General features: G+C 63.5%; 58 protein-coding genes (2 of these 58 only partly in view). 23 read left to right on the top strand and 35 right to left on the bottom strand.

Annotation, left to right across the window (positions count from 1 at the left end; all coding sequences use genetic code 11):
* Window positions 1-94 carry the 3' end of a cystathionine gamma-synthase family protein gene (locus VVT58_RS13135; protein WP_327753255.1) on the top strand. The gene continues 1,232 nt to the left of window position 1, outside the view, so 94 of the gene's 1,326 nt are visible here — the last part of the coding sequence; the start codon falls outside the window, past its left edge; it ends in the stop codon at window positions 92-94.
* Window positions 91-1,020 carry a 2-hydroxyacid dehydrogenase gene (locus VVT58_RS13130; protein ID WP_327753256.1) on the top strand — a complete coding sequence of 310 codons (930 nt, stop codon included), beginning with the start codon at window positions 91-93 and terminating at the stop codon, window positions 1,018-1,020. Before VVT58_RS13135 ends, VVT58_RS13130 begins: the two co-directional genes overlap by 4 nt.
* A 62-nt stretch (window positions 1,021-1,082) precedes the next feature.
* Here VVT58_RS13130 and VVT58_RS13125 read toward each other — a convergent pair whose 3' ends face one another.
* Complete coding sequence (locus tag VVT58_RS13125) at window positions 1,083-1,757, bottom strand: HAD-IB family hydrolase (protein WP_327753257.1); 675 nt, start codon at window positions 1,755-1,757, stop codon at window positions 1,083-1,085.
* A 99-nt stretch (window positions 1,758-1,856) separates the two neighbouring features.
* Here VVT58_RS13125 and VVT58_RS13120 point away from each other — a divergent pair, with 99 nt between their 5' ends.
* Genes VVT58_RS13120 through VVT58_RS13105 form a run of 4 tightly spaced genes read left to right on the top strand, consistent with a single transcriptional unit; the run spans window position 1,857 to window position 5,402 of the window.
* The gene (locus VVT58_RS13120; protein ID WP_087574016.1) at window positions 1,857-2,966 is read left to right on the top strand and encodes an MlaE family lipid ABC transporter permease subunit; all 1,110 of its coding nucleotides are present in this window, start codon (window positions 1,857-1,859) and stop codon (window positions 2,964-2,966) included.
* The gene (locus VVT58_RS13115) at window positions 2,966-3,814 is read left to right on the top strand and encodes an ABC transporter ATP-binding protein (protein ID WP_327753258.1); all 849 of its coding nucleotides are present in this window, start codon (window positions 2,966-2,968) and stop codon (window positions 3,812-3,814) included. Before VVT58_RS13120 ends, VVT58_RS13115 begins: the two co-directional genes overlap by 1 nt.
* Before the next feature lie 3 nt (window positions 3,815-3,817).
* Entirely contained in the window at window positions 3,818-4,780 is a 963-nt protein-coding gene (locus VVT58_RS13110; protein WP_176596945.1) for an MlaD family protein, read from the top strand.
* A gap of 7 nt (window positions 4,781-4,787) precedes the next feature.
* Window positions 4,788-5,402: an ABC-type transport auxiliary lipoprotein family protein gene (locus tag VVT58_RS13105; protein ID WP_327753259.1), complete on the top strand. Its 615-nt coding sequence runs from the start codon at window positions 4,788-4,790 to the stop codon at window positions 5,400-5,402.
* Between the two features lie 88 nt (window positions 5,403-5,490).
* On the opposite strand, the gene pepN is transcribed toward VVT58_RS13105, so the two are convergent.
* The 7 genes from pepN to VVT58_RS13070 all read right to left on the bottom strand — a co-directional run bounded on the left by pepN (window position 5,491) and on the right by VVT58_RS13070 (window position 13,987).
* A complete protein-coding gene (pepN, locus tag VVT58_RS13100) occupies window positions 5,491-8,088 on the bottom strand; it encodes an aminopeptidase N (RefSeq protein ID WP_327753260.1) in 2,598 nt (865 codons plus the stop codon).
* A 90-nt stretch (window positions 8,089-8,178) separates the two neighbouring features.
* Entirely contained in the window at window positions 8,179-9,081 is a 903-nt protein-coding gene (locus tag VVT58_RS13095; RefSeq protein ID WP_327753355.1) for a ParB/RepB/Spo0J family partition protein, read from the bottom strand.
* A gap of 14 nt (window positions 9,082-9,095) precedes the next feature.
* A complete protein-coding gene (locus VVT58_RS13090; RefSeq protein WP_327753261.1) occupies window positions 9,096-9,878 on the bottom strand; it encodes a ParA family protein in 783 nt (260 codons plus the stop codon).
* Window positions 9,875-10,516, bottom strand: coding sequence for a 16S rRNA (guanine(527)-N(7))-methyltransferase RsmG (gene rsmG / locus VVT58_RS13085; protein ID WP_327753262.1), 642 nt, complete (start codon window positions 10,514-10,516; stop codon window positions 9,875-9,877). Before rsmG ends, VVT58_RS13090 begins: the two co-directional genes overlap by 4 nt.
* Window positions 10,513-12,363, bottom strand: coding sequence for a tRNA uridine-5-carboxymethylaminomethyl(34) synthesis enzyme MnmG (mnmG, locus tag VVT58_RS13080; RefSeq protein ID WP_327753264.1), 1,851 nt, complete (start codon window positions 12,361-12,363; stop codon window positions 10,513-10,515). The genes rsmG and mnmG overlap by 4 nt, the downstream gene beginning before the upstream one ends.
* Before the next feature lie 58 nt (window positions 12,364-12,421).
* Entirely contained in the window at window positions 12,422-13,705 is a 1,284-nt protein-coding gene (gene mnmE / locus VVT58_RS13075; protein ID WP_327753265.1) for a tRNA uridine-5-carboxymethylaminomethyl(34) synthesis GTPase MnmE, read from the bottom strand.
* Between the two features lie 27 nt (window positions 13,706-13,732).
* Complete coding sequence (locus VVT58_RS13070) at window positions 13,733-13,987, bottom strand: DUF6489 family protein (RefSeq protein ID WP_066552790.1); 255 nt, start codon at window positions 13,985-13,987, stop codon at window positions 13,733-13,735.
* 148 nt (window positions 13,988-14,135) lie between these two features.
* On the opposite strand from VVT58_RS13070, the gene VVT58_RS13065 reads away from it, so the two are divergent.
* Both VVT58_RS13065 and VVT58_RS13060 read left to right on the top strand, forming a co-directional pair.
* Window positions 14,136-14,834 (top strand): dienelactone hydrolase family protein, encoded by a 699-nt coding sequence (locus VVT58_RS13065; protein ID WP_327753266.1) that lies wholly within the window; start codon window positions 14,136-14,138, stop codon window positions 14,832-14,834.
* Between the two features lie 34 nt (window positions 14,835-14,868).
* Window positions 14,869-15,819: a quinone oxidoreductase gene (locus VVT58_RS13060; RefSeq protein ID WP_327753356.1), complete on the top strand. Its 951-nt coding sequence runs from the start codon at window positions 14,869-14,871 to the stop codon at window positions 15,817-15,819.
* A gap of 63 nt (window positions 15,820-15,882) precedes the next feature.
* On the opposite strand, the gene VVT58_RS13055 is transcribed toward VVT58_RS13060, so the two are convergent.
* Both VVT58_RS13055 and rho read right to left on the bottom strand, forming a co-directional pair.
* Complete coding sequence (locus VVT58_RS13055; RefSeq protein ID WP_087574008.1) at window positions 15,883-16,602, bottom strand: YjbE family putative metal transport protein; 720 nt, start codon at window positions 16,600-16,602, stop codon at window positions 15,883-15,885.
* Between the two features lie 159 nt (window positions 16,603-16,761).
* Complete coding sequence (gene rho / locus VVT58_RS13050; protein ID WP_066552776.1) at window positions 16,762-18,018, bottom strand: transcription termination factor Rho; 1,257 nt, start codon at window positions 18,016-18,018, stop codon at window positions 16,762-16,764.
* A gap of 260 nt (window positions 18,019-18,278) precedes the next feature.
* On the opposite strand from rho, the gene VVT58_RS13045 reads away from it, so the two are divergent.
* Window positions 18,279-19,235 (top strand): retroviral-like aspartic protease family protein, encoded by a 957-nt coding sequence (locus VVT58_RS13045; protein WP_327753267.1) that lies wholly within the window; start codon window positions 18,279-18,281, stop codon window positions 19,233-19,235.
* Window positions 19,236-19,296: 61 nt separating this feature from the next.
* Here the strand turns inward: VVT58_RS13045 and VVT58_RS13040 are convergent, their stop codons facing one another.
* From VVT58_RS13040 to VVT58_RS13015, 6 genes are all read right to left on the bottom strand, one after another.
* Complete coding sequence (locus VVT58_RS13040) at window positions 19,297-21,375, bottom strand: PBP1A family penicillin-binding protein (RefSeq protein WP_327753268.1); 2,079 nt, start codon at window positions 21,373-21,375, stop codon at window positions 19,297-19,299.
* Between the two features lie 111 nt (window positions 21,376-21,486).
* The gene (msrB, locus tag VVT58_RS13035) at window positions 21,487-21,891 is read right to left on the bottom strand and encodes a peptide-methionine (R)-S-oxide reductase MsrB (protein ID WP_327753357.1); all 405 of its coding nucleotides are present in this window, start codon (window positions 21,889-21,891) and stop codon (window positions 21,487-21,489) included.
* 164 nt (window positions 21,892-22,055) lie between these two features.
* A complete protein-coding gene (gene holA, locus VVT58_RS13030; RefSeq protein WP_327753269.1) occupies window positions 22,056-23,081 on the bottom strand; it encodes a DNA polymerase III subunit delta in 1,026 nt (341 codons plus the stop codon).
* Entirely contained in the window at window positions 23,078-23,584 is a 507-nt protein-coding gene (gene lptE / locus VVT58_RS13025; protein WP_327753270.1) for an LPS assembly lipoprotein LptE, read from the bottom strand. Before lptE ends, holA begins: the two co-directional genes overlap by 4 nt.
* Window positions 23,585-23,707: 123 nt before the next feature.
* Entirely contained in the window at window positions 23,708-26,278 is a 2,571-nt protein-coding gene (leuS, locus tag VVT58_RS13020; RefSeq protein ID WP_327753272.1) for a leucine--tRNA ligase, read from the bottom strand.
* Window positions 26,279-26,358: 80 nt separating this feature from the next.
* On the bottom strand, window positions 26,359-26,808 hold the full coding sequence (locus tag VVT58_RS13015; protein WP_327753358.1) for a DUF3576 domain-containing protein: 450 nt from the start codon (window positions 26,806-26,808) through the stop codon (window positions 26,359-26,361).
* 230 nt (window positions 26,809-27,038) lie between these two features.
* Between VVT58_RS13015 and VVT58_RS13010 the strand changes: the two genes are divergently transcribed.
* Window positions 27,039-27,770, top strand: coding sequence for a hypothetical protein (locus tag VVT58_RS13010; protein ID WP_327753273.1), 732 nt, complete (start codon window positions 27,039-27,041; stop codon window positions 27,768-27,770).
* Between the two features lie 274 nt (window positions 27,771-28,044).
* Here the strand turns inward: VVT58_RS13010 and VVT58_RS13005 are convergent, their stop codons facing one another.
* Window positions 28,045-28,605 carry a thiamine phosphate synthase gene (locus tag VVT58_RS13005; protein ID WP_327753274.1) on the bottom strand — a complete coding sequence of 187 codons (561 nt, stop codon included), beginning with the start codon at window positions 28,603-28,605 and terminating at the stop codon, window positions 28,045-28,047.
* Between the two features lie 23 nt (window positions 28,606-28,628).
* Between VVT58_RS13005 and VVT58_RS13000 the strand changes: the two genes are divergently transcribed.
* The gene (locus VVT58_RS13000; protein ID WP_327753275.1) at window positions 28,629-29,375 is read left to right on the top strand and encodes a YggS family pyridoxal phosphate-dependent enzyme; all 747 of its coding nucleotides are present in this window, start codon (window positions 28,629-28,631) and stop codon (window positions 29,373-29,375) included.
* Here VVT58_RS13000 and VVT58_RS12995 read toward each other — a convergent pair.
* Together VVT58_RS12995 and pdeM are read right to left on the bottom strand one after the other, a co-directional pair.
* Complete coding sequence (locus tag VVT58_RS12995; protein WP_327753276.1) at window positions 29,353-32,109, bottom strand: TonB-dependent receptor domain-containing protein; 2,757 nt, start codon at window positions 32,107-32,109, stop codon at window positions 29,353-29,355. The genes VVT58_RS13000 and VVT58_RS12995 overlap by 23 nt on opposite strands.
* 190 nt (window positions 32,110-32,299) lie before the next feature.
* Entirely contained in the window at window positions 32,300-32,959 is a 660-nt protein-coding gene (gene pdeM / locus VVT58_RS12990; RefSeq protein ID WP_327753277.1) for a ligase-associated DNA damage response endonuclease PdeM, read from the bottom strand.
* Between the two features lie 53 nt (window positions 32,960-33,012).
* On the opposite strand from pdeM, the gene VVT58_RS12985 reads away from it, so the two are divergent.
* Window positions 33,013-33,855: a rhodanese-related sulfurtransferase gene (locus VVT58_RS12985; protein WP_405053704.1), complete on the top strand. Its 843-nt coding sequence runs from the start codon at window positions 33,013-33,015 to the stop codon at window positions 33,853-33,855.
* A 95-nt stretch (window positions 33,856-33,950) separates the two neighbouring features.
* Here VVT58_RS12985 and VVT58_RS12980 read toward each other — a convergent pair whose 3' ends face one another.
* From VVT58_RS12980 to VVT58_RS12965, 4 genes are read right to left on the bottom strand one after another with little or no spacing between them, the layout of a single operon-like run.
* Window positions 33,951-34,214 carry a hypothetical protein gene (locus tag VVT58_RS12980; RefSeq protein ID WP_327753280.1) on the bottom strand — a complete coding sequence of 88 codons (264 nt, stop codon included), beginning with the start codon at window positions 34,212-34,214 and terminating at the stop codon, window positions 33,951-33,953.
* A 7-nt stretch (window positions 34,215-34,221) separates the two neighbouring features.
* Complete coding sequence (locus VVT58_RS12975) at window positions 34,222-34,932, bottom strand: SprT family zinc-dependent metalloprotease (RefSeq protein ID WP_327753281.1); 711 nt, start codon at window positions 34,930-34,932, stop codon at window positions 34,222-34,224.
* Window positions 34,913-35,338, bottom strand: a complete 426-nt coding sequence (locus VVT58_RS12970; RefSeq protein WP_327753282.1) for a YcgN family cysteine cluster protein — start codon at window positions 35,336-35,338, stop codon at window positions 34,913-34,915. Before VVT58_RS12970 ends, VVT58_RS12975 begins: the two co-directional genes overlap by 20 nt.
* Window positions 35,339-35,341: 3 nt before the next feature.
* The gene (locus VVT58_RS12965) at window positions 35,342-35,998 is read right to left on the bottom strand and encodes an SCO family protein (protein ID WP_327753283.1); all 657 of its coding nucleotides are present in this window, start codon (window positions 35,996-35,998) and stop codon (window positions 35,342-35,344) included.
* A gap of 47 nt (window positions 35,999-36,045) precedes the next feature.
* Between VVT58_RS12965 and VVT58_RS12960 the strand changes: the two genes are divergently transcribed.
* On the top strand, window positions 36,046-36,669 hold the full coding sequence (locus VVT58_RS12960; protein ID WP_327753284.1) for an ankyrin repeat domain-containing protein: 624 nt from the start codon (window positions 36,046-36,048) through the stop codon (window positions 36,667-36,669).
* 218 nt (window positions 36,670-36,887) lie between these two features.
* On the opposite strand, the gene VVT58_RS12955 is transcribed toward VVT58_RS12960, so the two are convergent.
* The 11 genes from VVT58_RS12955 to VVT58_RS12905 form a co-directional block, all read right to left on the bottom strand.
* On the bottom strand, window positions 36,888-37,382 hold the full coding sequence (locus VVT58_RS12955; protein WP_087575996.1) for an MmcB family DNA repair protein: 495 nt from the start codon (window positions 37,380-37,382) through the stop codon (window positions 36,888-36,890).
* A gap of 101 nt (window positions 37,383-37,483) precedes the next feature.
* Entirely contained in the window at window positions 37,484-38,131 is a 648-nt protein-coding gene (locus VVT58_RS12950; RefSeq protein WP_066552725.1) for a cell wall hydrolase, read from the bottom strand.
* 173 nt (window positions 38,132-38,304) lie between these two features.
* Window positions 38,305-38,658: a DUF1491 family protein gene (locus tag VVT58_RS12945; RefSeq protein WP_327753285.1), complete on the bottom strand. Its 354-nt coding sequence runs from the start codon at window positions 38,656-38,658 to the stop codon at window positions 38,305-38,307.
* Entirely contained in the window at window positions 38,648-39,163 is a 516-nt protein-coding gene (locus VVT58_RS12940) for a PaaI family thioesterase (protein WP_327753287.1), read from the bottom strand. The genes VVT58_RS12945 and VVT58_RS12940 overlap by 11 nt, the downstream gene beginning before the upstream one ends.
* A complete protein-coding gene (locus VVT58_RS12935; protein ID WP_066552713.1) occupies window positions 39,123-39,590 on the bottom strand; it encodes a PTS sugar transporter subunit IIA in 468 nt (155 codons plus the stop codon). Before VVT58_RS12935 ends, VVT58_RS12940 begins: the two co-directional genes overlap by 41 nt.
* Before the next feature lie 119 nt (window positions 39,591-39,709).
* The gene (gene hpf, locus VVT58_RS12930; protein WP_066552710.1) at window positions 39,710-40,306 is read right to left on the bottom strand and encodes a ribosome hibernation-promoting factor, HPF/YfiA family; all 597 of its coding nucleotides are present in this window, start codon (window positions 40,304-40,306) and stop codon (window positions 39,710-39,712) included.
* Window positions 40,307-40,402: 96 nt separating this feature from the next.
* Window positions 40,403-41,095, bottom strand: coding sequence for a DNA polymerase III subunit epsilon (gene dnaQ / locus VVT58_RS12925; protein WP_327753289.1), 693 nt, complete (start codon window positions 41,093-41,095; stop codon window positions 40,403-40,405).
* A 45-nt stretch (window positions 41,096-41,140) separates the two neighbouring features.
* Entirely contained in the window at window positions 41,141-41,734 is a 594-nt protein-coding gene (gene coaE / locus VVT58_RS12920) for a dephospho-CoA kinase (protein ID WP_327753290.1), read from the bottom strand.
* 19 nt (window positions 41,735-41,753) lie between these two features.
* Complete coding sequence (aroE, locus tag VVT58_RS12915) at window positions 41,754-42,575, bottom strand: shikimate dehydrogenase (protein ID WP_327753291.1); 822 nt, start codon at window positions 42,573-42,575, stop codon at window positions 41,754-41,756.
* On the bottom strand, window positions 42,572-43,165 hold the full coding sequence (locus VVT58_RS12910) for a nucleoside triphosphate pyrophosphatase (protein WP_327753292.1): 594 nt from the start codon (window positions 43,163-43,165) through the stop codon (window positions 42,572-42,574). The genes aroE and VVT58_RS12910 overlap by 4 nt, the downstream gene beginning before the upstream one ends.
* A gap of 4 nt (window positions 43,166-43,169) precedes the next feature.
* Complete coding sequence (locus VVT58_RS12905) at window positions 43,170-43,991, bottom strand: pyruvate, water dikinase regulatory protein (protein WP_327753293.1); 822 nt, start codon at window positions 43,989-43,991, stop codon at window positions 43,170-43,172.
* Between the two features lie 306 nt (window positions 43,992-44,297).
* On the opposite strand from VVT58_RS12905, the gene hemE reads away from it, so the two are divergent.
* Complete coding sequence (hemE, locus tag VVT58_RS12900; protein ID WP_327753294.1) at window positions 44,298-45,374, top strand: uroporphyrinogen decarboxylase; 1,077 nt, start codon at window positions 44,298-44,300, stop codon at window positions 45,372-45,374.
* Window positions 45,374-45,814, top strand: coding sequence for a CopD family protein (locus VVT58_RS12895; protein WP_327753359.1), 441 nt, complete (start codon window positions 45,374-45,376; stop codon window positions 45,812-45,814). The genes hemE and VVT58_RS12895 overlap by 1 nt, the downstream gene beginning before the upstream one ends.
* 91 nt (window positions 45,815-45,905) lie before the next feature.
* Here VVT58_RS12895 and panC read toward each other — a convergent pair whose 3' ends face one another.
* Window positions 45,906-46,751, bottom strand: coding sequence for a pantoate--beta-alanine ligase (gene panC / locus VVT58_RS12890; protein WP_327753295.1), 846 nt, complete (start codon window positions 46,749-46,751; stop codon window positions 45,906-45,908).
* 109 nt (window positions 46,752-46,860) lie between these two features.
* Between panC and VVT58_RS12885 the strand changes: the two genes are divergently transcribed.
* The 8 genes from VVT58_RS12885 to VVT58_RS12850 form a co-directional block, all read left to right on the top strand.
* Complete coding sequence (locus VVT58_RS12885) at window positions 46,861-47,667, top strand: division plane positioning ATPase MipZ (RefSeq protein WP_327753296.1); 807 nt, start codon at window positions 46,861-46,863, stop codon at window positions 47,665-47,667.
* Window positions 47,667-48,095, top strand: coding sequence for a DnaJ domain-containing protein (locus tag VVT58_RS12880; RefSeq protein WP_327753297.1), 429 nt, complete (start codon window positions 47,667-47,669; stop codon window positions 48,093-48,095). Before VVT58_RS12885 ends, VVT58_RS12880 begins: the two co-directional genes overlap by 1 nt.
* Window positions 48,096-48,114: 19 nt before the next feature.
* Window positions 48,115-49,482, top strand: coding sequence for a phosphoglucomutase/phosphomannomutase PgmG (gene pgmG, locus VVT58_RS12875; RefSeq protein WP_327753298.1), 1,368 nt, complete (start codon window positions 48,115-48,117; stop codon window positions 49,480-49,482).
* Between the two features lie 412 nt (window positions 49,483-49,894).
* Window positions 49,895-51,199 (top strand): outer membrane protein transport protein, encoded by a 1,305-nt coding sequence (locus tag VVT58_RS12870; RefSeq protein WP_327753299.1) that lies wholly within the window; start codon window positions 49,895-49,897, stop codon window positions 51,197-51,199.
* A gap of 181 nt (window positions 51,200-51,380) precedes the next feature.
* Entirely contained in the window at window positions 51,381-52,526 is a 1,146-nt protein-coding gene (gene ispG, locus VVT58_RS12865; RefSeq protein ID WP_327753300.1) for a flavodoxin-dependent (E)-4-hydroxy-3-methylbut-2-enyl-diphosphate synthase, read from the top strand.
* Window positions 52,527-52,539: 13 nt separating this feature from the next.
* Window positions 52,540-53,448, top strand: coding sequence for a DMT family transporter (locus VVT58_RS12860; RefSeq protein WP_327753301.1), 909 nt, complete (start codon window positions 52,540-52,542; stop codon window positions 53,446-53,448).
* 10 nt (window positions 53,449-53,458) lie between these two features.
* Window positions 53,459-53,950, top strand: a complete 492-nt coding sequence (locus tag VVT58_RS12855) for a GNAT family N-acetyltransferase (RefSeq protein WP_327753302.1) — start codon at window positions 53,459-53,461, stop codon at window positions 53,948-53,950.
* Window positions 53,951-54,181: 231 nt separating this feature from the next.
* Window positions 54,182-55,199: the 5' portion of a DNA translocase FtsK 4TM domain-containing protein gene (locus VVT58_RS12850; protein WP_327753303.1), read on the top strand. 1,307 nt of this gene lie beyond the right edge of the window; the window shows 1,018 of its 2,325 coding nt (coding positions 1-1,018); its start codon is at window positions 54,182-54,184; its stop codon lies off the right edge, out of view.

The raw sequence follows: 55,199 nt of genomic DNA, 5'->3' as shown, positions 1-55,199 counted from the left end.
GATCAGCGACAATATGGTGCGCATCTCCATCGGCTGCGAGGATGCGGAGGATCTGATCGCGGACTTCGCCCAGGCGTTGCGGGCGGTGGGATGAAGGCTCGCCCGCTGATCCTGGTGGCGCAGCCGCATCTGGCCCCTCTGCTGGATGCGCTCTCCCCCCGATATGACGCCATGGCGCTGTGGGAGGAGAGCGGACGGGCGCGGCTGGCGGAGGCCGAGGCACTGGTGACGGCGGGCGAATTCCGGCTCGATCCGGCGATGCTGGAGCGGATGGAGAAGCTGCGGCTGATCGCCTGCTTCACCGTGGGTTATGATGGCGTCGATCTCGACTGGGCGCGGGCGCGGGGCGTGGCCGTGACCCATGCGGGGGACGCCAATGCGGAGGATGCGGCGGATCATGCGCTCGGGATGATCCTCGCCCATCGGCGGCGGATCGTCGTCGGCGACCGGCAGCTGCGTGCGGGGGAATGGACCGCCGGATCGAAGATGCTCAGCCGGTCGATGGCGGGCGCGCGGGTCGGCATCGTCGGCATGGGAAGCATCGGGATCGCCCTTGCCGAGCGGGCCGAAATGATGCGGATGCAGGTCGGCTGGTGGGGGCCGCGGGACAAGCCGGAACTGGGCTGGCCACGGGCGGAAAGCCTGGCGGCGCTGGCGCGGGACAGTGACGTCATGGTGGTAGCGGCCAAAGCGACCGACGAGAATCGCGGGATGATCGATGCTTCGGTGATGGACGCGCTGGGGCCGCAAGGGCTGCTGGTGAATGTCGCGCGGGGGCAGTTGGTGGACGAGGATGCGCTGATCGCGGCGTTGCGCGAGGGGCGGCTTGGCGGGGCGGCGCTGGACGTGTTTGAGAGCGAGCCTACGCCTGCGGCGCGTTGGGCCGATGTGCCGAACGTCGTGCTGACGCCGCATACGGGCGGCGCGACCTATGAGGCGGTCGGGCGGATGCGGGACATGCTGTTGGCGAACCTCGCCGCGCATTTTGCGGGGGAGACGCTGGTGTCGCCGGTGATCTAGCGAATCCCCGGATGCAACGTGCTCCTATAGCGCGCCTATCCTGCGTATGCCGCTACCAAGCCTTACGCCCAATCCACCCGCTTCCATCCGCGTTCAGCCGCCAGCTTCGCCAGCGGCTTATGCGGGTTCGAAGCGAAGGGAACATCCGCGAACTCCAGCATCGGCGCGTCCGAAACATGATCCGAATAGGCCCGGATATGCGCCTGCGTCCGGTCGATAGCTTCGGCCGCCATCCACGCCTTGATCATCCGCAGCTTGCCGGTGTCGTAGCAATTTTCGCCCGCGATCTTGGCGCGAACATAACGCAGATCCTGCGACAGATGGTCGGTCGCGATCACCGCGTCGAAGCCCAGCCGCCGGGCGATCGGTTCGACATAAAGGCGGTAGGAGGCGGTGGCGAGCACCAGCCTGTACCCGTCCGCCTTGTCCTTCGCGATCTGCGCCAACGCGCCTGAGCGGACATTTTTCGCCACCACCCTGGCCGCATAGCTTTCCACATGCGGCATCAGCCGGGCGCGTTCGACATTATGACCGATCATCAGCGCCTGGTTCAGCTCCTTCAGCCGCTGCCGGGTGATGAGTTTCAGCACATAGGCCAGCATCAGCAGGATCACGCCGGGAAACAGCGCCAGACGCCACGGCGCCATGCGTTTCGCCACGTGCAGCAGAAAGCCGGTATAGGTGCCGCTGAACGTCACCGTGCGGTCCATATCGTAGATTGCGAGCCTGTGCGTCATGCCGTGTCCGAAACTTTTTGGGGCGTCCCTTCGTTTGATCGTGCGGATGGGCCGTTTCGGCTTGCCGTGCAACCGATAATGGACCACATCTCCGCCTTGATGAACAAAGCCGCTGATCTTGCTCAGGAAGTCCGCGACGGCGAGACGGTCATTCGGCTTTCGGGCAATCTTTCCATAGCTTGCCTCAACCAGCTGTCCGACCGGCTGGATGCCATAGAAGGCCCGGTCGATACGATCGACCTGTCGGACGTGGATCATATGGACACGATCGGCGCCTGGGTGCTGCATCGCACGATCAAGCGTTGGGACTGCAGGATCACAGGCGACAAGTGCGACGCGGAGCGGTTGATCGCGGCGGTCGGCCGGGTCGATGAGCCGGTCAACATCCGCCCCGACTATGTGCCGCCCTGGCAGCGCGTGGTCGGCCAGATCGGGGAGGCCGTGCTCAATGCGGGCAGCACCTTGCTCGGCCTGCTTGGTTTTTTCGGCGGCACGCTGGTCGCGACGTGGAATGTCATCCGCCACCCCAGCCGCTTCCGCATCAATGCCGTGGTGCAGCGTTTCGAGGTGGTGGGCGTGTCGGCGCTCGGCATCATCGGCCTGATGAGCTTCCTGATCGGCATCGTCATCGCCCAGCAGGGTTCGGTGCAACTCCGCCAGTTCGGCATGGAGATGCTGACCATCAACCTCGTCGGCCGGCTGACGTTTCGGGAACTGGGCGTGCTGATGACCGCGATCATGGTCGCGGGCCGGTCCGGTTCCGCCTTTGCTGCGCAATTGGGCACGATGAAGCTGACCGAAGAGGTCGACGCCATGCGCACAATCGGCGTGTCGCCGATGGAGGCGCTGGTGCTGCCCCGCACGCTGGCGGTGGTGGTGATGATGCCGCTGCTGGGCTTCTATTCCTCCGTCGTCGCGATCATCGGCGGCGGATTCCTGTGTGCGGTGTCGCTCGACATCCCGCCGATCACCTTCGTCCAGCGATTGCGGGAAGTGGTGCCGATCCATGACCTGTGGGTGGGGCTGATCAAGGCGCCCGTCTTCGGCGTGATCATCGCGCTCGCGGGCTGCTTTCAGGGCATGCAGGTCAAGGGCAATGCCGAGGAAGTCGGCCTGCGCACGACGGCGGCGGTCGTGCAGGCGATCTTCCTCGTCATCGTGCTCGACGCCATGTTCGCGGTCCTGTTCACCTGGGTGGGCTGGAACTGATGGAGCCCGAAGAAGAAATGACCGCGGAGGAAGCGCGGGTCGAAAAGGCCGTGGAGCGGGATGGCATCGCCATATCGGTCCGCAACCTGCGGAACAGCTTCGGTGAGCAGGTGGTGCATGAGGGGTTGAACCTCGACGTGCGCAAGGGCGAGATTTTGGGCGTGGTCGGCGGATCGGGCACCGGCAAGTCGGTGCTGATGCGCTCGATCATCGGCCTTCAGACCCCTGATGAGGGCGAGATCCACGTCTTCGGTGAATCGATGATCGGGCGACTGGACGATGAGGCGCTGGCGATCCGCAAGCGCTGGGGCGTGCTGTTTCAGGGTGGCGCGCTGTTTTCGACGCTGACCGTGGCCGAGAATGTCGAAGTGCCGATCCGCGAATATTATCCCAATATCGGGCCGAAGCTTCGTGACGAGATCGCCGCCTACAAGATTCGCATGACCGGCCTGCCCGCCGAAGCCGGCCCCAAATATCCCGCCGAACTGTCAGGCGGCATGAAGAAGCGCGCGGGGCTGGCGCGGGCGCTGGCGCTCGATCCGGACCTGCTGTTCCTGGACGAACCCACGGCGGGGCTCGACCCGATCGGCGCGGCGGCCTTCGACGATCAGACGCGCAAATTGCAGCAGACGCTGGGGCTGACGGTCTTCCTCATCACCCATGATCTCGACACCCTCTATTCGATTTGCGACCGGGTGGCGGTGCTGGCGGACAGGAAAGTGACGGCGGTCGGCACGATCGATGAACTGCTGGCGACCGACCATCCGTGGATTCAGGAATATTTCAACGGCCCGCGCGGGCGCGCCGCGACGGCGGCGGTGACCCGCGAAAAGAACAAGAGGCGATAGGATATGGAAACCCGCTCCAACCATGTGCTGGTGGGCACGGTCACGCTGCTGTTGCTCGCGGCGATCATGATCGCGGCTTTCTGGTTCTCGCGCCTCTCCCAGGGCGACAATATGGAATATGACATCTTCTTCAAACAGTCGGTGAACGGCCTCGCAAAGGGGTCGAGCGTCAATTATTCGGGCGTCCCTTCCGGTCAGGTCGAGAAGATCGAGCTGTGGAAGCGCGATCCCGGCTTCGTGAAGGTGCGCATTTCAGTGAAGGAAGGCACGCCCGTCCTGCAGGGGACGACCGCGACCATTGCCGGGGTGGGCTTTACCGGCGTGTCGGAAATCGTGCTGGATGGCGCGGTCAAGGGCGCGCCGCCGATTGCCTGCCCGGCGGAAAACCCGCTCGCCGCCTGCCCGGACGGCGTGCCGGTGATCCCGACCAAGCCGGGCGCGCTGGGCGAGCTGCTCAACAATGCGCCGCAATTGCTGGAACGGCTGTCCACCTTGACCGAGCGGCTGACCGAGCTGCTCAACGACAAGAATCAGCAGTCGATCGCGAGCATCCTCGCCAATGTCGAGCGCATTTCCGGCTCATTGGCCGACCGCAGCCCGGAAATCGCCGCCACGCTGGCCGAGGCGCGCATCGCCGTGCAGCGCACCGGCATCGCCGCCGAGCAGATCGGCAAGCTGGCCGCGTCCACCGACGCCATGGTGAATGATGAGGGCCGTCCGCTGCTGGCCGACCTGCGCAAGAGCATCCAGTCGGCCACGCGCAGCATCGATACGCTCGACAAGACCATTGCGGAGGCGCAGCCGGGCGTCCACGCCTTCAGCAACCAGACCATGCCGGAGGTCAACCAGCTCGTCCGCGACCTGCGCGAAATGTCGCGCTCCTTCCGCGGCGTGGCGGAAAAACTCGATCAGCAGGGCGCGGGGTCGATCGTCGGATCGCCCAAGCTGCCCGATTATAAGCGATAAGAGGGACATGATGATGTTTCACAGGAAACTGGGCCCGATGCCGGTGGCCCTCGGCGCATTGATGCTGGCCGGCTGCGTGTCCTTCGGGGGCAAGCCGCCCGAACGGCTGCTGTCGCTGAACGCCGCGCAGAAGGTCGCGCCGGGCACGCTGCGCAGCGCTTCGGCGGGCACGGCCATCACGGTGGCCGATCCGGAGGCGCCCAAGATGCTCGACACGGTGCGGGTGCCGGTGATCACCTCCCCCACTTCGGTGGCCTATGTCACCAAGGTGCAGTGGGCCGACACGCCGCGCCATCTGTTCCAGAAGCTGCTGGCCGAAACAATCGCCGCCACCAGCAACCGCATCGTGCTCGATCCCGGCCAATATTCGGCCGATTCGGGTCAGCGGCTGATGGGCGAGCTGGTCGATTTCGGCGTGGACGAGGCAAGCAACAGCGCCGTCGTGACCTATGACGCGCTGCTGGCCGGACCGGGCGGCACGGCGATCGCCAAGCAGCGCTTCACCGCCACCGCGCCGATCGGTGGCAAGATCGACGCGAACAACGTGGGTGGGCCGCTCAATGCCGCGGCGAACAAGGTGGCGGCGGATGTCGCCGCCTGGCTGGCGGCCTCGGGGCGTTAGAAATCTTGTACCCCGTGCTCCTGCGAAGGCAGGAGCCCAGTTCTGCCCTCTGAACTAGGCTCCTGCCTTCGCGGGAGCACATTGTAAGTTACTCCAAACTCTTGCTAACCTGCTCGGTGACGTCCTTCGACAGCCCCGGCACGCCCAGGATACGCTGCAACTCCGCCCGCATCAGCGCCGCGCGCGCCTCATCGAAACGCTTCCAGCGGCCCAGTGGCGGCACCAGCCTGGCGGCGGTCTGCGGGTTGAGCTTATCGAGGGCGATGATGCAGTCCGCGACCAGGCGATAGCCCTTGCCCGAGCGATGATGGAACGCCCATTGATTGCCCGCGAAGGCTCCATAAAGCGCCCGCACCCGATTGGGATTGCCCAGCGTGAAATCCTTGTGCTGGCTGAGATCCTCGACCAGATCGACCGTGTCGGGATGAAAGGCGAAGGCCTGGGTCTGGAACCATTTATCCAACGTCAGCGCATCATCCCGGTAACGATTGTAGAAGATGTCGAGCGCCGCTTCGCGCTCCGCGCTGGTGCCGTTCGCCAATGTGGCGAGCGCCGCCTGACGCTCGGTCATATTGTCCGCCTCGCTGAACTGGCCAAAGGCGACAGTCGCGCCGTCGCTTGCGCCTGATGCGGCAAGAAAGAGCAAGGCGGTGTTGCGCAGCTTGCGCGCCCCCTTGGCGGCTGGCGACAACGCAAAGGCGTTGGCCTTGGTCTTGCCGTGAATGTCGCGCCACAACGGCTCCAGTTCAGCGCCGATCCGCCGTTGCAGGGCGTCGCGAGCCGCGTGGATCGCATCGGGATCGACCACCGCCATCTGGTCGCCCAGATAGGCCTCGCTCGGCAAACGGATCGCTTCCGCAACAAAGGCCGGGTCGAGCAGCGGATCGGTGGCGGTGTTGCGGATCGCGGCGATCACCGCATCTTCATCGACCGCCTGCCCGCCGATGCGACCGACCAGCACATTGACCATGAGCTGCTGCATCGCCTCATAGCGGGCGAAGGGGTCGTCATCATGGGCGGACAGGAAGGCGAGGTCGGCCTGGCTGCGATTGGTTTCCACGATCACCGGCGCGGAAAAACCGCGGTTGATCGACAGGATCGGCGCCGTTGCCCAGCCATCGAAGGTAAAGCTCTGCTTGGCCTCCGTCAGCATCAGCAGCTCGTCACCGCGATCCTTGCCCGTTTCCCGATCGAACAGGGCAGTGCGCAACGGGATGGCCATGGGTTGCTTTTCCGGTTGGCCGGGTGTCGGCGGAACAGCCTGCTCCAGCAGCAACGTGGCGGTCTGCGTCGCCGGATCATGCGTCAGCAACGCCCGGACATGGGGCGTTCCGGCCTGTTCATACCAGCGGCGGAACTGGCTGAGGTCGATCTCCCCGCCCTCTTCCATGGCGCGGACGAAATCCTCGCAAGTAGCTGCCTCGCCGTCATGCCGGTCGAAATAGAGGTCGGTCCCGGCGCGGAAGCGCTCCGGGCCCAGCATCAGCGCCATCATGCGGATGAGCTCGGCGCCCTTGTTGTAGATCGTTGCGGTGTAGAAGTTACTGATTTCCATATAGGATTCCGGCCGCACCGGATGGGCGAGCGGCCCGCTATCCTCCTGGAACTGGGCAGCGCGCAGGATGCGGACATCCTCGATCCGCTTCACCGCATGCGACCCCATGTCGGCGGAGAAATTCTGGTCGCGAAAGACGGTGAAGCCTTCCTTCAGGCTCAATTGGAACCAGTCCCGGCAGGTGACCCGGTTGCCTGACCAATTGTGGAAATATTCATGCGCCACCACGCCTTCCACGCCATCATAATCGATGTCAGTGGCGGTTTCCGGGTCGGCCAATATATAGCGCGAATTGAAGATGTTGAGACCCTTATTCTCCATCGCACCGAAGTTGAAGTCGGCTACGGCGACGATGTTGAACACGTCCAGATCATATTCGCGGCCATAGACTCGCTCGTCCCACGCCATGCTGTTCTTGAGCGCCTGCATGGCATGAGCGGTGCGCGGAAGATCGGCTTCCTTGACCCAGATCCCCAGTTGCACCTCACGCCCGCTGACCGTCACGAAACGGTCGGCATTGCAGGCAAGGTCGCCCGCGACCAGCGCGAACAGGTAGCAGGGTTTGGGAAAGGGATCGTTCCAGCGCGCCCAATGGCGGCCATCGGGCAGGTCGCCCTGCTCGACCGGATCGCCATTGGCGAGCAGCACGGGATAAAGCGCCTTGTCGGCCGCCATCCGAACGGAATAGCGCGACAATATGTCGGGACGGTCGGGGAAGAAGGTGATGCGGCGAAACCCTTCGGCCTCGCACTGGGTGCAGAGCAAGCCACCGCTGGCATATAGCCCCATCAGCTTGCTGTTGCCTTGAGGGCTGATTTCCACCTTCGTTTCGACCTGGTGCACAGAGCCAGAAAGCGGGATGATCAGCTCTCCCGCTTCGAACGACCATTGGCCGGGCGTCAGCGGCTCGCCATCGACCTTGATTTCCAGCGGCAGAAGCCCGTCTCCGTCCAGCTTCAGCGGCCTGTCATGATCGCCGTTGCGGGTAACGGACAATGTCGCCCGCACCTGCGTCGCCGCTGCATCCAGATCGAAATCCAGGGCGATGTCGGGCACCAGCCAATCGGGCGGGCGATACTCTTCGCGACGGACGATATGGGGCGCGAGGGGGGAGGATGAAATATCTGCCATCCGCACAGGCTAAGGAGTCGACGCAGAAAAGGCCAGTGGCCGCCTCACCGAAATGCGGGCGGCCGCTGGCCTTTTTTCTGGCTGAAGCGGTTAGATACGTTCGCCCGACAGGCGCTGGCAGAGCATATCGAGCTGATCCAGCGTCGAATAATGCAGCGACAGGACGCCGCCACCGCCCTGACCATAGTCGATATTGACCTTCACGCCCAATATGTCGGCCAGATGCTGCTCCAGAGCCGCGATGTCGGGATCATTCTCCCTGGACGCAGCGGCGCGCTTGCGGCTGGGCGCGTCATCCCCCTTTTTGGCGCGGCGGACGAGTTGCTCGGTATCGCGAACGGACAGACCCTTGGCTTCGACAGTCCGGGCGAGGGTTTCGCAGTCGGGCGCGCCGATCAGGGCGCGGGCGTGACCCATGCTGAGCTTCTGTTCGACCACCTGCTGCTGCACCGGCGCAGGAAGATCGAGCAGGCGCATCAAATTCGCAACATGGCTTCGCGACTTGCCGACGAGGCGGCCGAGCGCTTCCTGGCTGTGCTGGAATTCCGCGATCAGCTTCCGATAGGCTTCGGCTTCTTCGATCGGATTGAGGTCTTCTCGCTGGATATTCTCGATCAACGCGATTTCGAGGGTTTCCGCTTCGTCGAAATCCCGCACGATCGCGGGAATGCGGTGAAGCTGGGCACGCTGAGCGGCGCGCCAGCGGCGCTCGCCCGCAACGATCTGGAACCCGCCGCCATGGGGGCGGACGATGATCGGCTGGATGACGCCGCGCTTGGCGATGCTGTCGGCCAGTTCCTGCAGGGCGCCTTCATCGAAATGCCGGCGGGGCTGTTCGGGATGCGGCTGAATCAGGGCGACTTCGATGCTTTGGATCGCCTTGGTCGACGGCGGGGTGGCAGCGGTCGGCGCCACCGGCTCTTCCCGCGCGACATCCCCCAACAAAGCCGAGAGACCCCGCCCAAGCCCGTGAGGACGCTTGGGGGACTTCATCACATTCTCGTTACTCAAGCAGCGACCTCCTGGCGGGGCAGACGCGCAATCAATTCACGCGCCAGACGCATATAGGCTTCCGACCCAGAACAGCGGAAATCATAGATCAAGGCCGGAACGCCATGGCTGGGCGCTTCCGACAGGCGCACATTGCGGGGAATGACAGTGGAGAAAACGAGATCGCCCAGACAGGCGCGCACATCGTCCGCCACCTGATCGGTCAGACGGTTGCGCCGGTCGTACATGGTGAGCGCCACGCCCATGATCGACAGGCCGGGATTGAACCGTCCGCGAATGCGCTCGACCGTCTGGAGGAGTTGCGACAGACCTTCCAGCGCGAAAAACTCGCATTGCAGCGGCACCAGCAGCGATTGCGCCGCAACCATGGCATTGATGGTCAGCAGGCCGAGCGAGGGTGGGCAATCGATCAGGCAGATATCCCAGCGGCCGGGCTGCGCCTCCGCCAGCACGCGCTCGAGCCGATGCGTGCGCTCCTCATATTCGATCAGCTCGATCTCCGCGCCCGACAGATCCTGGGTGGCGGGCACAATGTCGAGCTTGGGAACCCGAGTGGTGATGATTGCATCTTCCAGGGCGCAATTGCCGACGAGCAGATCATAGCTCGATTGCGCCCGTTCCGATTGGGCAACGCCCAAGCCCGTCGAGGCATTGCCCTGGGGATCGAGATCGACCAGCAGCACCCGCAAGCCCGTGGCGGCCAGGCCGGTTGCCAGGTTGATAGCGGTGGTGGTTTTCCCGACGCCGCCTTTCTGATTGGCGATGGCAATACTGATCATCCTCGGGCTTTCCTCCTGACGGATCGGACCGCCTGTGCGACGATGATGGCGCTGTCGGCGTCAGTCACACTGCGTTCCACGTGAAACGCACCTTGCCATGATCGACTCGCCGCCTCCAGTTCATTCTGCGCATTTCGTCCTTTTGGCAGCACCCAGATGGTTTTTTCATCGGACAAATGCACCGCCGATTCGAATAGCTTCGGAAGGGGCGCATAAGCGCGGGCGCTGATGATGGCCGCCCGCGTTGAAGGCACAGTCTCAACCCGCCCACCGAAGACGCTGGCCCCGGTAAGCCCAAGTTCGGAGATCACGCCGTTCAAAAAGTCGATCCGCTTGCGGCGCGATTCGACCATCTGGACGGGCCGGTCGGTCAGGATCGCGACGACGATGCCGGGCAGCCCGGCGCCCGATCCCAGATCGATCCACTGCCCCTCCCCGGCGTCTTCCGCCAAGGGAATAAGCTGAGCGGAGTCCACGATATGCCGCGCCCAAATATGTGGACGGGTCGATTCCGCGATGAGGTTCTGCTGCTCCATCTCCGCCAGAATAATGGCGACATAGCGTTCAAGCCTATCCCATGTTCCACGTGGAACATCGAACCGTTGAGCGAGCCATTCCCGCGCTTCACCCTCCGTCACGCCGCGCCCCGCCGGATATGCACAAGGACAGCCGCCAGCGCAGCAGGCGTGATTCCCCGAATCCGTCCCGCCGCCGCCAGCGTATCCGGGCGCGCCATATTGAGGCGCTCGATCATCTCCGTCGACAAGCCGCCAATCGAAGCGAAATCGAAATCGGCGGGGATAATCACCCGCTCATTCCGCCGCATTTCGGAAATCTCCGCCTCTTGCCGCTCGAGATAAGGGGCGTAATGCGCGTCCTCCAAAATCTCGTCACGCACATCCGCCGATATTTGAGAGAGGGCAGGCGCAAGCTCGAACAGAAGATTGCGCCCCACTTCGGGGAAGCGCGCCCATTCGAACAGCGAACGGCGTGCGCCGTCCTGCCGAACCGCGGCTCCTGCCCTGGCCATCTCGGTTGCGGACAAGGAACGGCCCAACTCGCTTTCCACCGTCTGCCGATCCGCATCGCGCAAGGCATAATGAGTGACGCGTTGCGCACCCAATATGCCGTGATGGCGGCCAATCGGCGCAAGTCTGCTTCCCGCATTGTCGGCTCTCAGCCTCAGGCGATATTCGGCACGCGCCGTCAGCATGCGATAAGGCTCGGTCACGCCTTGCAACACCAGATCGTCGATCATCACGCCGATATAGCTGCCGGCGCGATCCAGGATGAGCGGCTCTTCCCCTTTCGCGCACGCGGCTGCGTTGACGCCCGCAACCAGGCCTTGAGCCGCCGCTTCTTCATAGCCGGTTGTGCCGTTGATCTGGCCCGCGCAAAAGAGGCCGGGAATTGCGCGCACCTCCAATGTCGCTTCCAGCGCGCGCGGATCGATATGGTCATATTCGACCGCATAGCCCGGCACGACAATCTCGGCCCTTTCCAGGCCCGTCATCGACCTGATCATCGACAGTTGAACATCGGCGGGAAGCGAGGTGCTGATGCCATTGGGATAGACAAGATGATTGTCCAGTCCTTCCGGCTCCAGGAAAATCTGATGCCCGTCGCGATCCCCGAAACGGATCACCTTATCCTCGATCGAGGGGCAATAGCGCGGACCGCGCCCTTCGATCGCCCCGCTGAACAAGGGTGAACGTCCCAGCCCTTCACGAATGATGGCGTGGGTCCGATCATTGGTCCGGGTGATCGCGCAACTGAGCTGCGGCAGGACACGACCCGGCGAGAGAGCCGACATCGTCCAGCTCCCATCGTCCGATGGCTGCTCCTCCAACCGTGCCCAGTCGATGGTGCGGCCATCGATACGCGGCGGCGTGCCCGTCTTGAGTCGGCCGATCGGCAGATCGAGCGCACGAAGCTGAACACCCAAGGCCGTTGCCGCCCGTTCGCCGGTCCGGCCGCCAGTGGTGGTTTCCTCACCCCTGAAAAGCTTGCCGCCCAGGAATGTGCCGGTCGCCAGCACCACCGCCGGCGCATCGAGATTCCGCCCATCGGCCAGCGCCAGCCCCGCCACCTTGCCTTCAGAAAGAAGCAAGCCAACCGCTTCGCCTTCGATGATGTCCAAACCCGATTGGGCATCGAGCAGATGATGAATCTCGGCGCGATAGCGCTTGCGGTCGGCCTGGATGCGCGGTCCCTGAACAGCCGCGCCCTTGCTGCTGTTGAGCGTGCGGTAATGGATCGCCGCGGCATCGGCGGCGCGTCCGATCAATCCGTCCAGCGCGTCGACCTCCCGCACCAGATGGCCCTTGCCAAGTCCGCCAATGGCGGGGTTGCAGGACATGGCGCCGACGGTCGCCTTCTCAAAGGTCAGCAACGCCACCGAGGCGCCCTTGCGCGCCGCAGCAGATGCCGCCTCGCAGCCCGCATGGCCACCGCCGACCACGATCACATCATAGCTTGTTCGCATGCGCGCCCCTTAACAGATGTCGGGCGCCCCGGTCAAAACTGTTCCACGTGGAACAATGCTATTTGCCGATACAGAATCCGGCGAACAGATGGTCGAGCATATCTTCGGTACTCGCCCGCCCCGTCAGTTGATCGATGGCATTACGCGACTGCCGCAATTCCTCTGCTACGATCAACAAATCATGGCTCGCATCCGCCAAGATCAAATGGGAGCGCAAAAGGGTCGCCGCATCCCGCTGCCGCTTGTGCAGGGCGTAGTCCCCCTCCCCCGGCAGCAGGCCAGCCGCCCGGTCGAGCAGGATCGCGACCAAATCAGCCATCCCTTCCCCCGTCACCGCAGAGAGCTGAAGACCAGGTCGCTCCCCCTCTCCGCCCCGATCGCATTGCGCAGCGATCAGGACGGCATCGCCACGGGGCGCCTCTCCCGCTGGACCGAGCCAAAGAATGATGTCTGCCGCATCAAGCGCACTTCGCGCCCGCTCCATGCCGATCGCCTCGATCGCATCGCCCGTCCCGGCACGCAGGCCCGCTGTATCGGTGAACAGGAAAGCGACCCCACCCAGCGCGGCGGGCACCTCGATCCGGTCTCGGGTCGTCCCCGCAATATCCGACACAATGGCCGCTTCCCGCCCGACGAGGCGGTTGAGCAACGTGGACTTGCCCGCATTGGGCGGACCCGCCAAAACCACGCGCACCCCATCTCGCAGCCGTTCGGCCGAAGGGGCGGCGAGCACCGTTTCGATGTCCTGCGCCAAGGCCCGGATGCCCTGCCCGATCCGGACTTCAATCCCCTCATCGGGCACATCATCCTCATCGGAAAAATCCAGGGCCGCCTCGGTCATGGCGGAAAGATCAAGCAGCGTCCGGCGCCACCCCTCCACCCGGCGGGAGAAATGCCCCTCCGCCATCAACAGCGCGGCGCGGCGCTGCTGCTGCGTTTCGGCGGCGAGAAGATCGGACAGACCCTCCACCGCGTTGAGGTCCATGCGGCCATTGTCAAAAGCGCGGCGGGTAAACTCCCCCGCTTCCGCCCGGCGCAATCCGCGCTGCGTACCAAGCGCATCCTCCAGCGCGGCAATCACCGCGCGCCCGCCATGGCAATGCAATTCTGCCAGGTCTTCGCCGGTCGCCGTATCAGGGCCGGGAAACCACAGGATCAGCGCCCGGTCGAGCAAAGTGCCGTCGCGCGGATCGGTCAAGGAGGAAAGCCGCGCCCGGCGCGGCGGCGGCAAGCTCCCCGCCAAAGCCGCAAGAGCCGGTCCAGCCAACGGCCCGCTGATGCGGATCACGCCGATGCCAGCCGGGGGCGCGCCGCTCGACAGCGCGAAGATAGTATCCGTCACGGCGGCGTCTTCGTAAAAGGGTCAGCCCTAGCTCTTGTCGCCATTCTTGCTCGGCATCCCCGCCAGGCCGATATCCATCATCTGCTTGAACAGCCGCATGCCCGCGTCACCGAGCGGCGAAAAGCTTTTGAACAGCGTTTCCATCTGCTCGACATTGGCCACGCCATCGAAGCTGTCGAGCATCGTCTTCACATATTTATCGTGAATGGGGGTGACATCCGGCAGGCCAAGGAAAGCCCGAGCCTCCGCAGGAGTGCAGTCGACGTCCACGCTTACCTTCATATCTCGCTACCTTTTGCTGCGGGCTCCCATTAATAAAGCCTCATGCCGCAACATGGGCAGGCAAGGCAAATTTTTTGACGGCAAGGACGGTTGCGCTGAGCCCGGCAAGCGCCATTATAGAAGTCTACAAGCAAGGAAAGGATATCCCATGGCAGCATTCACATCCATCTCCACGTTGGAGGGCGACGCCCAATTCGATGTCTATGTTGCCCGGCCGGAAGGGACGCCGAAGGCCGCCATTGTGGTGGTCCAGGAAATCTTTGGGGTGAATGAGGGTATCCGCCGCAAATGCGATAGCTGGGCCGCGGCGGGCTATCTCGCTCTGGCGCCCGACCTGTTCTGGCGGGAAAAGCCGCATGTCGAACTCGACGCCGACATAGCCGAGGATTTTCAGGCGGCGATCGGCCATATGCAGAAATTGAATCAGGATCAGGGCATTCGCGATATCGAAGCCACGATCAAGGCCGCCCGCGCCGAACTGGGGCAAGACGGCAAGGTGGGGCTGGTCGGCTATTGCCTGGGCGGGCGGCTGGTGTTCATGTCCGCCTGCCGCACCGATGGCGATGCTTTCGTCGCCTATTATGGCGTCGGCATCGACGGCCTGCTGAACGAGCAGCATGCGATCGGCAAGCCGGTGCTGCTGCATATTCCGACCGCGGACGGTTTCGTCCCGCCCGAAGCGCAGCAGAAGATGCATGAGGGGTTGAAGGACAACCGCCATGTGACCCTGCAAGATTATGTGGGACTCGATCATGGCTTTGCCGCGGAAATGGGCGCCCGCCGCGATGAAGCGGCTGCGCAGCTCGCGGACAGCCGCACCGCCGATTTCTTTGCGGCTCATCTCTGACAGGAAGGCGACGGCATTGACACAGGCATGGCGGATGGTGGCTCGCAGCCATGGCGGACCCGAAGTGATTGCGCGGGAGGATTTCGATCCCGGCCTGCCGGGAGAAGGCGAGCTTCTGATCGCGCAGGATGCCGTCGGCCTCAACTTCATCGACACTTATTATCGTACCGGCCTCTATCCCGCGCCGTTACCGACCCCGCTCGGGGCGGAGGGCGCGGGCCATGTCGCCGCCATCGGCCCCGGCGTGACCGGCTTTGCCGTGGGCGACAAGGTGGGATGCGCAACGGGGTTTGGAGCCTATGCCACCCATCGCCTCCTGCGAGCGGAACAGGCCGTGAAGATCCCCGACGCCATCAGTACGCAGGATGCCGCAGCCATGATGCTGAAGGGCATGACCGCCTGCTATCTGGCGGAGGACATCGTCACCTTGCAAGCCGGTCAGTTCGCGCTTGTCCATGCGGCGGCTGGGGGTGTCGGCTCCGTGCTGGTGCCCTGGCTGCGCGACAAGGGCGTGATCGTCATCGCCCATTGCGGATCGGCGGAGAAGGCGGCGCGGGTAAACGCCGAGCATAGCCTGCATGGCGCCTTCGACAGTCTTGCCGCAGCCGTGCGGGAAATCACGGCGGGCCGTGGCGTGGACGTCGTCTATGATGGAGTCGGCAAGGATAGCTGGAGCGCGTCGCTGGCTTCGCTCAAGCGGCGCGGGCTGATGGTCAGCTATGGCAATGCCTCCGGCGCGGTGCCGCCGGTCAACCTGCTCGACCTCAGCCGGGGCGGATCGCTTTATGTCACCCGTCCCACCCTATACGACTATATTGCTACGCCCGAAGAGTTGGCATCGACCGCCGAAAGGCTGTTCGACCGCATGGCGCGAGGCGTGGTAAAAGCGGTCGTCGGCCAGCGCTTTGCCCTGACCGATGCCGCTGAAGCGCATCGGGCGCTGGAAGCACGGAAGACTACGGGAAGCACGCTACTGATCCCTTGATGGGGCGTGTGGAAGCGCGCAGGGTTCGTATCGGCGGACGGCTGATCCGCCCGCCGCGCGATTTCAGATGAAGAGCGTCAATATGCCGACCTGATGATCGACGATGCCGTCATAGATCATCTTGATCGCGACATAGATGATGACCGCAAGACCCAGATAGGCGATCCAGCGGAAGCGCTCGATATATTTGGCGATGATGTTCGCGGCGATACCCATCAGGGCCACGGAAAGAACAAGCCCGATGATCAGGATTCCAGGATGGTCCCGCGCCGCGCCGGCCACCGCCAGCACATTGTCGAGGCTCATCGAGACGTCCGCGACCGCCACCGCCCAGGCAGCGCCCGCAAAGCTCTTGGCGGGGCGCAGGCCGGATATATCGTCGTCGCTCGTGTCGGGCGTGTCCCCGCCCCGCTTGGGATGCAGTTCGCGCCACATCTTGAAGGCAACCCACAGCAGCAACAGTCCGCCCGCCAGGATCAGGCCGACAATCTGCATCAATTGCGTCACCACCAGCGCAAAACCGATGCGCAGCACCAGCGCGGCGATGATGCCGATCAGGATCACCTTCTTGCGCTGTTCCGCAGGCAGGCCCGCCGCCAGCGCGCCGACGACAATGGCATTGTCCCCGGCCAGCAGCACGTCGATCATCAGCACCTGGCCGAAGGCGGCCAAGGCGGCGGGTGATCCGATATTGCTGAAATCATTGACGATATGCGCCCAGATATCGGCGGGCGAACCCATCCCTTGGGCGGCAGCGGCGGCTGTGGCGAAAAGGTCGAGCATGGCGGCCTGATGTCCCCTGAAATTACTGGCCCTGAAATATTGGCCTTAAAAAATATCGGCCGCCAGACCGGAGTCTGACGGCCCGAAAAATCGCGACGCTTTGCCAGGCAAAATATTTGCGCTTCCGGACCTGCCGAACCGCAAACCTCCCGGCCTTGGTTACTGGTTCATCGAATCGAAGAAATCCTCGTTGGTCTTGGAATCCTTCATCTTGTCGAGCAGGAATTCCATCGCATCGACCGTGCCCATCTGCATCAGGATACGACGCAGCACCCACATCTTGGACAGCTTGGCCTTGTCGACCAGCAGCTCTTCCTTGCGGGTGCCCGACTTGCCGACGTCCAGCGCCGGGAAGATGCGCTTGTCCGCCACCTTGCGGTCCAGCACGATTTCCGAGTTGCCGGTGCCCTTGAACTCTTCGAAGATGACTTCGTCCATGCGGCTGCCGGTGTCGATCAGCGCAGTCGCGATGATCGAGAGCGAACCGCCCTCCTCGATATTGCGCGCCGCGCCGAAGAAGCGCTTCGGCCGCTGGAGCGCGTTGGCGTCGACACCGCCGGTCAGCACCTTGCCCGACGAAGGCACCACGGTGTTGTAGGCGCGGCCCAGTCGCGTGATCGAGTCGAGCAGGATCACCACGTCCTTCTTATGTTCCACGAGACGTTTGGCCTTTTCGATCACCATTTCCGCGACCTGGACGTGGCGCTGCGCCGGTTCGTCGAAGGTGGAGGAGACGACCTCGCCCTTCACGCTGCGCTGCATGTCGGTGACTTCTTCCGGGCGCTCGTCGATCAGCAGGACGATCAGGAAGACTTCGGGGTGATTGTCGGTGATCGACTTGGCGATATTCTGGAGCAGCACCGTCTTGCCGGTGCGCGGCGGCGCGACAATCAGCGCGCGCTGGCCCTTGCCCTGCGGCGAGACGATGTCGATGACGCGGGCCGACTTGTCCTTGACCGTCGGGTCGACCGCGTCGAGCGTCAGCTTCTGCGTCGGGTAGAGCGGCGTCAGGTTATCGAAATTGACGCGATGACGGACGACTTCGGGATCGTCGAAATTGACCGAGATCAGCTTGGTCAGAGCGAAATAGCGTTCGCCATCCTTGGGCGCGCGGATTTCGCCTTCCACCGTGTCGCCGGTGCGCAGGCCGAATTTGCGGACCTGGTTGGGCGAGACATAGATGTCGTCCGGACCGGCGAGGAAGTTCGCTTCCGGGCTGCGCAGGAAGCCGAAGCCGTCGGGCAGCACCTCGATCGTGCCCTCGCCCATGATCTGCTCGCCATTTTCAGCCTCGACCTTGAGGATCGCGAACATCAGATCCTGTTTGCGCAGGGTCGATGCGCCTTCGACGCCCAGTTCCTCCGCCATGGTCACGAGCTCGGCGGGCGCTTTTTTCTTGAGATCCTTGAGATGCATTCGCGTGAAGTCCGATGGAATGAGAGACGAGAAAAGGAAGGATGGGGGAAGGCTGACCCGGCAATGACTCGGGAGAACCCGCGCCGGACGGGCGGGATAGAATGTCTGGCGTTTAGCGATCTGTCCTAGCCCAAGTCAAGGTGGCTGAGCCATTTGGATCGACAGAAAATTGCCGATATGCGTCCTGCCGCGAATGAAATGGGATGGGCGGAACGGGACCGCTCATGCTATACGGAAATAAAATAAGGAGGATCGAGGAGATGGGACGCCTGCGCGCCGCTCGGGGCATCGCCATCGCGATCGCCAGCCCCTCGTTCGCCGCGCAGGATCGCCCGGCACTCGCCCCCGACGAACCGCCCGCAGTCGTCCGCACGGTTCCCGGTCCCGACACCCGCATCACCATTCCCATCCAGATCGACGGCAAGGGGCCGTGGAACTTCGTGGTCGACACCGGATCGCAGCGGACGGTCATTTCCCGCGATCTGGCCGAACGGCTCGCGCTGCCGATGCGCGAGCGGGTGACGGTGATCAGCATGACGGGCCGGGCGGAGGTAAATACCGTGGCTGTGCCGCGCCTGGGCTTCGGCAAGACGGTGGTGGACGATATCGAGGCGCCGGTGCTGGAGGGCGAGAATATCGGCGCGCCGGGGCTGTTGGGACTGGATGGATTGCATGCCAAGCGGCTGCTGCTCAATTTCCGCACCGGGCGGATGGAGATCAGCAACAGCAAGCAGAGCTGGCGCGATCCCAACGTCATCATCGTCGAAGCGCGGCGGCGCAAGGGCCAGTTGATCCTGCTCGATTCCGACGTGAACGGAATGAAGGTCAGCATCATCCTCGACACCGGCACGTCGATCAGCGTGGGCAATATGGCGCTGATGAGCAAGCTGGTGCGCAAGAAGAAGGCTCCGGCGCTGAACCTTGTGACGCTGACCAGCGTGACGGGCGATACGCTGGTCGGGCAGCTCGGCCTGATCGACCGGGTGCGCATGGGTCAGGTGACGCTGAAGGACACGCCGGTCATGTTTGCCGACGCCCAGCCGTTCGCGGAACTGGACCTTCAGAACAAGCCGGCGCTGCTGCTCGGCATCGACGCGCTCAAGGTTTTCGACCGGGTTGCCATCGATTTCGGGCGGGGGAAGGTGGATTTCCTGCTGCCCGATACCGGATTGCTTGATCGGACGCGCTTTGCGGCGACGCGGAGGGCGGCGGGTTAAAGCGGCTATTTGGCAGCGTCGCGTACTCCTGCGAAGGCAGGAGTCCAGTTCCTTCTAAATCCTAACGTTGCGGTTGCTGCTGCTGCCGGTTACGGCCCAGCACATTGTCGATCCACTGCTGGTCAAGGCGTGGCGGCTGCGGCCGGTCGGCGGGGTTGGGCGCCACCTGTTCGCTGTCGTCCGGCTGCTGCTGCTGCTCCGGCGCCTGCTGGCTCCGTTCGATGGGCAAGCCATTTTCATCGACCATCATGCCGCCGTCCGTTCCGCTGTCGGGCTGGCCATAATAGGCCTCCTCATCCGGTTCGAGCTGCCATTCGGGCAGAGTCACCTGCGTTTCGAACTGTTCGACCGGCCGTTTGGCGACGGCAACCTTCATATAGTCGGCAAAGGCATGGGCCGGCGCCCGGCCGCCCTGCAGCACGCCCACGGCACGGGCGTCGTCACGCCCCATCCAGACGCCGGTGGTGATGCCGCTGGAGAAACCCAGAAACCAGCCGTCCTTGTTGCTGCTGGTGGTGCCGGTCTTGCCCGCGACCGGGCGGTCGATCTGCGCCGCCCTGCCGGTGCCGGTGCTGACGGCGGTCTGCATGAGGTCGGTCATGCCTGCCGCGACCCAGGGCGCGACCAGCACGCGGCTGGTGTCGTCCTGATGCTCATAGAGCACCCGGCCTTCGGCGGTGGTCACTTTGGTGATGCCATAGGGCGTCACCGCCACGCCCTTGCGCGCGATAGAGGCAAAGGCGCGGGTCATGTCGATCAGCCGCACGTCGGACGTTCCCAGCACCATCGAGGGATGGGTGTTGATCGGCGTGGTGATGCCGAAGCGGCGGGCCATGTCGGCCACAGTCGGGAAGCCGACCTCCACCCCCAGCTTCGCCGCCACGGTATTGACCGAATAGGCAAAGGCGGTGCGGATATCGATGTCGCCGGAGAAGCGCCCGTTGCTGTTGCGCGGCTTCCACCCGTTGATGTCGACCGCGCTGTCGGTGACGCCGGTATCGGGGGTATAGCCCGCCTCCAGCGCCGCCATATAGACGAAGATCTTCCAGGAAGAGCCCGGCTGACGCGTCGCGGTGGTGGCGCGGTTGTAATTGGAACTCACATAATCCAGCCCGCCGACCATCGCCCGCACCGCGCCGTCGCGGTCGAGCGACACCAGCGCGCCCTGCGTCCCATTGGGCACATTGGCCTGGATCGCCGCGGTCGCCGCCTTCTGCATACCAAGATCGATGGTGGTATAGACCTCCAGCGGCTCATTGGGCTCATCGATCAGCGTATCGAGCTGCGGCAGCGCCCAGTCGGTGAAGTAGCGCACGCTGTTCTGCGGCGGCTCAGGCGCCATCTTTACGTCCTGAAGATGGGCATTGGCACGCTCGGCAGCGCTGATCTTGCCATTTTCCTGCATGAGTTCCAGCACCACGCCCGCGCGGCCGATAGCGGCGTCGGCATCGGCGGTCGGGGAATAGCTGGAAGGCGCCTTGACCAACCCCGCGACGATCGCCGCTTCGGGAAGGTTCAGGCCGGTCGCGGGATGGCCGAAGAATTTGCGGCTCGCAGCGTCGATGCCATAGGCGCCGCCGCCGAAATAGACCTTGTTCAAATAGAGTTCGAGGATCTGCCGCTTGGAGAATTTGCGCTCCAGCGCCAGCGCCAGCACCATTTCGCGAACCTTGCGGCCCCAGCTATAGCTGTTGTTGAGGAAGATGTTGCGCGTCACCTGCTGGGTGATGGTGGAGGCGCCCTGCCAGCGGCGGCCGCTGCCGCGCCGCTCCATCGCCACCCAGGCGGCGCGGGCCATGCCGATGGGGTCGACGCCGGGGTGCAGATAAAAGCGCTTGTCCTCGGTCGAGACCATCGCGTCGACCATGACGGCCGGGATTTGGTCATAGCTCAGCCAGCGGCCGAAACTTGGCCCCAGCGAGACGATGACGCTGCCGTCCGCCGCATGGACGCGGATCATCTGCCCATTGGGCGAGGATTTGAGCGATTCATAATCGGGCAGCGACTGATAGGCGATGACCACCGCGACGACGATCGCGACGAGCGCGCTGAACGTGCCGACGAGGCCGATCTTCAGACCCCGTATCAGCCATTTCTTCACTCTGCCCCGCGGTTCGCTGCTCTTGCCTGATCGTGCCATGGTTCGCCCGGATATGCGCTATGTAATGCAGCGGCCAGTGGAAAACCCATGCAGGCCGCACAAAAAATCGGGAATTCTCAAGAGTAGGGACGATTTACAGGCGATGAACCATCATTCGGCTTCGTCGCGCGGCTTGAAATCGAGCGACGCGCTGTTCATGCAATAGCGCAGGCCGTTGACCCCCGGCCCGTCGGGAAAGACATGACCCAGATGCCCACCGCAATTCGAACAGCGGACTTCGGTGCGGATCATGCCATGGCTGGTGTCGCGAATTTCATCGACCGCGTCGATATCGACCGGCGCGGTGAAGCTGGGCCATCCCGATCCGCTGTCATATTTTTCTTCAGCGTCGAACAGCTCCGTGCCGCAGCCCGCGCAGAAATAACGGCCATCGGTCTTGCTGCTGTTATATTTGCCGGTGAACGCCCGCTCCGTGCCGCCCTCCCGCAGGACATGATATTGTTCGGGGGAAAGGCGCTCGCGCCATTCGGCGTCGGTCAGGTTGAGCTTGTCCATGCGCGGCAATATGGCGATGGCGGGACGTACGATCAAGCGCTTAGGATGGCTTGTTCATCGGAGTAACGTGCTCCTGCGAAGGCAGGAGTCCAGTTCGACGCCCTATCTGATAAGGCAAGGGCCGAACTGGGTTCCTGCCTCCGCAGGAACACCTTGGATAAATCTTATCGTTCCCGCGCCGCCTGCCGGGCGATGGCGAGCAGTTCGTGGCGGACCATCAGGTCGCCCAGACCCCTGCCCGACCGGCTGGCGCGCTCAGCCTGGGCCAGGCGCTGGATGACGCGGGCGATGCCTGGCGCATCCCAGATGCGGACCTGGCGGGTGACGACACCCTTTTCCTTCCAGAAAACCGCCTTGCCTGCCATCTCGACCGCGCCCTCCAGCCTTCCGCTATCATCGAAATCGGCGCGGATATTGGCGAGCAGCATGGCGCGGGTGAGCAGCGGACGCAGCACCGCCGCCATCGCCGTCCCGGCCTCGGCCAAACGCCCCAATTCCCGGTGCATGCCGCGCAGGTCGCCGCCCAACACGGCATTGACCAACGGCGCGGCGTCGCTATCGGGATTGTCGGCGGAAAGGGCATCCAGCGCTTCCTCGGTCGCCTCACGCGGGCGGTCGGGCGCGGCGTCGAGATAGAGGATCAGCTTCTCCACCTCCCCCGCCATCAGCGTGCGGTCGCCATTGGTGAGGTCGGCAATGCGACGGCCCAGATCAGAGGAAAGGCGCAGCCCCCCCTCCCGCGCAATGCCGATGGCGATCTGCTCCGCCTCGCGCGCGTCGGGCTGGTAGGAGACGAAGGCCATCGTCTGCTTATGGTCGAGGGCGAGCTTGAGCAGCTTGGAGGCGGGTTTGAGCGCGCCGGCGATGGCGATGACGGGATTGCCCGCCACCTCCGCCTCCAGCAGCGCGGTCAGCGCGGGGAGCGATTCCTCACCCATGCCGTTGATGCGAATCCAGCGCTTGTCCCCGAACATGGAGAAGGACGCCGCCTCATCCGCCAGCCGCGCCGGATCGTCGCGCAGCGTGGACCCGTCGAGGTCGATCCGCTCCGCATCCGGCCCCATGGCGCGCTCCAGCCGCTTGGCGAGCGTGGCGCTGCCCGCTTCATCGGGGCCGTAGAGCAGGAAGAAGCGGCAGTCGGCAGGCGGCGCGTCGAGCGCCTTTTCGATCTGGCCGCGATTGGCCTTCAACGCGGCTTGTCCTGCGAACCATCCCGCGTCGCAAAGCGGGCGAGCCGGGCGACGATCTGGTCGGCAATGGTCTGCGACAGGCGTTCGAGCGCCGTGTCTTCCGCCGCGATGGTCGCATATTCGCTGGAAACCACGTCGATGCCGACATCCGACCCGGCGGTGTCGTCCAATATTTGCGCGCCGGTGGCGCCGTCGATAAGCTGATAGCGGGCGCGCAAGGTCCGCCGCTCGCGAGTGACGGCGGCGTCGGAACGCAGACCGAAGCCGCTGATATTGTCGTCCAGCTTCACCACCAGCTTGTAGCCGGGGCCAGTGCCGCTCATCGCCGCCAGCCGGTCGTTCAGCGCATTGCGCACCAGCCAGCCGCCCTTGCCTTCGATCGGCTGCACCTCGACACGCCCCAGCGCCTGGGCGACCGCGCCTTGGCTGCCCCCGCTATAGACGGGGCGGAGACCGCAGGCGGAGAGGGAAGCGAGGAGGAGCAGCGACAATAAGGGCTTCATGAGCAATCCTATATCCGTTCGCCCTGAGCTTGTCGAAGGGCAAGGCTTCGACTTGCCGAAGGCAAGTTTATCCTGAGCGCCTGCCTTGGCAGGCAGACGAAGGGCTCAGCCCGAACGGCGTTTTCAAACCACCAGATTTACCAGACGATCCTGCACCACGATCACCTTTTTCGGCGTCGCGCCATCCAGCGTCCGCACCACATTGGGCGCGGCGAGAGCCAGCTTTTCCAGTTCGTCCTTCGGCGTGCCCTTGGGAACGGTGATGGTGTCGCGCAGCTTGCCCATGACCTGGCAGGCGATGGTGACTTCATCCTCGACCAGCAGCGTCGGATCGACCGGCGGCCAGGCGGCTTCCGCAATCAGACCCTGTTCGCCCATGTCCGCCCAAGCCTCTTCGGCCAGATGCGGGATCATCGGCGCGACCAGCAGCGCCAGCGCCCGGATCGCCGCGCTGCGGCTGGCCGAGGGCTTGGCCTTTTCGACGGCGTTGGTGAGTTCGTAGATCTTCGCCACCGCCTTGTTGAAAGACAAAGCTTCGATGTCCTTGGCCACGCCGTCGATGGTCTGGTGCAGCTTGCGGTCGAGCGCTTTGTCCTGGCCCTCTGCGGCCTTGTCGGCTTCCCCGAACAGCCTCCACAGGCGATTGACGAAGCGCCACGAGCCTTCGATCCCCGCCTCGGTCCAGGGCAGGTCGCGCTCCGGCGGGCTGTCGGACAGCATGAACCAGCGCACCGCGTCCGCGCCATATTGGGCGATGATGTCATCGGGATCGACGACATTCTTCTTCGACTTGGACATTTTCTCCACGCGACCGATCGTGACTTCACTATCTGTCCCGATCAGGAAGCATTTGCCGTCCCGGCGCTCAACCTCGCTGGGCGAAACCCACACCTCAGCAGCATACATCTCCGGCCGCGAACCATCGTAATCAGCAGGTGCCTGGAGCGGGATAGCTGCTTTATAGGTTTCGTGCGTCACCATGCCCTGGGTGAAGAGGCCAGTGAACGGCTCGGCAAAGCCAATCTGTCCCATATGCTGGAGCGCGCGGGTCCAGAAGCGCGCATAAAGCAGATGCAGGATCGCATGTTCCACGCCGCCGATATATTGACCAACGGGCAGCCATTTCTCGACCGTCTCGCGGTCGAAAGGCTTGTCCTTGGGCTGACTGGCGAAACGGATGAAATACCAGCTCGAATCCGCGAAAGTGTCCAGCGTGTCGGTTTCGCGCCGCGCCGCCTTGCCGCATTTCGGGCAATCGACATGCTTCCAGCTCGGATGCCGGTCCAGCGGATTGCCGGGAATGTCGAAGCTGACATCCTCCGGCAGCACCACGGGAAGCTGGTCCTTGGGCACGCCCACGACCCCGCAATCCTCGCAATGGATGACCGGAATCGGCGTGCCCCAATAGCGCTGGCGCGAAACGCCCCAGTCGCGCAGGCGGAACACAGTGGTGCCGGTACCCCAGCCGCCCTGTTCGGCGCGGCGGATCACCTCGCCCTTGGCATCATCGACGCTAAGGCCATCGAGGAAGTCGGAATTCACCAGCTTGCCGGGGCCGACATAGGCCTCGTCCCCGATCCCCTTTTGCTCATCGCCCTGCGCGGCGACGACGCGCTCGACCGGCAGCATATATTTGCGCGCAAAGTCGAGGTCGCGTTGATCATGGCCCGGAACCGCCATGACGGCGCCGGTGCCATAATCCATCAGCACGAAATTCGCCACGAACAGCGGCAGCTTGCGGTCCGTGAAGGGATGGATCACCGACAGGCCGGTATCATAGCCCTTCTTTTCCTGCGTCTCGATCTCGGCTGCGGCGGTGCCGGTCTGGCGGCATTCCTCGGCAAAGGCCGCGAGCGCCCCATCCTTTTCGGCCAGCGCCAGCGCGATCGGATGATCCGCCGCGATCGCCGCGAAGCTGGCGCCGAAAATCGTGTCGGGACGAGTGGAGAAGACCTCCAGATCGCTGATCTCGCCCACCGGCGCATCCAGCTTGAAGCGAAATTGCAGACCAACCGACTTGCCGATCCAGTTTTCCTGCATCAGCCGCACCTTTTCGGGCCATTGGTCGAGCGTCTTGAGCCCGCTCAGCAGATCGTCCGCGAACTGGGTGATCTTGAGGAACCATTGGGAAAGCTTGCGCTTCTCGACCGGCGCGCCGGAGCGCCAGCCCTTGCCGTCGATCACCTGCTCGTTCGCGAGCACGGTCATGTCGACCGGATCCCAGTTGACCGCCGATTCCTTGCGATAGACCAGGCCCGCTTCCAGCATGTCGAGGAACAGCGCCTGTTCATGGCCGTAATAATCCGGCTCGCAGGTGGCGAGCTCTCGGCTCCAGTCAAGCGCGAAACCGAGCTTCTTGAGCTGCGCCCGCATCGTCGCGATATTCCCGCGCGTCCAGCTACCCGGATGCACCTTCTTTTCCATCGCGGCATTTTCGGCCGGCATGCCGAAGGCGTCCCAGCCCATCGGGTGCAGCACTTCATGCCCCGTCATCCGGCGGAAGCGCGCCAGCACGTCGCCCATCGAATAGTTGCGCACATGGCCGATATGGATGCGCCCGGAGGGATAGGGGAACATCTCCAGCACGTAGCTGCGCGGCTTGTCGCTGCTGTCCGACGCCTTGAACGTCTGCTTCTCATCCCAGACGGCCTGCCAGCGGGCATCGGCCTCAAGCGGGTTGAAGCGCCTTTGCATGGGTTAGTCCTCAAAATGCGTTCGGGCCGAGCTTTTGCAAGCCCAGCCCCGTTGTTGAAATAATAGACGGATAAAGGGCTTTAGCCTGCGATCGCCATGCGGCGCAGGTCGCGGGCCTTGGTCAGGATGATCTCTTCCAGCTTCTGCACGGTCGCGGCCTGCACCGGGGCGTCGACCCACTGGCCGTTCTGGCTGATCTGACGGCTGGCGGCGACGCGCAGCGCATCGGCGCGCAGGTCCTGATCAAGGATGGAAACGGTCAGCTTCATCCGCTCATTGGGGCTGTTCGGATTGGCGTACCAGTCGGTGACGATGACGCCGCCGTTGGAATCCGTCTGCACCATCGGCATGAAGGACAGCGTGTCCAGCGTCGCGCGCCACAGATAGGCGTTGACGCCGATGGTCGTCACCTTCGACGCGGCAAGGTCGGCCTTGGGGCGATCCTTGGCCCCGCCTCCGCAGGCGGCGAGCGGCAGAAGTGCGGCCAGCAGCAGACCGGCGGAAAAGCGCGAAGAAAGGCGGCGGACCATCATTACTGTCCCATCAAACGAGAAAAACGCCCCGCTTCTATAGAGAAGCCGCGCCAATGGGCAAGGGGGACCGGGGCACCGCATGGCAACAGCCCATCGCGCCACCGGCAGGAGTCCTGTGTGTTCCGTGCAACAGCTCGGACAAAAAACCGGCAGCGCTCTACCAATTCCAGAGCCTTGCGTATATGACAGAAGGCAGAAAACTAGTCGGTGGGGAAGAGATTCGTAACATGCGCCTGAAAAGGGGACATATCGCATTGGCAGGCTCGGCAATTGCCGTGGCCGGCTTCATGCTGTCTCCTGCTATCGGCGCGGCGACCGATCTCGTCCGCATGCGCGCTGAGACGCCGGTATCGCTGGGCGCACTGGGCAGCATTTCCTCCTTCACCCCTACGACCAAGGACACCCGCCTGGCCGCAGCCTATGCGAAGATCGCCGCGTCCGCGAGTCGCCAGAATTTCCGTTTCACGCCCACCAGCGGCTCACTGAGCGGCCAGCGCTCGGTCACGGTCATGGTGCGCGCCGCCGACCTGAATGACCGGGTCGCCGTCAACCGGACGCTCGATCCGGTGAATATCGCGCCCGTCGCGTTCAGCCTGAACAGCGCGCATAATTGGCGCAAGTTCGCCCTGCCCGAAGCGGTGGGCCGCAAGGAACTGGACCCGGTTTCGGTCGAACCGATCGCGGGCGCCAGGAATTTCTCGCTGGACCAGGGTCGCAAGGATCGCTTCAGCACGAAGGTGCTGATCGAGAGCCGCCGCGAGCCGGTCGCGACCATCCGCAATCCCAGCGCGGACAAGGAATATTCGCTCGATCTGGCGAGTTCCTATTCGCTGACGCGCAATCTGAACGTTACGGCAGGCGTGCGCTATAATAATAGCTTCGCGGGCCGCCTGACGCCGATGACCGACGACCGCCAGGATGCGCAGGCCGTCTATCTGGGCACGATCTTCAAATTCTAAAACGCGGCCTTTAAAGGGCGACTGCATATTGGCTAGGTGGTTTGCCTGGGTCAGATATTTGCGTGTTTTTTTTGCTGACGAGAGATATCCGTTAGGGCTGAGTCCTTCGTCTGCCTGCCAAGGCAGGCGCTCAGGATAAACTTGCCTTCGGCAGGTCGAAGCCCTCAGCCGAGCGGAGCGAAGCTCCCGTGCTTCGGCTTCGCTCAGCAAGACCCTTCGACAAGCTCAGGGCGAACGGAAACTGAAAGTCCGCTTCCCACCCAAAGCAGCCACCTCACCCCTGAACCGACAGGCCGTCGATCGCCGCCCAACCGAATGCACCGATTCCCCTCAGCATAGGCCAATGCGCCGCACGCACCCCACCCAAGGCGATTACCGGACCATTGCCCAACCGCGCCAGAGCCGCGAATCGCATCCGCCCCAATGCCCGCGCATCTGGATGCGAGCGCGTCGGGAAAAGCGGAGAGAGAAAGACCAGATCGGCCCCGGCACGCCGCGCCGAAAGCATTTCCCGCCCGCCATGCGCTGGCATGCTATGAAGCAGCGCCTTTCCCCAGCCCCGCCCATCGCGCCCATGCCAGCCATCGGCGTGCCAGCCCTGCGCCTGACGCGCCGCTCCGCCCAGCATCAGCACCAAACGCCGCGCTCGCGCAATCCGCGCCACCCGGTCGAACAAGGCCCGGCGTTCAGCCTTGGGCGTGCGGTAGTGCCGGAATATGACGCCCGCCTCCCCCATGGGCAGTCGCGCAACGGCGGCCAGCAAGGCCGCCTCCCCAACCCGTTCGTCGGTCATCAGCCAGATCGTCGGCAGTTTTTTGCGGTGGCGGCGCTGCATGACCCTAGCCTATAGCAGCCGCCATGACGACCGACAGCATCGAAGCCGCAAACCGGCTGGCCCAAGACCGATTGGCCCATGTGCGCGAAGCCATGGGCCGCGCCGCCCGCCTCACCGGCCGCACCGCCGACGACATCACCCTGATCGCTGTGTCCAAGACGCAAGGCTCCGACGCCATCCGCCCGCTGATCGAAGCAGGCCAGCACGTCTTCGGTGAAAATCGCGTGCAGGAAGCGGAAAGCAAATGGCCGGTCCTGCGGGAAGAGCATCCCGATCTCATCCTGCATCTGGTCGGCCAGCTTCAGTCGAACAAGGTAGGCGATGCGGTCGCGCTATTCGACGTCATCCATTCGCTCGACCGCCCGTCGCTGCTGACGGCGCTGGCCAAGGCGATGGACGCGGCGAACAAGCGCGTGCCTTGCTTCCTTCAGGTCAATATCGGCGCGGAACCGCAAAAGGGCGGATGTCCGATTGCCGATGTACCCGCGCTCATTCGTTCGGCGCAGAACGCCGATATTCCGCTGCTCGGCCTGATGTGCGTGCCGCCCGCCGATGTCGAGCCTGCGCCCTTCTTCGCGCTGCTGGCGAAAATGGCGCGGGAAGAGGGGCTGGAACGGCTCTCCATGGGCATGTCGGGGGATTATGAAACCGCGATCATGCTGGGCGCCACCGATATTCGCGTCGGCACGGCGCTATTTGGCGAGCGCCCTGCCGCTCGCCCGATACCGGGGAGCGGCAGGGGCATGATCAGAAACTCCCGCGCAGGGTGATCCCATAGGTGCGGGGGTCGCCCAGATAGGCCGAGATCAACTGGTTCGCCATCACATTGCCCGGCCGCCCGAACTGACCGATGGTGGACTGATCCGGGCTGCTCGACTGAAGCGGGCTGCTGAAGGCGACCTGGGTATAGTCCTGGTTGAAGATATTCTGGCCCCAGAATTCCACCGCCCAACGCTGCTGCGGCCCACGGATGCCGACGCGGGCGTTGAACACCGCATAGCCATCCTGCCGCTTTTCCGGGAACAAGTCAGACCCGGTGTTGAAGTCGCTGCTCATCCGTCCGTCGACATAGAAGAGCGCCGACAGCCCGCCGGTGCCCAGGCTGGGCGTCCAGGAAGCGCTGACCGTCGTCACCACCTCCGGCGCCTGGGAGTTGATCGACCCCGGCAGCAGGAACAGCGCCGGATCGAGCGGCACCGCCCCATTGCCGCTGCCAACCAGCCGGTTGGCGAATTTGGCGCGCGCATAGGTGAAGCCCCCGGCAAAACGGACGTTGCGCACCGGCGTTGCCGACAGTTCCAGCTCCACGCCCTGGCTGATCAGGCCCGGTCCCACATCCCCGCTGGCGCAGGTCCGCGCCGTCGTCAGCGCGCTGTCGCAACCATTGATGTTCTGGACGACGAAGCTGGTGCCGTTGAAGGTGTTCAACTGGAAATTCTTGAACTCCTGCCGGAAGACAGCGACATTCGCGCTCCATTTGGGCTGGGTATATTTCAGGCCGATTTCGAACGCGTCCACCTTCTCCGCCGCAAAGCGCAGACTGGTCACGTCGGCATCGCTGCGCGGCGCGAACACGGCCGGGACCGGGTTCAAACCTGTCGATCCGAGCTGGAAACGGTCCAGATTGTAGCCGCCCGCCTTATAGCCCTTCGAATAGCTGCCATAGACAAGCAATTCGCTGACCGGCTTCCATGACAGAACGGCGGTGCCGGAAAACTGGCCATCGCTGATCTTGTCATTGAGGTTGAGCGCGCTGAGACCCGTCGAGCCGTTGCCAAGGCAGCCCAGCGTCAGGATTCCACCCGCCAAGGTGGCCCCGTTCGATCCGACAGGCGCACCGGGAATCTGCCCGGTCGCCAATTCGTAAAGATCATTGAATGGTCCCGGATTGCGCGTCTGAAGCGCTGCGCAGGTGGCATTGTCATTATTGAGATCAGCCGAGAAGCGCTTGGTCTCATGCGTGTAGCGCAGCCCCAGCGTCAGATCGAGCTGCTTGGTCAGATGGACAATGTTGTGGGTGAAAAGTGCCCAATTCTCGCTAGTCTGAAAATAGCGGGAGCTGACGTCACCCACATTGCCGATGCCATACAGCCGATCGAGCGCACCATTGACGAGCGGCGCCAGCGGTCCGAACGAAGCGGTCGCCGCAGCCCGACCGGTCGGCGTGAGGCAGCGCTGCTGTGATGGATCGATGAAGGGAGCAAGTCCACTGGGATTTGCCCCGGCACCGAGCAAAAGCCGACAGGTCGCAAAGGCGCCATAATCCGCGCCGAAACGGATATTATCCTCTAACGTCAGCTTTTCATGCGCGTAATAGCCGCCCACCAGCCAGTCCAGAACATCATTGAAGGCCGACCCCTGCGCCCGCAGCTCCTGGGTGAAGGTTCTGAACTGGCGATAGGTGTTGGGATCGCGATAGAGCAGATCGGCCCCGCTATAGTCGTAATCGCCATAATCCTGGCTCTTATAGTCGCGATAGGCGGTGATGCTGGTCAGCTTGGCGCCGCCCAGATCATAATTTATCTCACCTGAGACGCCCCAATCCTTGAGCTTGCTGACATAATTGCGGCCCGGCGTGATGGTGAGGTTGCGGTCATAGGGATCGGCGGCGAAGACGCTGCCCTGCCGCGCCAGAAGTGTTGCTATGCGGTTGGACGGCGCGGTGCGGTAGCCCCCGCCCGCCAGCGGCAGCCGTTCGCGTGTCTCGATATAGGCCGCGCCGCAGCAGCTTTCGTCGCGGTTGGTATAATCCCCGATCAGGCGGATGGAGAGCGCGTCATTGGGTTCGAACAATGCCTGCCCGCGCAGGAAATAGCGATCGCGGTCATTGGTCTCCCCGACCTTGCCGCCGCTGGCGTTCACCAGATCGTAGAAGCCGTCGCGCTTCGACCAGACGCCGTCCAGGCTGAGCGCCAACTGGTCGGTGACCGGCCCGGTGATGCGGCCCGCCAGACGCCAATAATCATAATTGCCGTAGGTGACTTCAGCCTTGCCCGCGAGCTTGAACTCCGGCGCCTTGCTGATGATGTTGATCAGGCCCGCCGAAGCGTTGCGCCCGAACAGCGTGCCCTGCGGCCCGCGCAGTACCTCGACCCGCTCGATCTCGCCCAGTTCGTTGAGGCCCGCGCCGGTACGCGAGCGATAAACTCCATCGATGAACACCGCGACGGAGCTTTCCAGCCCCGGATTGTCGCCCACCGTGCCGATGCCGCGAATCCGCGCCGACGCATTGGCCTCGGTGCCTGTGGAGGACAGCAGCAGCGAAGGCGCCAACTGATTGAGAGCGCGGATATCGGTGGCGCCGCTATTCTGCATCGCCTGCGCCGTCACGGCGGACACGGCGATCGGCACGTCGGACAGCGGGCTGGCGCGCCGCGTGGCCGTGACGATGATGTTGACGCTGTCCTGATCGACCGCTGTTGCGCTTTCCTGCGCCCATGCGACCGGAACGCAGCTGCCCAATGCAACGGCACCGGCAGAAATCAGCCAAAGGCTCTTATTCATGATGATGCTCCCTCTCGTCATCCGCGCGACTTGGGCGCCGCGTCGATATTATCGTCCAACTATGCTGATACGGCAGGACGAACGCAAGAATCGCCTTGATTTTCTAGGCTCTTGACCGCTCGTCGCAACCGGATTCTCATCCACTGTTGCCTAACGGCGACAGCTTAAATTCCGGTTTCCGTTACGTCCTTTATGCTATGGGAAATCGCAGCAGCCGGCCCGCAACCGGCACCAATGCGGTCGCGTCCGCGCCCATCACGCGCCGGATTTCGCCATGACCGGCATCGAGCCCCCCCGTCAGCGCCCCCAATGCGGGCAGGATCAATTTGGTACGGGATCCCACGAAGCAGCGCCGCGACACGTGTCGTCCCCGCACGGACAATCGGAATTTGGGGTGAAAATGCCCCGATATTTCCGGCCTGGGATCGGCAGGATCAGCCTCATGCCGCAGCCAGATACCGTCGACCTGCATGTCCGCGCGCCGTTCTCCGCCCGGCGTGTCCGCCATGCCGACATCGTGATTGCCGGTGATCCAGACCCAGTCGAGCCGGTCTGTCAGCGCCGCCAACCGCGCTCGCGTCCCCTGATCGAGCCGTGCCGCGCCATCGGCATCGTGAAAACTGTCGCCCAGGGACCAGACAGCCCGCACGCCCGTCCGTTCGACCAGCATCTCGATCATATCCAGCGTCGCCCGGCTGTCATGTGGAGGCAGAAACTGCCCAAAACGGGCGTACCAACTCGCCTTTTCGAAATGCAGATCGGCGACCAGCAATGCCGAGCGCGCCGGCCAGAACAACGCCGCTTCCGGCAATGCCAAAAATTCGTGACCCGCGAACGAAAGGGGAACCATAGGCTGGCTATGCGCCCTTGCCCTCCGGCTTTCAAGAGGGCGGCGAAGCGGCTATGGGCGCTGCCATGGAGTCCGCTTTCACCATCGCCGCGCTTTACCGCTTCGCATCCTTCCCCGATCCGGACGCGATCGCCCGCGATTTGCGCCTGCTTTGTGCGGATCTGGAGACATGCGGCACGCTGATCGTGGCGGGCGAGGGGATTAACGGTACGGTCGCGGGGAGCGAGACGGCGATTAAGGCGCTGGTGGCGCATATCCGCGCCTTGCCCGGCTGCGCCGATCTCGACGTCAAATATGCCCATAGCGATGAAGCCCCCTTCGCCCGGATGAAGGTGAAGGTGAAGACGGAGATCGTCACTTTGGGCGCGGGCGACCTCGATCCGGCGAATCAGGCGGGCGCCTATCTCGATCCGGTGGACTGGAACGCGCTGATCGCTGATCCGGACACGGTGATCATCGACACGCGCAACGCCTATGAGGTGGCGGTCGGCAGCTTCGAAGGCGCGATCGATCCAGGCACCCGCTCCTTCCGCGATTTCCCCGCCTGGTTCGACGATTTTGCCGAAAAACTGCGCGAAGAGGGCCGCGAGCCGCGCATCGCCATGTTCTGCACCGGCGGCATCCGATGCGAGAAATCGACCGCGCTGGTCCGCGCCCGCGGCTTTGACGAGGTCTATCATCTGCGCGGCGGCATTTTGCGCTATCTGGAGGAAATGCCCGAAGCGGACAGCCGCTGGCAGGGCGATTGCTATGTCTTCGACGAGCGTGTGGCCGTGGGCCATGGGCTGAAACAGGGCGATTATATCACCTGTCGCGACTGCGGATTGCCGCATGTCCGGGACGTTGTGCACGATTGCGCGGCGGACGGGTCGGGCGTCTGGCCGCATAGGAAGTAGTGTTAGAAGATCGAGGGGTAACGTGCTCCTGCGCAGGCAGGAGCCCAGGCCCGCCGTCTGAACTGGGCTCCTGCCTGCGCAAGAGCACTTGTACTTCACTTAACCGGCGTTTCGACCAGTTCCGCTATCTCGAATGCATAGCTTTTCCAGCCGCGCATCCGGGCGCCTTCTTCCGCCGCTGCCCGCTTCTTCTTCGCCTCGGCCAGCGAGCGCGCATGGCCCCAGAACACCTCCGTCTTGCCATTTTCCAGTATCGCGACGATCCGCCAATAATGGGTGAAGGCGTCCGCCGTCGGCCCGATGGTCTTCACATAGCCGTCCGGCATAGTGGCTGTCAGATAGCGCTTCTTCCTGCCCATGCGTCCTTCAGCCCATGAAGCGATGCAGCGCCGTCCCATAGGCGCGCAACCATGCCCGCGCCGGTCGAGGATCTTCCCCCAAAATCCGCTTGTGCGCCGCATGAAAGGCCGGGCTGTGGTCCATGTGCAGCAGATGCGCCAGTTCATGCGCCACGGTCGCCCGGCGCACCTCGGGCGGGCAGAGGATCAGCCGCCAGCTATAGCGGATCGCGCCGCTGGAGGCGCAACTCGCCCAGCGGCTGCGCGGATCGCCAATGCCGACCGACGCCACGATCAGTCCATTATCCCGCGCCATCTCATGGCTTTCGGTTTCCAGTACCGCCTTCGCCCGCGTCTTCAGCCAACGCAGCACGCGCGATGCCACCGATTCCGCCGCCCCGCCGAGCAGCAACCGTTCGTCCTCCAGCCGGATCGTGCGGGGGGCGCCTTCGACCCAGCAGATGCGCACCTTCCGCCCCTCCAGCGGAAAGACGGCGCCATCGCAAAGCGTCACTTGCGCCGGTTGCCGCGCCATTTGCGACCGGACCCAGCCCTCATGCTCCTGCGCCCAGCCGAGCGCCCGCTTCAGATTGGCGCGGGTGGGCAGCGAGAGCCGCAATTCCCCCCGCGCATGGTCCAGCGACAGCCGATAGGCCTTGGTCCGCGCCGACCGGCGTATCCGCACCGGAACGGCGACGCCGTCGACGACAAGGACGGCGTCAGAGCTCTCTGTCGACAAGATGGTTTTCCCAATCGCCAGCGTCGGCTTCCGCAATGGTCCAGCCGCGCACGGATTCCTTTGCCCGGTGCACCGCCTCGCGATCGCCGCAGATCAGATAATGCCATTCCGGCAATGGCTTGCCCTCGCCCCGCAGCCGATAGGCGCAGGTGCGCGGCAGCCAGCTTATCGTCTTCACCTTGGCGGGCGTCAGCCGCACGCAATCGGGCACGAAGCGGCGCCGTTCCTTGTAATTGGTGCATTGCCCGCTGTGCCGGTCGAGCAACCGGCAAGCGACGTTGGTGGGGTAGATACGCCCCGTATCCTCATCCTCGGCCTTGTGCAGGCAGCATTTGCCGCAACCGTCGCACAAGGCTTCCCATTCCGCGCGGTCCAGCTTGTCGAGGGGCTTTTCCCAGAAGTCCAACCGTCACTTCACCCATTTTTCGAGGAAGGCCGTCACCTTTGCGGGATCGCCCTCATCAGCGTCCGGCGTCCCCGGATCGTCCACCGGCACCAAAGCGACCGGCGCGCCATCGGTCCCGAAAAGATAGGGCGTCCGGCTGTGGCTGACCAGATAGCCGCTCGCGCCCTTCGCCTCTTCCTTGTTGTAGAGCACAACGAAATCCTTGGCCACCTTGGCGATCTCGTCCGGCGTGCCGGTCAGGCCGATCAGCCGGGGGTGGAAGGCCGCGACATAGGTTTTGAGGACCGGAGGCGTATCCCGTTCCGGATCGACGCTGATGAAGATCGGCTGGAGCTTCGCGGCAAGGGCCGGTTGGTCCTTCTCGAACTTGGCAAAGCCCTGCATGATCCGTTGCAGGTCGATGGGGCAGACATCGGGGCAATAGGTGTAGCCGAAATAGACCAGCCGGTATTTGCCCTTGAAATCCTCCCAGCGGACTTTTTTCCCATCCTGGTCGGTCAGGGTGAAGGACGCGCCGATGCTCGCCCCATGCAGATCGCCCTGGGCGCTCTCCTCACCGCTTGATGCATTGCCTCCTGTCCCAATATTACAGGCTGCCAGCAGGGCGGTAAGCGGCAGGGCGAGCGAAATCAGCGCTTTGTTCATGGCGCCGCCAGCCATGCCCTGCTATGGCCCGATTTGCAAATCCCAACGGGGCTATGGACAAAATGACAGGACGTTTTCCGGCTTGGATGGGCGTTGGCCGTGCCGCCGCTCTGGCCTTGGCGCTGCTGTCGCCGGTCGCGGCGCAGGCGCAGTTTTCGGACAATTACAACTTTCTGAAGGCGGTCAAGGATGCCGATGGGCAGAAGGTGACCGACCTGATCCAGAAGCCCGGCTCCACCGTCATCAACAGCCGGGACGTGACCACGGGCGACACCGCGCTGCATCTGGTCGTCGCCCGGCGCGACAATACATGGCTGACTTTCCTGCTCGCCAAGGGTGCGAACCCGAACCTGACCGACAATAACGGCAACACGCCGCTGATGGACGCGGTGCAGGCCCGGTTCGAGGAAGGCGCGCGCAGCCTGCTCACCTATAATGCGCTGGTGGACAAGGCCAATGGCAGCGGTGAAACGCCGCTGATCCGGGCGGTGCAACTGCGCGATCTCGGGCTAGTCCGGTTGCTGGTGGCGCAGGGGGCCAATCCCGACAAGCGCGATACGATCGCCGGCATGTCGGCGCGGGATTATGCGCAGCGCGATGGCCGCACACCGGGGCTGGTGGAAGCGCTGAGCGCGGCGAAGACGACGGCTGCGCCTAAAGGGCCGGTTCAGGGGCCGGTGTTCTGATTTTGGGCAATTTCTGACGAGAGAATCCGTTCGGGCTGAGCCCTTCGTCTGCCTGCCAAGGCAGGCGCTCAGGATAAACTTGCCTTCGGCAAGTCGAAGCCCTCAGCCGAGCGGAGCGAGGCTCCCATGCTTCGCCTTCGCTCAGCAAGACCCTTCGACAAGCTCAGGGCGAACGGAAACTCAAAGTCCGCTTCCCATCCATCTCCGCCCAAGTCGTGCTACCACCCCAGTTCCGCGGCATGGTCCGGGTCGGCCAGCGCTGTCAGCCGTCGCGCTGCCCGCCTGGCGAAGCGCAGAGTCTCCGCCTTGCGCCGCGCCGCCGCCAGCGGTTCCATCGGCGCCGGGCGGACCAGTTCGGCATCATATTGATCCGCGACGATCAGTCCGGTCCGTCCGGGCCACAGCGCCTCACTCTCGAACAACGACAGGTCGAAGCCTGACGGCACCGCCCAGAAATAGCGGTCGCAATAGTCGAAATAATCCGACCATTTCATGTCGCCCAACAGGTCGGCGCGGCTGCATTTGATCTCGACAATGGTGATCCGCCCCGCCCCATCCAGCGCCATGATATCGGCGCGACGACCATTGGGCAGCGGTACTTCCAATATGCCGCTCATGTCGTGGCGGAAGAACAGGCGTAGCGTGCCCCGCGCCACGGCCAGGGCCGTGCCGTCAGTCAGGGGCGAGCAACTGTCGGAAAAGTCGGATTCCATGCACCCCTTTTAGAACAGGACGAGAACAAAAAGAAAGAGCCGATTCAGGCATCGCCCGAACCGGCCCTCTTCACCCCCTTCGCGCCCGGCGCGAAAGCGTGTCAGCGATAGAAGATATGATTGTCGATCGCGGCGAGCTGACGCTTGCCCCAGCCCGGCGAAACGCGGCGGGCATGGAAAAACAGCGCGCCCTCAGCCTTGCTGTCCCAGCTATCGTCCATCGCGATCTGGGCGATGGCAACGGCTTCGCGCCAGCTTTCGCTGCCCATGCGGATCGACGGCATGCCGCGACCGCGCACAAAGCTGAACTGGCCCGGCTGGTAGACGACGCCGCACAGGCTGTCGGCAAAGCGGCCGGACTTGGCGCGGTTGATAATGACGCGGGCAACGGCCAACTGGCCTTCCAGGCTTTCGCCCTTGGATTCGAAATAGACGGCGCCGGCCAGGCACTTCATGTCGCCTGCAACATCCTCGGCCACGCCTTGCGCGTTCACGAGGGCGGCGAGATTGTCTGCCTTCACATCGTCGCTGTCGGAAAGAGGAGCCAGCGACTGTGCGACTTCGCGCGGCGCGGCAAAAGTGACGGCGGGCTTCACGCCGGCCGGAGCTGCATTGAGCTCATTGCTCCCGGGGAGGGAGAGAACCGACGGAGCCGCTTCGGAAGCGCTCGACATGTCGGCTGTGGTCAACGCCGCAGTGGCGGACAGGGAAAATGCCGCGACGATCGCAGCCCTTAGACGAAAACTCATTACAGCTCAAAATCGTGCGGTTCTTGGCCGAGGACGTCAAAACCCCAAAACACCGACGTCCGGCCGCCCCCCGTCTGCGTGTTTACCGCATCCGCCCCCCATGGACGAAAACCGGCAACCTGCGCGTTGAAGCGTCGGAGGCCTTTGCCCGCGCACGGGAAATGAGTCAACGATCAACAGATCGTTTCAGCGGCGAACCGTTCCGCATCCGCGATATCAAGCTCGATCACCCACAGATCGGGGTCCGACCTCAGGCGACGCTCCAGATATTGCGCCATGGCCTCGGCGCCCTTTTCCGGGTCGGGGCCGCATCGGGTGAGGCTATAACCGCCCGCAAGGTCAGAAACGCGCTCGAACAGGCCTAGTTCCCGCCCTTTTTCAAGCGCTTGAATCAGAATCACGCCGCTGATTGCATCGCCTTTGACCAGCACCGTGGCAAAACCGCCCGCCGCCGCGCTGCGCCGCACCAGAACGCCGACCAGCATCGCGCTGGTCAGCCGGGCGTCGGTGGGTCGATCAGGCGGCATAGCCCGGCAGCGAAGACAGCGGGAATTGCGACCGCATGAAGGTGCCGGTGCCACGCCCGACCTCCTCACCCTCCGTATCGATCAGGCTCGCTTCGGCAACATAGACGCGCCGCTTGCCGCTGATCCACCGCCCTTCGGCGCGGATGCGGCCCGGTCCGATCGGTCGGGTGAACAACAGGTTGAAACTGGTCGTCAGCAGGAAACGGTCGCTGACCAGACTGTTCGCAGCGTAAAAGGCCGCATCGTCCAGCATCTTGAAATAGACCGTGCCATGTATCGCGCCGGCTGCATGAAACTGGCTCTCATCCACGTCGAAATGGATGACCGACCGGCCTTCTTCCGGGATCGTCAGTTCCGACTGGAACAGCCGGTTGATCGGCGCGGAGCGATAGAGATTCTCCAACGCCCGGAAATGCGCCGCCTCTCCGCTGGGCGAAGCGCCGGCGCCTGGCCCGGGCTCCGCGTCAGGCAGCGTCACGCGCCTCGCCACCGGCGAGCAGGGCATGGAGCGCCGCGGTCGACTTGGCGCCGCGCAGGCGGGCGACCTGCCCCTCATCGCGCAGATAGCGCGAAACGCGGGCCAGAGTCTTCAGATGCTCGGCCCCGGAATCGACCGGCGAGAGCAGCGCGAAGACGATGTCCACCGGCGCTTCGTCCACCGCGTCGAACGACACCGCCGGATCGAGCAGGACGACCACGCCGCACATCTTCTGCAGGTCGGGAATCTTGGCATGGGGAATTGCGACGCCGCCACCGAATCCGGTGGACCCAAGCTTTTCGCGCTCCAACAGCGCTTCGGCCACCAGATCGGCGTTCAGGCCATAGGCCGCTGCCGCCAACACGGCGATCTTCTGAAACAACTGCTTCTTGCCATTCACCGAAAGGCCTGTGCCCAATGCATCCGGTGCGACGATATCGTTGAAATGAACCATGCCGAATCCCAGCCGAGCCGCGCCCAGCTTCGGAAAAATGACGCAATGCCCGGATCTTTAAAGTCCGGCCCCATAGGCCGCCAGCCGATCAAGGTCAACCGGCGGCCAAGGGAACGATATCAGCCCAGGCGTGGTTCCACCCAGCCGATGGTCCCGTCATGCCGGCGATAGACCATGTTGTAGGCGGCCGTCCCGGCATTGACGAACAGCAGGGCGTTCGTGTTGCGCAGATCCAGCATCATCACCGCGTCGGACACGCTGGCTTCGGGAATGTCGACGCGAGTTTCCGCCACGATCAGCGGAGCTTCGGCCGGTTCCTCTTCATCGGCCAAGGAAGCGAAAATCGTATAGCCCGCCCCGTCCAGTCCATCGGGACCAAAACCGTTGGTCCGGCTGGCTTCGGCGGCGGCGGCCTGCGCGCTGCGGTCCTTCAGGCGGCGCAGATAGCGCCGCAACTGCTTTTCGATCCGCTCGGCGGCCTGTTCGAAGGCCGGATGTGCCTCCTGCGCCTCGCCCGCTCCTTTCAAGATCAGGCCGGTCATGACATGGCAGACGATGTCGCAATGGAAGGCGCCGTGCGGAGCCGGCCGGAATGTCACCTGGGCGGAAAGCGCGCGGGAAAAATATTTCTCGGCCATGGCCTCCAGACGGGTCCAGACATGCTCCTTGAGCGCGTCACCCGTATCGACCTGATGCCCGGAAACACGAATATCCATATGCCTTCTCCTTATTCTTGCCGAACCGCCCGGGATGGCGATCCGGTTGGCATGGAGGCTTGAAGGCAGTGCATCCCGGAAGGGGGACGGCTGTAATCAGGCCTCCTCAAGCCAGAGCGGCTTGTCCAGCGTCGCGACGAACGCTGCATGCCTCTCCAGCTCCTCCGCGCTGGCCGCAAAGACGCGCGCGGGGCGTACAGGGCGAACCGCGACTTTCGCCGCAAGTTCCATATTTACAACGAGTTTCTCTTCCTCCTGTGCAAGACCAAGGCCGATCTGACGGCCGCCGGTCAGTTCGATGTAAAGCTGGGCCAGCAATTCGGCGTCGAGCAAGGCGCCATGCTTGATGCGATGGCTGCGGTCGATGCCGTAGCGGGTGCAGAGCGCGTCCAGGCTGTGCTTGGCGCCGGGGTGGAGTTGCCGGGCGATGGCGACGGTGTCGATCATCCGCTCCATCGACACTTCGGGCAGGCCGCAAAGCTTGAGTTCATGATTGAGGAAGCCGAAGTCGAAGCGCGCATTATGCGCGACCAGATGGCTGTCCTCCAGAAAAGCCAGCAATTCCTGGACACCATGCGAAAACAGCGGCTTGTCCCTCAGAAAACCGTCCGACAGCCCGTGAACGGCCTCCGCCGCTGCGGGCATGGACCGCTGCGGATTATAATAAGCGTGGAAGGTACGGCCCGTGGGCACCCGATTGAAGAGCTCAATACATCCGATTTCGACCAGGCGATCGCCTGAGGCAGGGTCGAAGCCAGTCGTTTCGGTGTCGAAAATAATCTCGCGCATCGCCCTCTTCAACGACTCTGGCCGGCCAATCTCACCGGACCCCTCTTATCGGCCTGTCTTCGCACCAAGGCAAGCGACCAAGCGGCGTACCTGGAAACGTGTCTCAGCGAAGGTCGTCCCTGTGTGAATGATATAGTCAGCCCGCCGCCGCTTTTCAGCATCGGGTGTTTGCAGATGGACAATCCGGCGGAATTTTGCAGCGGTCATGCCGGGCCGGGCCAGGACTCGCTTGCGCTGCTTCCAGGCGGGGGCAGTGACCACGATGACGCCTGCCAGCTTGCGATAGCCATGAGTCTCGAACAGCAGCGGAATATCCAGCACGACGAATTTTCGCGACCGATGCCGACGCAGAAAGGCCTTGCGGCTCTGTTGCACGGCAGGATGAACGATCGCTTCCAACGCCTTCAGCTCATGAGCATGGCCAAAGACTGCCGCGCCCAGTTTCGCCCGGTCGACGCCCTTGGAGCCCGTCGTGCCGGGAAAACGCGCCTCTATCGCGGGCAGCAGCGCCCCCCCCGGCCCTTGCAAGCGGTGCACCTCGGCATCGGCATCGAACAAAGGCACGCCCTCGCGCCGCAACATGGCGGCCACGGCCGATTTGCCCATGCCGATGGAGCCGGTAAGGCCGTAGATCTTCATGCCATAATCTTCATGGACGTCAGGCAGCGAGCAGCAAGGCGCGCAATTCCTCGTCCCGCTCGCGCGGCGCTTCGGCATCGAAAAAGATATCGAAGGCCAGCGCCGCCTGCCCGATCAGCATTTCCAGCCCATCGAGGGTCTTGAGACCCCTCGCCCGCGCGGCTTTGAGCAATTGCGTCTCCAGAGGCGCATAGACGATGTCATAGACAGTCGCGTCGTCAGCCAACGGTTTGAGGTCCAGATCCAGCACCGGCTGACCCACCATGCCAAGCGAGCTGGTGTTGACCAGCAGGTCAGCCTTGGGCAGCGCATCCGTCATACCGATTACCCTGCCCTTAACCCCTGCGCGGTCGAGCAATGCCTGCCCTCGCCCCGCATCACGCGCCATGACCGTGATGTCGGGCACGCCCAGACTCGTCAGCGCGAACAATATCGCCCGCGCCGCGCCGCCCGCGCCGACCAGCACCGCGCTCTGCCCCTTCCACTTGTCGCGCAGCAGCGGCTGGAGGAATCCGCCCGCATCGGTATTGGTGCCGATCAACGGTCCGCCCGTTTCGCTGGCGATGGTGTTCATCGCCCCGATCCGTTCGCGCACGCCGCCCGGATCGTCGGTATAGTCCATCACCGCGATCTTGTGCGGAATCGTGACATTGCAGCCCAGCCAATCGGGATCGGCCCGCCGCGCCAGGAAATAGGCGGACACCCCCTCGCTGGTCACATGGGTCTTCTTATATTCCGCTTCGATACCCAGTGCATCGAGCCAGAAATTATGGATCAGCGGCGATTTGCTGTGCGCGATCGGATCACCGATCACTTCGGCATAAGGGAGCTTGTCGGTCATGACGCCAGAACGCCCCGGACGCGCAGAAAGTCAAGCAAAGGCAGCAGGGGCAGGCCTTGAATCGCGAATTGGCTGCCTTCGACCTTCGCAAAAAGCTGTGCGCCCGGACCCTCGATCCGATAGCAGCCGACGCACCAGCGGCAATGCTCCCAATCGCCGTCGAGATAGGAGGTGATGAAAGCCTCCGACAAGGGCCGCACAGTCATCCGCACCCGCTCGATATGCCGCCAGATCGGCTCGCCATTAAGCGCGATCACCGCCGCGCTGTGCAGATGATGCACCCGGCCAGAGAGCAACTTCAATATGCGCTCGGCATCGGTACGGTCGAGCGCCTTGTCGATCATTCTGCCATCGTCCAGGCTCAGGGTCTGGTCGCAGCCCAGCACCAGCCCGCCCGGCACCCGCCGCGACACGCGGAGCGCCTTCAGCTCCGCCAGCGCATCGGCCAGTTGCCGGGCATCCAGACCGTCGGCGCGCAGGGCTTCCTTGGCCGCTTCCTCATCGACGCCGGGCGATAACGCCTCGAACGGCACCTGCGCTGCTTCCAGCAGCGCCCGGCGGCTCGCGCTTTGCGATGCCAGCACGATCATGATTTCAGGCTCCTTCCGCCAGCACGCGGTCGTTGAACAGGTTGATGATGGCCGCCGCCGCTTCCTCGATCGACCGGCGGGTCATGTCGATCACCGGCCAGCCATTATCCGCGAACATGCGCCGGGCGAAGGCCAGTTCCTCCTGCACTTTTTCGAGGTCGACATAGCTGGTCTCCGGCGCCTGATTCAAGGAAAGCAGCCGATTGCGACGGATCTGAACCAGCCGCTCCGGACTGACGGTCAGCCCCACCACCATCGGATGCTTCAGCGAATAAAGGGTGCGCGGCGGCGGCGACTGGATCACCAGCGGGATATTGGCGGTCTTGTAGCCGCGATTGGCGAGATAGATGGATGTCGGCGTCTTGGAGGCGCGGGAGACGCCGGCGAGGACGATATCAGCCTCCTCCCAATTTTCATGACCCACGCCGTCATCATGGGCGATCGTGAACTGGATCGCTTCGATCCGCGCGAAATAGGCTTCGTCGAGAATATGCTTGCGGCCCGGCCGGTTGCGGGTTTCCTGCCCCAATATGTTGGACAGCGCATCGGTCACGCTGTCGAGCGCGGCCACATGCGGCAGGCCCAGCGCCCGGCAGCGCGTCTCCAGCCGCCGTCGAAGCTGGTGGTTGGACAGGGTGAACAGCACCAGTCCGGGATTGGCGGCGATCTCCTCCATGATCCGGTCGAGATGGACATCGGACCGCACCATCGGCCAGAAATGGCGCACCGCCTCGACATTTTCGAACGCGCCGATCGCCGCCTTGGCGATGTTTTCCAGCGTTTCGCCGGTCGAGTCCGAAAGCAGGTGGAGATGGATGCGCGACATTTCTGGTTTCTCTTTGGGGCGGAATATCTCTGTGGGCAGGCTGTGGATAAAGCAAGGGATAGGTTGCGGGCAAAATCAGGCGCTTATCGCCCTCCTCGATTCCGGAAATCTTGTCCACAGCCCGCCAACAGATTGAAATTTATACCCACAGCCTGTGGATAACGGGGATAAGCGAACTGACTCGGACCGGAATCGGCGGCACTCAGGAGTCAAGTTGTTGGCAAATCCGGGCACAGCGCATAAACCCCGCTGCCAACCGCCCAACTATCTCCATCATCCTTTTTGAATCTAAATATAAGAGAGTATATGACGGGATCTGATGCCGGCCTTTCGAACGGGCTATCCGCCAAGCCATTGCTTTCGGTCCTGAAAGGGGCGTGCCCTGATGTGCCGCCCATGTGGCTGATGCGCCAGGCGGGCCGTTATCTCCCCGAATATCGCGCATTGCGGGCGGAAAAGGGCGGATTCCTCGAACTGGTCTATGACAGCGGGGCGGCGGCGGAAGTGACTCTGCAGCCCTTGCGCCGTTTCGCTTTCGACGGCGCGATCCTGTTTTCCGACATTTTGATCGTGCCCTATGCCATGGGGCAGGATCTTTGGTTCGAGGCCGGTGAAGGCCCGCGTCTGGCGCCGATCCTGGCCGAGACGGAGTTGTCTGCCCTCAAACCCGATTTCAGCCGCTATGAGGCGGTGTATGAGACGGTCCGGCAGGTCAGGGCCGCGCTGGACCCACAAGTGACCTTCCTGGGCTTCGCAGGCAGCCCCTGGACCATCGCCACCTATATGGTCGCGGGTCAGGGCAGCAAGGATCAGGGTGCCGCCCGCCGTCTTGCCTATCTGCAGCCCGAAAAATTCGGCGCGATCATCGATGCGATCATCGATGCGACGGTTATCTATCTTTCCGGCCAGATCGAGGCCGGGGTGGAGGCGGTCCAGCTTTTTGACAGTTGGGCGGGCAGCCTTGCCCCGCTGGAGTTCGAGCGCTGGGTGATTCAGCCAAATAAGAGGATCGTGGAGAAGTTGAAGGCGATCCACCCCGAGATTCCGGTCATCGGCTTTCCCAAGGGTGCGGGCGCGAAGCTGATCGATTATGCGGTCGGGACTGGAGTCGATGCAGTCGGCGTCGATGAAACGGTCGATCCGCATTGGGCCGATCGCGAACTGCCGGAGGGGCTGCCTGTGCAGGGGAATCTCGATCCGCTGGCGCTGATCGCCGGCGGCAAGGCGGTGGAAGAGGCGGTCGACAATATCCGCGCCGCCTTTGCCGGGCGGCCGCATATTTTCAACCTGGGCCATGGGATTCTCCCCGATACGCCCATTGATCATGTCGAAGCGCTGATCCGCCATGTGCGCCAGAATCGGACGCAGCCGGAGAGTCGATGATGCCTTATCTGGGAGCAGCCTATTTGTGGGTCAAAGCCGCGCATGTCATCTTCGTCATCTTCCTGATGGCGGGCCTGTTCATGATGCCGCGTTTCTTCGTCTATCACCAGCAATGCCCGGTGGGGTCCGAAGAGGACAGGAAGTGGATCGACCGGGAGCGGCGGCTGCTCAAGATCATCCTCAACCCGTCGCTGGTTCTGGTCTGGGTCTTCGGCCTGATGCTGATGGTGGAGATCGGCGCCTGGCATTTCGGCTGGTTCCACTTGAAGCTGCTCTTCGTACTTGGCCTGTCGGGCTATCATGGCTGGATCGCGGGCTATGCGAAGAAGCTCGCCAAGGGGCTGCGGCCGTTGACGGAGAAGCAATTGCGGTTGTTGAACGAGGTTCCGGGAATCGCTGCCGCGGTGATCGTGATAGCAGTGATCGTGAAGCCGTTTTGATAAAGCCGTCATCCCAGCGAAAGCTGGGATCTCAGGCGATGGGGCACAGAATAGCCTCACGAGATCCCAGCTTTCGCTGGGATGACGGAATTTAAATCGGATCGACCGCGATATTGTCGATCAGCCGCGTCTTTCCGAGCTTCGCCGCGCCCAGCAGCCGCGCTGGGCGATCCAGCACGGTCATTGGTTCCAGCGTCACCGCATCGCACAGCGTCACATAGTCGATCGGATCAAAGCCGTGCGTGGCCAGCATCGCGATCGCCTTGGCGATGGCAGCCTCGACGGTCGCGCCCTTTTCCATTTGGCGCGCCGCTTCGCCCAGGGCGCGGGGCAGAGCAAGCGCGTCCTTGCGCTCCTCCTCGGTCAAATAGGCATTGCGGGAAGAGAGCGCCAATCCATCCTCGTCCCGCTGGGTCGGCACGCCGATAATCTCGATCGGCACATCCAGATCGCGCGCCATCTGCCGGATCACGGCGAGCTGCTGATAATCCTTCTCTCCAAACAGCGCGACATCCGGCTGCACCTGATTGAACAGCTTCGTCACCACCGTCGACACGCCGTCGAAATGCCCCGGCCGCGCCGCGCCATCCAGCCCTTCGGTCACGCCCGACACGGAGATGTTGGTGGCATAGCCCGCCGGATACATGACATCGACTGTCGGCGCCCAGAGCATATCGACTCCGGCCGCCTGCAACATCTGCGCGTCCTTGGCTTCGCGCCGGGGATAGGCGTCCAGATCCTCGTTCACGCCGAATTGGCGCGGGTTGACGAAGATCGACACGACTACATGCCCGGCATGGCGCCGCGCTTCTTCGACCAGCGCCATATGCCCGTCATGCAGCGCGCCCATGGTGGGCACCAGCGCCAACGGTTTTCCGTCGCTTTTCAGCGCTTCGATGGCGGTTCTGAGCGAAGCGAGATCACGGAGGATTTGCACGACGGGAGTGGCTCCGATAAGGGCATCAACAGGGGTACATCCTGCTAAGGCATGGCCGGTTCAAACGGTCAACCGACAATGCGACAATCAACGGGGTTATCAAGGTCCGATGGCGAACGCCCAAACGCACCATATCGTCTTCGCCAATGAGAAAGGCGGAACCGGCAAGTCGACGACCGCCGTGCATACGGCCATCGCGCTGACGGTATTGGGCCATCGCGTCGGCATGATCGATCTCGATCCGCGCCAGCGCACCATCACCCGCTATATGGAGAATCGCGCCGACACCGCTCGCCGCCGCGGCATCGATCTGCCGACTCCGGACTTTGCGGTGTTCAAGGGCGACAATGTCCAGGCGCTGGAGGAACAGGCCGCCGCCATGGCCGAAAACAAGGATTTCCTGGTCATCGACACGCCCGGCCGCGACGATGATTATGCCCGCCACATGGCCGCCCGCGCCAATACGCTGGTGACGCCGATGAACGACAGCTTCGTCGATTTCGACCTGATCGGCCAGGTGGACGCGGAAACCTTCAAAGTGAAGCGCCTCTCCTTCTATTCCGAACTGATTTTCGAGGCGCGCAAAACCCGCGCCAAGGCTGACGGAGTCACCATAGACTGGGTGGTGCTGCGCAACCGCGTCCAGCATCATGACGCCCGCAACAAGAAGCGTGTGGGCGATGCGCTGATGGAACTCTCCCGCCGTGTCGGATTCCGCGTGATTCCGGGTCTTTCCGAACGTGTGGTCTTCCGCGAACTCTTCCCCTCGGGGCTTACCTTGCTCGACAAGGGGCATCTGGGCGAGCTGGGCGTCAGCCATATCGCCGCGCGGCAGGAACTGCGCGAGATGGTGTCCGGCCTTGCCCTTCCCTCACGCGATGAGGTCGCGCCGCTGGATCTGCTCGGCGCGGCCTGATGGGTCTGCTTGCCCTGCTTTTGCTCGGGCTTGCGGCCTGGCTGATCTGGACGGGACGACTGCAAAGCATGAGCGCGAAGGATGGCATGGCATTGGGTGCCGCTCTGGTCGGCGCGGTGATGGCGGCGAAGGGCAAGCCGTTGATCGGCGCGCCGCTGCTGGTCGGCGCTACCCTGTTCTTCTTCGCCAGGAGCCGGCCGGGCAAGACGAAGGGCACGCCCGCCCCGCAACCCGCTTCGCCTCAGGCGGTGATCGATGCCCGCAAGCTGCTGGGCGTCGGGCCGGATGCCGATGCCCGCGCGATTCGCTCGGCGCATCGCCGCCTCATCGCCTCGGTCCATCCGGACAAGGGTGGCACGGAAGCGCTCGCTGCCCAGATCAACGCGGCGCGCGACCTTCTGATCAGGGACATGGCGCAGCGCGACTGAAACCAAGGGAGAGCATGCCATGGCCCATCGCTTTCATCCCACGCTCCTGCGCGAATATGACATTCGTGGGGTGATCGGCCAGACGCTTGGCGAGGCGGATGGCTATGCGGTAGGTCGCAGCTTCGGCACGGTCATCAAACGGGCGGGCGGATCAAAGGTCGCGGTCGGCTATGACGGGCGGCTGAGTTCCCCGGCGCTGGAACAGGCGGTCGTGCAAGGCCTTCAGGACTCGGGCACGGATGTCGTCCGCATAGGCCTCGGCCCGACGCCCATGCTCTATTATGCCGAAGCGGTTCTCGATGTGGACGGCGGCATTCAGATAACCGGCAGCCACAATCCCACCGATCATAATGGCTTCAAGCTGGTGCTTGCGCATAACGCCTTTTTTGGGTCGGACATCGCGAAGCTGGGGGCCATGTCTGCGGCAGGCGACTGGAGCGAAGGCAGCGGCGGGGTAGAAACCGTCGCCATCATGGACCGCTATGCCGCGCGTCTGGTGGAGGGGTTCGACGGCGCCGCCTGGCGCATTGGCTGGGACGCGGGCAATGGCGCCGCCGGTCCTGTAGTGGACAAGCTCGTCAAGCTCCTGCCAGGTGAGCATCATGTGCTTTTCACCCAGATAGACGGACATTTTCCCCATCATCACCCCGATCCTACTGTCGAGGCGAATCTGGCCGACCTGAAAGCGCTTGTCCGCTCGAAGAAGCTCGATTTCGGAGTGGCTTTCGACGGGGACGGCGACCGGATCGGGGTGATCGACGGCAAGGGCCGGGTGATCTGGGGCGACCAGTTGCTCGGCATCTTCGCGGAGCTGGTGCTGAAAGACCGCCCGAACGCCACGATCGTCGCGGATGTGAAGGCCAGCCAGGCCTTGTTCGACCGGATCTCGGCCTTGGGCGGCCAGCCGCTGATGTGGAAGACCGGCCACAGCCTCATCAAGTCCAAAATGAAGGAGATTGCCGCTCCGCTGGGCGGGGAGATGACCGGCCACATCTTCTTTGCGGACGATTATTATGGTTTCGATGACGGGCTTTATGCCGCGGTGCGGCTTATCCGGAGCCTGACTCGGCTCCGCCGCAGTGTCACGGCCCTGCGCGACGAGATGCCCGACATGGCCAACACACCGGAAATCCGCTTTCCGGTTGAGGAGAGCCGCAAATTTGCCGTGGTGGAGGAGGTGCGCGCCCGGCTGCTGGCCGCAGGCGCGAGCGTCGATGAAACCGATGGCCTTAGGGTCAATACGGCCGATGGCTGGTGGCTGTTGCGGGCCTCCAACACGCAGGATTCGCTGGTTGTGCGGGCCGAAGCGAAGGGTGCGGAGGGATTGGCGCGTCTGATCGCGGATATCGACGCACAATTGGCCGATTCGGATGTGATTCGGCCTTGAGCAGCCGATTATGACGGCCCTACAGGGAAAAATTGACATGGTCTTATGCAGATTTCCTTTACGGAAATCAGGCAAAAGCATGACGATTGCATGAAACGCAATCGAGCATCAGCTTTTCGCATTTGCGGAAAATGTCGCTGCACCGCAAAAGGAACGGGCCTTTCAGGCATCCTCTCCTAAAACTTTCAAGCCGTCCTCCGGGGCGGCTTTTTTTTGCCCTGATGGAGAGCGCGATTTTCGCTTCCTGCCGTAACGTCGTTGCGCAATCCGAAAGGATAGCGGCGGAAATCCGTGCAAATTAGGGCTTTTCGAACGATTATTTAACCATAATGCTTATAAGAGCATGGCTCACAGGGGATCATTCTCTGGCGAAAGCCATTTTGCCTTGGTCAAGTTTCAGGAGAGGAATCATATGTCTTTGCGCCGCCCCATTATCGCCAGTCTCTTGCTATCAGGCGTATTGGCAATGCCAGTTCCGGCTTTTGCGGGTGGATTCTACCTGCAGGAACAGTCGCCCAAGGAAACCGGCCGCGCGCTCGCCGGGGCGGGTGCGGCGGCGGACGATCCGTCCACCATCTATTTCAACCCTGCCGCCATGACGGAATTGTCGGGCGTTCAGACCTCGATCGGCGGCATCGCGCTGATGGCCTCCGCGCATCAGGCCAATCGCGGCACCTATCGCACCGTTCCCACCCTGCCCGGTGCTCGGGTGCCGGTGACGGGCAATGATGGCGGCCAGCCGTTCGAAAAGGTCATTCCCATCCCCAGCTTCTATGTGACGGCGCAGGCTACGGACCGGCTGTGGCTGGGTCTGGGCGTCAACGCGCCGTTCGGGTTGAAGCTGGATTATGATGACGGCTTTTTCGGCCGCTACGACTCGCTCTACACCAACCTCAAAACCTATAATATCCAGCCCAGCGCCGCCTATAAGCTGAACGACAATTTCTCGATCGGCGGCGGTGTCGACGTGCAATATGTGAAGGCGACGCTGACCAACGCGCTGCCGCAGCTTTCGCCGTTGATCCCGACCGATGGCTTTGCCCGGTTGAAGGGCGACGACTGGACGGTCGGCTGGAATGCGGGCCTGTTCTACACCAATGGCGCCACCAATGTCGGCGTTTCCTACCGTTCCGGCATCAAGCATAAGCTGACCGGCACGCAGACCATTTCCGGCCTTCTGGGTCCGATCGCCGCGGCCAATGGCGAATTGGACGCCTCCGCGCCGCTCGATCTGCCCGATATCGTCACTGTCGGCTTCATGCACCGCCTGACGCCCAAGCTGCGTGCCATGATCAGCGCCCGCTGGTACAACTGGTCGAAGTTCAAGGGCATCGCCATCACCTCCGCTGCCGGCACCAGCAACAAGGAGCTGGATTACAAGGATAGCTACAGCGTCAGCCTGGGCGGCGAATATGATGTCAGCCCGGCGCTGACCCTGCGCGCGGGCACGATGTTCGACCGCTCGCCCACCAATCCGCAGCATCTGACGACCCGCGTGCCCGATGGCGATCGCACCTGGCTGTCGGCCGGCGCGACCTACAATATCTCGCCCGCCTTTGCGTTGAACCTCAGCTATGCCCATAATTTCGTGGAAAAGGCGAACATCATCCGTCCGGACAGCTATTATCCCGCGCCCGCGACGGTGACGGCGACCACCCTGTCGCAGACCAGCGGCAATGCGGACCAGATCGGCGCATCGTTGACGGCGCGTTTTTGATTAGGAGCGGCACCGGCCCTCACCCCCACCCGACCGCCCACAGGATACCATGTCTGGGCGGTCGGGTGGGGGTGAGGGCCGGTGCCGCACGTTTCGGCTTTGCTGAAACGCAAACAGCTCACGCTTCTAACCGACGCAATAAATCCCTATAGGGGCTCCATCACCACGGAGCCCCTTTTTCATGTCCGACCATAATCCCGGCCTGCGCCCCTGGCGCGACATCGCCCGCAGGCAATGCCGCCAGATCATGGTCGGCAATGTTCCCGTCGGTGGTGGCGCCCCGGTCACGGTGCAGACCATGACCAACACGCCGACCCATGACGTCAAGGCGACGATCGACCAGATCCGCCGCTGCGAGGAGGTGGGCGTGGACATCATCCGCGTCTCCTGCCCCGACGAGGCATCGACCGCCGCCTTGAAGCAGATCGTCCGCGCCGCCCGCGTGCCGATCGTCGCGGACATTCATTTCCATTATAAGCGCGCGCTGGAAGCCGCCGATGCGGGCGCGGCCTGCCTGCGCATCAATCCGGGCAATATCGGCAGCGAAGCGCGGGTGAAGGAGGTGGTCGACGCGGCCAAGGCCAATGGCTGCTCGATCCGCATCGGCGTCAATGCCGGGTCGCTCGAAAAGGATCTGCTCGAAAAATATGGCGAGCCTTGTCCCGAAGCGCTGGTGGAAAGCGCGCTTGACCATATCAAGCTGCTCCAGGACCAGGATTTTCACGAATATAAGGTGGCGGTGAAGGCCAGCGACGTGTTCCTCGCCGTGGCCGCCTATATGCAACTGGCCGAAGCGGTGGATTGCCCGCTGCACCTGGGCATTACCGAGGCGGGCGGCTTGATCGGCGGCACGGTGAAAAGTTCCATCGGCATCGGCAATCTGCTCTGGGCCGGGATCGGTGACACGATCCGCGTCTCGCTCTCCGCCGAACCGGAAGAGGAGGTGCGCGTCGGCTACGAAATATTGAAGTCGCTCGGCATCCGCACTCGCGGCGTGAAGGTCATTTCCTGCCCGAGTTGCGCCCGTCAGGGCTTCGATGTGATCCGCACGGTGCAGGCGCTGGAGGAACGGCTCCAGCATATCCATACGCCACTTTCCCTGTCTGTGCTCGGCTGCGTGGTGAACGGTCCCGGTGAAGCGCGCGAAACCGACATCGGCCTGACCGGCGGCGGCGCGGGCAAGCATATGGTCTATCTCTCCGGCCTCACCGATCATACGATTCAGGACGAAGGGATGATCGATCATATCGTGAACCTTGTCGAAGCCAAGGCGGCGGAGATCGAGGCGGCCACCACCGACGCCGGCAAGGCGGAAGCGGCGGAGTAAGCCGCTTCCCCCCATGACTGCGCCCCGCTCCTTCGCCCTCCCCTTTGCGGTTTGCTGCCTGGGGGTCGCGCTGTTTTCCGTGATGGATGCGGCGATGAAGGGGCTCAGCCTCTCGATCGGCCTGTTCAACGCGCTGTTCTGGCGCGCGCTGACGGGCAGCCTGTTGGGGCTGGCGCTGATGCTGCTGACGCGGCAGCGCTGGCCGAACCGGGCCGTGCTGCGGCTGCACCTGCTGCGCGGCGCGGTCGTGGCGGTGATGGCCAGCCTGTTCTTCTGGGCGATCATGCGGTTGCCGCTGGCCGAAGCCATTGCCCTGTCCTTCATCGCGCCGCTGGTCGCGCTTTATCTCGCCGCGCTGCTGCTGAAGGAAAAGATCGGGCGGCAGGCCATCGGCGCGTCGCTGCTGGGGCTGGTCGGGGTTGCGGTCATCCTGTCCGGGCGGTTGCGGGGCGATTATGACGCGAATGCGCTGCTGGGCGCGGGCGCGGTCCTGATTTCGGCGGTGCTGTTCGCCTGGAATCTCATCCTCCAGCGGCAACAGGCGCAGTTGGCTTCGCCCATAGAGGTCGCCTTCTTCCAGCATATCGTGATGTTCGGCCTATTCGCTCTCTTCGCCTTAGCTGCCCAATGGATGCCGGTCCTGCCGGCGGCGCCGTCCTGGGCGTTGATCGTCCTGGCCGCGACCCTTGCCTTCGCGTCGCTGGCCGCGCTCGCCTGGGCCTATGCGCGGGCGGAGGCGCAGGTTCTGATTCCGGTGGAATATACCGCCTTCGTCTGGGCGGCGATCATTGGCTGGCTGGCCTTTGGCGACCGGCTGACCCTGACGACGGTGGTCGGCGCGCTGCTGATCGTGGTCGGCTGCCTGATCGCGTCTCGCACGGGATCGGCCGAGTCGCCGCATGTCGAATCGTCCATCGCCTGAAAGGAAAAGCATGTCCGTCACCATCCGCGAGGCCGTTCCTTCCGACATCGGGGCGATTCACGACTTCATCCTCGCTCTGGCCGACTATGAAAAGCTGTCGCATGAGGTGAGGGCCGACCGCGCCAACCTGGAGAAATATCTCTTCGGTCCGCGCCCCATGGCTGAAGTGCTGATCGCGGAAAATGAAGGCAAGGCGATCGGTTTCGCCCTGTTCTTCCACAATTTCTCGACCTTTGAGGGGCGACCGGGCCTCTATCTGGAGGATCTGTTCGTCATCTCCGAAGCCCGGGGTCTGGGCGCGGGCAAAGCGCTGCTCTCCCGCCTCGCGCAACTGGCGCTGGAGCGGGATTGCGCGCGGCTGGAATGGTGGGTGCTGGACTGGAACGAACCGTCCATCGCCTTCTACCGTTCGCTCGGTGCGCGGGCGATGGACGAATGGACGGTGCAGCGCGTCGACGGCGAAGCGCTCAGCGCCCTCGCGTCAACGCATCCTGCACGCTGACGCCCAGTAGGACGGCGGTGAAGGCGCTCAAGGCGACGACGACAAGGATGGGATAGAAGGTGGCGATCATGGTGAAGTCTCCTTTCGGGAGGCTTTTGCGCTGCCCCGCTCGCCGCCGACATAAGGATTGTTACGGAGTCCACGAGACGAGCCGAGGGGCGGGACTCTTGACGGGGACTCCCCGCCCGGCGCATTGTGCCGGACGGAACATTTAGGGGACAAGGACTTACCATGGCTGTCAGCCGCGGAGCCAAGCGCACGCCAGAGTGGCGCGAAATGCTGAAACGCAGCCTGATCCGCAGCGGCGCGCTGATCGGATCGATCGCGTTGATCCTGGCGACCCTGTTTCTCGCTCTGGCGCTGCTCAGCTATCAGCCGAGCGACCCGTCGATGAATACGGTGGCGGGCGATCATGTGCAGAATATCATGCAGGCGCCCGGCGCCTGGATTGCCGATTTCCTGCTCTGGTTGTTCGGCGTGCCGGTGGCTTTGGTGCTGCCTCTGATGGCGATCACCGCCCGGCGGCTGTGGGGCGATCAGGACATGAGCGGGTGGAAGGCGCAGTTCGGCAAATGCTTCGCCGGGATCGTGCTGCTCGGCATCGCGCTGGCGCTGTTCCAGACCAATCCGCTGGTCGGCCTGCCCGCCGGATGGGGCGGCATCATCGCGCTGGTGACGGCGCGGGGCGTCATCAGCCTGACCGCGCAGACCCCCGCCGCACAAGGGTGGATCACCGGCATATTGATTGCGCTGACGCTGATCGCGGGCGCCATCCTTTGGTATCGCAGCCTTGCGCTGGAAAAGCCGATCATCGCGCTGCGTCGGCCTCCGCTGCCGCGTCTTAGCCTGCCCAAGCCCGCTTTCGCCCTGCCCGGCGGCGGGGCTGTGGCTGATCCCTTCGATGATCAGGACGAGGTCGTCGAGCGTATCGCCGCGCCACGCAAGACCGTCACCAACGAACCCAAGCCGCCGATCAACATCCAGACGCCCAAGCCCGCCCCGGCGCAGCGCCCCATGGCGCCGGTCAGCCAAGACGACCTGTTCGGCAACAGTTCCCTGCCCTCGCCCGACCTGCTCAATCCGGTTCCCGCCAGCCAGGGCGCGAAGATCGACAAGGCCGCGCTGGAACGCAATGCGCGGCTGCTGGAGTCGGTGCTCGACGACTTCCATGTGAAGGGCAATATCGTCGAGGTTCGACCCGGTCCGGTCGTCACCATGTATGAGCTGGAACCCGCGCCGGGCATCAAGG

It is taken from the genome of Sphingobium sp. SJ10-10 (assembly GCF_036038995.2).
Taxonomy (GTDB): Bacteria; Pseudomonadota; Alphaproteobacteria; order Sphingomonadales; family Sphingomonadaceae; genus Sphingobium.
This window is presented reverse-complemented; position numbering and strand designations above follow the sequence as displayed.

What these genes read in the sequence shown, in the direction of transcription:
- VVT58_RS13130 (WP_327753256.1), top strand. Translation starts at nt 91, where the DNA reads ATGAAGGCTCGCCCGCTGATCCTGGTGGCGCAGCCGCATCTGGCCCCT.
- VVT58_RS13125 (WP_327753257.1), bottom strand. Translation starts at nt 1,757, where the DNA reads ATGACGCACAGGCTCGCAATCTACGATATGGACCGCACGGTGACGTTC.
- VVT58_RS13120 (WP_087574016.1), top strand. Translation starts at nt 1,857, where the DNA reads ATGAACAAAGCCGCTGATCTTGCTCAGGAAGTCCGCGACGGCGAGACG.
- VVT58_RS13115 (WP_327753258.1), top strand. Translation starts at nt 2,966, where the DNA reads ATGGAGCCCGAAGAAGAAATGACCGCGGAGGAAGCGCGGGTCGAAAAG.
- VVT58_RS13110 (WP_176596945.1), top strand. Translation starts at nt 3,818, where the DNA reads ATGGAAACCCGCTCCAACCATGTGCTGGTGGGCACGGTCACGCTGCTG.
- VVT58_RS13105 (WP_327753259.1), top strand. Translation starts at nt 4,788, where the DNA reads ATGATGATGTTTCACAGGAAACTGGGCCCGATGCCGGTGGCCCTCGGC.
- pepN (WP_327753260.1), bottom strand. Translation starts at nt 8,088, where the DNA reads ATGGCAGATATTTCATCCTCCCCCCTCGCGCCCCATATCGTCCGTCGC.
- VVT58_RS13095 (WP_327753355.1), bottom strand. Translation starts at nt 9,081, where the DNA reads ATGAAGTCCCCCAAGCGTCCTCACGGGCTTGGGCGGGGTCTCTCGGCT.
- VVT58_RS13090 (WP_327753261.1), bottom strand. Translation starts at nt 9,878, where the DNA reads ATGATCAGTATTGCCATCGCCAATCAGAAAGGCGGCGTCGGGAAAACC.
- mnmG (WP_327753264.1), bottom strand. Translation starts at nt 12,363, where the DNA reads ATGCGAACAAGCTATGATGTGATCGTGGTCGGCGGTGGCCATGCGGGC.
- VVT58_RS13070 (WP_066552790.1), bottom strand. Translation starts at nt 13,987, where the DNA reads ATGAAGGTAAGCGTGGACGTCGACTGCACTCCTGCGGAGGCTCGGGCT.
- VVT58_RS13065 (WP_327753266.1), top strand. Translation starts at nt 14,136, where the DNA reads ATGGCAGCATTCACATCCATCTCCACGTTGGAGGGCGACGCCCAATTC.
- VVT58_RS13060 (WP_327753356.1), top strand. Translation starts at nt 14,869, where the DNA reads ATGGTGGCTCGCAGCCATGGCGGACCCGAAGTGATTGCGCGGGAGGAT.
- VVT58_RS13055 (WP_087574008.1), bottom strand. Translation starts at nt 16,602, where the DNA reads ATGCTCGACCTTTTCGCCACAGCCGCCGCTGCCGCCCAAGGGATGGGT.
- rho (WP_066552776.1), bottom strand. Translation starts at nt 18,018, where the DNA reads ATGCATCTCAAGGATCTCAAGAAAAAAGCGCCCGCCGAGCTCGTGACC.
- VVT58_RS13045 (WP_327753267.1), top strand. Translation starts at nt 18,279, where the DNA reads ATGGGACGCCTGCGCGCCGCTCGGGGCATCGCCATCGCGATCGCCAGC.
- VVT58_RS13040 (WP_327753268.1), bottom strand. Translation starts at nt 21,375, where the DNA reads ATGGCACGATCAGGCAAGAGCAGCGAACCGCGGGGCAGAGTGAAGAAA.
- msrB (WP_327753357.1), bottom strand. Translation starts at nt 21,891, where the DNA reads ATGGACAAGCTCAACCTGACCGACGCCGAATGGCGCGAGCGCCTTTCC.
- lptE (WP_327753270.1), bottom strand. Translation starts at nt 23,584, where the DNA reads ATGAAGCCCTTATTGTCGCTGCTCCTCCTCGCTTCCCTCTCCGCCTGC.
- leuS (WP_327753272.1), bottom strand. Translation starts at nt 26,278, where the DNA reads ATGCAAAGGCGCTTCAACCCGCTTGAGGCCGATGCCCGCTGGCAGGCC.
- VVT58_RS13015 (WP_327753358.1), bottom strand. Translation starts at nt 26,808, where the DNA reads ATGGTCCGCCGCCTTTCTTCGCGCTTTTCCGCCGGTCTGCTGCTGGCC.
- VVT58_RS13010 (WP_327753273.1), top strand. Translation starts at nt 27,039, where the DNA reads ATGCGCCTGAAAAGGGGACATATCGCATTGGCAGGCTCGGCAATTGCC.
- VVT58_RS13005 (WP_327753274.1), bottom strand. Translation starts at nt 28,605, where the DNA reads ATGCAGCGCCGCCACCGCAAAAAACTGCCGACGATCTGGCTGATGACC.
- VVT58_RS13000 (WP_327753275.1), top strand. Translation starts at nt 28,629, where the DNA reads ATGACGACCGACAGCATCGAAGCCGCAAACCGGCTGGCCCAAGACCGA.
- VVT58_RS12995 (WP_327753276.1), bottom strand. Translation starts at nt 32,109, where the DNA reads ATGAATAAGAGCCTTTGGCTGATTTCTGCCGGTGCCGTTGCATTGGGC.
- pdeM (WP_327753277.1), bottom strand. Translation starts at nt 32,959, where the DNA reads ATGGTTCCCCTTTCGTTCGCGGGTCACGAATTTTTGGCATTGCCGGAA.
- VVT58_RS12985 (WP_405053704.1), top strand. Translation starts at nt 33,013, where the DNA reads ATGGGCGCTGCCATGGAGTCCGCTTTCACCATCGCCGCGCTTTACCGC.
- VVT58_RS12980 (WP_327753280.1), bottom strand. Translation starts at nt 34,214, where the DNA reads ATGGGCAGGAAGAAGCGCTATCTGACAGCCACTATGCCGGACGGCTAT.
- VVT58_RS12965 (WP_327753283.1), bottom strand. Translation starts at nt 35,998, where the DNA reads ATGGCTGGCGGCGCCATGAACAAAGCGCTGATTTCGCTCGCCCTGCCG.
- VVT58_RS12960 (WP_327753284.1), top strand. Translation starts at nt 36,046, where the DNA reads ATGACAGGACGTTTTCCGGCTTGGATGGGCGTTGGCCGTGCCGCCGCT.
- VVT58_RS12955 (WP_087575996.1), bottom strand. Translation starts at nt 37,382, where the DNA reads ATGGAATCCGACTTTTCCGACAGTTGCTCGCCCCTGACTGACGGCACG.
- VVT58_RS12950 (WP_066552725.1), bottom strand. Translation starts at nt 38,131, where the DNA reads ATGAGTTTTCGTCTAAGGGCTGCGATCGTCGCGGCATTTTCCCTGTCC.
- VVT58_RS12945 (WP_327753285.1), bottom strand. Translation starts at nt 38,658, where the DNA reads ATGCCGCCTGATCGACCCACCGACGCCCGGCTGACCAGCGCGATGCTG.
- VVT58_RS12940 (WP_327753287.1), bottom strand. Translation starts at nt 39,163, where the DNA reads ATGCCCTGCTCGCCGGTGGCGAGGCGCGTGACGCTGCCTGACGCGGAG.
- VVT58_RS12935 (WP_066552713.1), bottom strand. Translation starts at nt 39,590, where the DNA reads ATGGTTCATTTCAACGATATCGTCGCACCGGATGCATTGGGCACAGGC.
- hpf (WP_066552710.1), bottom strand. Translation starts at nt 40,306, where the DNA reads ATGGATATTCGTGTTTCCGGGCATCAGGTCGATACGGGTGACGCGCTC.
- dnaQ (WP_327753289.1), bottom strand. Translation starts at nt 41,095, where the DNA reads ATGCGCGAGATTATTTTCGACACCGAAACGACTGGCTTCGACCCTGCC.
- coaE (WP_327753290.1), bottom strand. Translation starts at nt 41,734, where the DNA reads ATGAAGATCTACGGCCTTACCGGCTCCATCGGCATGGGCAAATCGGCC.
- aroE (WP_327753291.1), bottom strand. Translation starts at nt 42,575, where the DNA reads ATGACCGACAAGCTCCCTTATGCCGAAGTGATCGGTGATCCGATCGCG.
- VVT58_RS12910 (WP_327753292.1), bottom strand. Translation starts at nt 43,165, where the DNA reads ATGATCGTGCTGGCATCGCAAAGCGCGAGCCGCCGGGCGCTGCTGGAA.
- VVT58_RS12905 (WP_327753293.1), bottom strand. Translation starts at nt 43,991, where the DNA reads ATGTCGCGCATCCATCTCCACCTGCTTTCGGACTCGACCGGCGAAACG.
- hemE (WP_327753294.1), top strand. Translation starts at nt 44,298, where the DNA reads ATGACGGGATCTGATGCCGGCCTTTCGAACGGGCTATCCGCCAAGCCA.
- VVT58_RS12895 (WP_327753359.1), top strand. Translation starts at nt 45,374, where the DNA reads ATGCCTTATCTGGGAGCAGCCTATTTGTGGGTCAAAGCCGCGCATGTC.
- VVT58_RS12885 (WP_327753296.1), top strand. Translation starts at nt 46,861, where the DNA reads ATGGCGAACGCCCAAACGCACCATATCGTCTTCGCCAATGAGAAAGGC.
- VVT58_RS12880 (WP_327753297.1), top strand. Translation starts at nt 47,667, where the DNA reads ATGGGTCTGCTTGCCCTGCTTTTGCTCGGGCTTGCGGCCTGGCTGATC.
- pgmG (WP_327753298.1), top strand. Translation starts at nt 48,115, where the DNA reads ATGGCCCATCGCTTTCATCCCACGCTCCTGCGCGAATATGACATTCGT.
- VVT58_RS12870 (WP_327753299.1), top strand. Translation starts at nt 49,895, where the DNA reads ATGTCTTTGCGCCGCCCCATTATCGCCAGTCTCTTGCTATCAGGCGTA.
- ispG (WP_327753300.1), top strand. Translation starts at nt 51,381, where the DNA reads ATGTCCGACCATAATCCCGGCCTGCGCCCCTGGCGCGACATCGCCCGC.
- VVT58_RS12860 (WP_327753301.1), top strand. Translation starts at nt 52,540, where the DNA reads ATGACTGCGCCCCGCTCCTTCGCCCTCCCCTTTGCGGTTTGCTGCCTG.
- VVT58_RS12855 (WP_327753302.1), top strand. Translation starts at nt 53,459, where the DNA reads ATGTCCGTCACCATCCGCGAGGCCGTTCCTTCCGACATCGGGGCGATT.